The 56,691-nt window shown below is 66.7% G+C and carries 51 protein-coding genes (2 of these 51 running past the window's edge); 25 read left to right on the plus strand and 26 right to left on the minus strand.

What is annotated here, in order from left to right; genetic code table 11:
- On the minus strand, positions 1 to 365 hold the beginning of the coding sequence (locus tag I6J77_RS00980) for a universal stress protein (protein ID WP_204110208.1). 526 nt of this gene lie to the left of the window's left edge; the window shows 365 of its 891 coding nt (coding positions 1-365); its start codon is at positions 363 to 365; its stop codon lies off the left edge, out of view.
- A 348-nt stretch (positions 366 to 713) separates the two neighbouring features.
- Here I6J77_RS00980 and I6J77_RS00985 point away from each other — a divergent pair, with 348 nt between their 5' ends.
- The 7 genes from I6J77_RS00985 to I6J77_RS01015 all read left to right on the plus strand — a co-directional run bounded on the left by I6J77_RS00985 (position 714) and on the right by I6J77_RS01015 (position 8,885).
- Positions 714 to 3,611, plus strand: a complete 2,898-nt coding sequence (locus I6J77_RS00985; RefSeq protein WP_204110209.1) for a monovalent cation/H+ antiporter subunit A — start codon at positions 714 to 716, stop codon at positions 3,609 to 3,611.
- Complete coding sequence (locus I6J77_RS00990) at positions 3,611 to 3,946, plus strand: Na+/H+ antiporter subunit C (protein WP_015446488.1); 336 nt, start codon at positions 3,611 to 3,613, stop codon at positions 3,944 to 3,946. Before I6J77_RS00985 ends, I6J77_RS00990 begins: the two co-directional genes overlap by 1 nt.
- Positions 3,943 to 5,541 (plus strand): monovalent cation/H+ antiporter subunit D, encoded by a 1,599-nt coding sequence (locus I6J77_RS00995; RefSeq protein ID WP_204110210.1) that lies wholly within the window; start codon positions 3,943 to 3,945, stop codon positions 5,539 to 5,541. The genes I6J77_RS00990 and I6J77_RS00995 overlap by 4 nt, the downstream gene beginning before the upstream one ends.
- Positions 5,538 to 6,026 (plus strand): Na+/H+ antiporter subunit E, encoded by a 489-nt coding sequence (locus I6J77_RS01000; RefSeq protein WP_204110211.1) that lies wholly within the window; start codon positions 5,538 to 5,540, stop codon positions 6,024 to 6,026. Before I6J77_RS00995 ends, I6J77_RS01000 begins: the two co-directional genes overlap by 4 nt.
- Positions 6,023 to 6,304, plus strand: coding sequence for a K+/H+ antiporter subunit F (locus I6J77_RS01005; RefSeq protein ID WP_204110212.1), 282 nt, complete (start codon positions 6,023 to 6,025; stop codon positions 6,302 to 6,304). The genes I6J77_RS01000 and I6J77_RS01005 overlap by 4 nt, the downstream gene beginning before the upstream one ends.
- Positions 6,301 to 6,654, plus strand: coding sequence for a monovalent cation/H(+) antiporter subunit G (gene mnhG / locus I6J77_RS01010; protein ID WP_204110213.1), 354 nt, complete (start codon positions 6,301 to 6,303; stop codon positions 6,652 to 6,654). The genes I6J77_RS01005 and mnhG overlap by 4 nt, the downstream gene beginning before the upstream one ends.
- Positions 6,655 to 6,740: 86 nt before the next feature.
- Positions 6,741 to 8,885 carry an ATP-binding protein gene (locus I6J77_RS01015; protein WP_204110214.1) on the plus strand — a complete coding sequence of 715 codons (2,145 nt, stop codon included), beginning with the start codon at positions 6,741 to 6,743 and terminating at the stop codon, positions 8,883 to 8,885.
- Between the two features lie 122 nt (positions 8,886 to 9,007).
- On the opposite strand, the gene I6J77_RS01020 is transcribed toward I6J77_RS01015, so the two are convergent.
- From I6J77_RS01020 to I6J77_RS01030, 3 genes are all read right to left on the minus strand, one after another.
- On the minus strand, positions 9,008 to 10,030 hold the full coding sequence (locus I6J77_RS01020) for a phospholipase D family protein (protein ID WP_204110215.1): 1,023 nt from the start codon (positions 10,028 to 10,030) through the stop codon (positions 9,008 to 9,010).
- A gap of 62 nt (positions 10,031 to 10,092) precedes the next feature.
- Positions 10,093 to 10,692 carry a hypothetical protein gene (locus I6J77_RS01025; protein WP_204110216.1) on the minus strand — a complete coding sequence of 200 codons (600 nt, stop codon included), beginning with the start codon at positions 10,690 to 10,692 and terminating at the stop codon, positions 10,093 to 10,095.
- Positions 10,689 to 11,411, minus strand: a complete 723-nt coding sequence (locus I6J77_RS01030) for a hypothetical protein (protein WP_204110217.1) — start codon at positions 11,409 to 11,411, stop codon at positions 10,689 to 10,691. Before I6J77_RS01030 ends, I6J77_RS01025 begins: the two co-directional genes overlap by 4 nt.
- Between I6J77_RS01030 and I6J77_RS01035 the strand changes: the two genes are divergently transcribed.
- Positions 11,410 to 12,288 (plus strand): NAD-dependent protein deacylase, encoded by an 879-nt coding sequence (locus I6J77_RS01035; protein WP_239309123.1) that lies wholly within the window; start codon positions 11,410 to 11,412, stop codon positions 12,286 to 12,288. The two genes, I6J77_RS01030 and I6J77_RS01035, sit on opposite strands and share 2 nt — an antisense overlap.
- Before the next feature lie 54 nt (positions 12,289 to 12,342).
- Here the strand turns inward: I6J77_RS01035 and I6J77_RS01040 are convergent, their stop codons facing one another.
- Complete coding sequence (locus tag I6J77_RS01040) at positions 12,343 to 13,341, minus strand: YafY family protein (RefSeq protein WP_204110218.1); 999 nt, start codon at positions 13,339 to 13,341, stop codon at positions 12,343 to 12,345.
- 31 nt (positions 13,342 to 13,372) lie between these two features.
- On the opposite strand from I6J77_RS01040, the gene I6J77_RS01045 reads away from it, so the two are divergent.
- Positions 13,373 to 13,846 carry a hypothetical protein gene (locus I6J77_RS01045; RefSeq protein ID WP_204110219.1) on the plus strand — a complete coding sequence of 158 codons (474 nt, stop codon included), beginning with the start codon at positions 13,373 to 13,375 and terminating at the stop codon, positions 13,844 to 13,846.
- Positions 13,847 to 13,971: 125 nt separating this feature from the next.
- Here I6J77_RS01045 and I6J77_RS01050 read toward each other — a convergent pair whose 3' ends face one another.
- Positions 13,972 to 15,450 (minus strand): DUF2779 domain-containing protein, encoded by a 1,479-nt coding sequence (locus tag I6J77_RS01050; RefSeq protein ID WP_204110220.1) that lies wholly within the window; start codon positions 15,448 to 15,450, stop codon positions 13,972 to 13,974.
- A gap of 72 nt (positions 15,451 to 15,522) precedes the next feature.
- Between I6J77_RS01050 and I6J77_RS01055 the strand changes: the two genes are divergently transcribed.
- Entirely contained in the window at positions 15,523 to 16,677 is a 1,155-nt protein-coding gene (locus tag I6J77_RS01055) for a hypothetical protein (RefSeq protein ID WP_204110221.1), read from the plus strand.
- A 102-nt stretch (positions 16,678 to 16,779) separates the two neighbouring features.
- Here the strand turns inward: I6J77_RS01055 and I6J77_RS01060 are convergent, their stop codons facing one another.
- Positions 16,780 to 16,977 (minus strand): CsbD family protein, encoded by a 198-nt coding sequence (locus tag I6J77_RS01060; RefSeq protein ID WP_204110222.1) that lies wholly within the window; start codon positions 16,975 to 16,977, stop codon positions 16,780 to 16,782.
- A gap of 235 nt (positions 16,978 to 17,212) precedes the next feature.
- On the opposite strand from I6J77_RS01060, the gene I6J77_RS01065 reads away from it, so the two are divergent.
- Positions 17,213 to 17,587 (plus strand): cupin domain-containing protein, encoded by a 375-nt coding sequence (locus I6J77_RS01065; RefSeq protein WP_204110223.1) that lies wholly within the window; start codon positions 17,213 to 17,215, stop codon positions 17,585 to 17,587.
- 44 nt (positions 17,588 to 17,631) lie between these two features.
- Here I6J77_RS01065 and I6J77_RS01070 read toward each other — a convergent pair whose 3' ends face one another.
- Entirely contained in the window at positions 17,632 to 18,444 is an 813-nt protein-coding gene (locus I6J77_RS01070; protein ID WP_239309125.1) for a DUF2182 domain-containing protein, read from the minus strand.
- 9 nt (positions 18,445 to 18,453) lie between these two features.
- A complete protein-coding gene (locus I6J77_RS01075; protein WP_204110224.1) occupies positions 18,454 to 19,218 on the minus strand; it encodes a DUF899 domain-containing protein in 765 nt (254 codons plus the stop codon).
- Positions 19,219 to 19,347: 129 nt separating this feature from the next.
- On the opposite strand from I6J77_RS01075, the gene I6J77_RS01080 reads away from it, so the two are divergent.
- Positions 19,348 to 20,568, plus strand: coding sequence for a helix-turn-helix domain-containing protein (locus I6J77_RS01080; RefSeq protein ID WP_204110225.1), 1,221 nt, complete (start codon positions 19,348 to 19,350; stop codon positions 20,566 to 20,568).
- Between the two features lie 210 nt (positions 20,569 to 20,778).
- Entirely contained in the window at positions 20,779 to 21,411 is a 633-nt protein-coding gene (locus I6J77_RS01085) for a PQQ-binding-like beta-propeller repeat protein (protein ID WP_204110226.1), read from the plus strand.
- Positions 21,412 to 21,421: 10 nt separating this feature from the next.
- Here the strand turns inward: I6J77_RS01085 and I6J77_RS01090 are convergent, their stop codons facing one another.
- The 3 genes from I6J77_RS01090 to I6J77_RS01100 all read right to left on the minus strand — a co-directional run bounded on the left by I6J77_RS01090 (position 21,422) and on the right by I6J77_RS01100 (position 25,084).
- Positions 21,422 to 22,048 carry a cytochrome b gene (locus I6J77_RS01090; RefSeq protein WP_204110227.1) on the minus strand — a complete coding sequence of 209 codons (627 nt, stop codon included), beginning with the start codon at positions 22,046 to 22,048 and terminating at the stop codon, positions 21,422 to 21,424.
- On the minus strand, positions 22,045 to 23,154 hold the full coding sequence (locus I6J77_RS01095; RefSeq protein ID WP_204110228.1) for a catalase family peroxidase: 1,110 nt from the start codon (positions 23,152 to 23,154) through the stop codon (positions 22,045 to 22,047). The genes I6J77_RS01090 and I6J77_RS01095 overlap by 4 nt, the downstream gene beginning before the upstream one ends.
- Before the next feature lie 283 nt (positions 23,155 to 23,437).
- A complete protein-coding gene (locus I6J77_RS01100) occupies positions 23,438 to 25,084 on the minus strand; it encodes a M4 family metallopeptidase (protein WP_239309127.1) in 1,647 nt (548 codons plus the stop codon).
- Between the two features lie 334 nt (positions 25,085 to 25,418).
- Between I6J77_RS01100 and I6J77_RS01105 the strand changes: the two genes are divergently transcribed.
- The 4 genes from I6J77_RS01105 (at position 25,419) to I6J77_RS01120 (ending at position 30,328) form a co-directional block, all read left to right on the plus strand.
- On the plus strand, positions 25,419 to 26,960 hold the full coding sequence (locus tag I6J77_RS01105) for a sulfotransferase (RefSeq protein WP_204110229.1): 1,542 nt from the start codon (positions 25,419 to 25,421) through the stop codon (positions 26,958 to 26,960).
- A gap of 309 nt (positions 26,961 to 27,269) precedes the next feature.
- Positions 27,270 to 27,857: an SLATT domain-containing protein gene (locus tag I6J77_RS01110; RefSeq protein WP_204110230.1), complete on the plus strand. Its 588-nt coding sequence runs from the start codon at positions 27,270 to 27,272 to the stop codon at positions 27,855 to 27,857.
- Positions 27,858 to 27,897: 40 nt separating this feature from the next.
- A complete protein-coding gene (locus tag I6J77_RS01115; RefSeq protein WP_204110231.1) occupies positions 27,898 to 29,433 on the plus strand; it encodes a nucleotidyltransferase in 1,536 nt (511 codons plus the stop codon).
- A gap of 16 nt (positions 29,434 to 29,449) precedes the next feature.
- Positions 29,450 to 30,328 carry a hypothetical protein gene (locus I6J77_RS01120; protein ID WP_204110232.1) on the plus strand — a complete coding sequence of 293 codons (879 nt, stop codon included), beginning with the start codon at positions 29,450 to 29,452 and terminating at the stop codon, positions 30,326 to 30,328.
- Between the two features lie 212 nt (positions 30,329 to 30,540).
- Here the strand turns inward: I6J77_RS01120 and I6J77_RS17885 are convergent, their stop codons facing one another.
- Positions 30,541 to 33,420, minus strand: coding sequence for a hypothetical protein (locus I6J77_RS17885; RefSeq protein ID WP_204110233.1), 2,880 nt, complete (start codon positions 33,418 to 33,420; stop codon positions 30,541 to 30,543).
- Positions 33,421 to 33,599: 179 nt separating this feature from the next.
- Here I6J77_RS17885 and I6J77_RS01130 point away from each other — a divergent pair, with 179 nt between their 5' ends.
- Both I6J77_RS01130 and I6J77_RS01135 read left to right on the plus strand, forming a co-directional pair.
- Positions 33,600 to 34,097 carry a nuclear transport factor 2 family protein gene (locus I6J77_RS01130; protein WP_204110234.1) on the plus strand — a complete coding sequence of 166 codons (498 nt, stop codon included), beginning with the start codon at positions 33,600 to 33,602 and terminating at the stop codon, positions 34,095 to 34,097.
- A gap of 64 nt (positions 34,098 to 34,161) precedes the next feature.
- Positions 34,162 to 36,789: a LuxR C-terminal-related transcriptional regulator gene (locus I6J77_RS01135; RefSeq protein ID WP_204110235.1), complete on the plus strand. Its 2,628-nt coding sequence runs from the start codon at positions 34,162 to 34,164 to the stop codon at positions 36,787 to 36,789.
- A 105-nt stretch (positions 36,790 to 36,894) separates the two neighbouring features.
- Here the strand turns inward: I6J77_RS01135 and I6J77_RS01140 are convergent, their stop codons facing one another.
- On the minus strand, positions 36,895 to 37,650 hold the full coding sequence (locus tag I6J77_RS01140) for a zinc-dependent peptidase (protein WP_204110236.1): 756 nt from the start codon (positions 37,648 to 37,650) through the stop codon (positions 36,895 to 36,897).
- 231 nt (positions 37,651 to 37,881) lie between these two features.
- On the opposite strand from I6J77_RS01140, the gene I6J77_RS01145 reads away from it, so the two are divergent.
- Complete coding sequence (locus I6J77_RS01145) at positions 37,882 to 38,370, plus strand: TspO/MBR family protein (protein WP_204110237.1); 489 nt, start codon at positions 37,882 to 37,884, stop codon at positions 38,368 to 38,370.
- 20 nt (positions 38,371 to 38,390) lie between these two features.
- Here I6J77_RS01145 and I6J77_RS01150 read toward each other — a convergent pair whose 3' ends face one another.
- On the minus strand, positions 38,391 to 39,800 hold the full coding sequence (locus I6J77_RS01150; protein ID WP_204110238.1) for a deoxyribodipyrimidine photo-lyase: 1,410 nt from the start codon (positions 39,798 to 39,800) through the stop codon (positions 38,391 to 38,393).
- Positions 39,797 to 40,024 carry a hypothetical protein gene (locus I6J77_RS01155; protein WP_239309129.1) on the minus strand — a complete coding sequence of 76 codons (228 nt, stop codon included), beginning with the start codon at positions 40,022 to 40,024 and terminating at the stop codon, positions 39,797 to 39,799. Before I6J77_RS01155 ends, I6J77_RS01150 begins: the two co-directional genes overlap by 4 nt.
- A gap of 598 nt (positions 40,025 to 40,622) precedes the next feature.
- Between I6J77_RS01155 and I6J77_RS01160 the strand changes: the two genes are divergently transcribed.
- A complete protein-coding gene (locus I6J77_RS01160) occupies positions 40,623 to 41,042 on the plus strand; it encodes a hypothetical protein (RefSeq protein WP_204110239.1) in 420 nt (139 codons plus the stop codon).
- A gap of 26 nt (positions 41,043 to 41,068) precedes the next feature.
- On the opposite strand, the gene rpoD is transcribed toward I6J77_RS01160, so the two are convergent.
- Positions 41,069 to 42,949, minus strand: a complete 1,881-nt coding sequence (gene rpoD, locus I6J77_RS01165; RefSeq protein WP_204110240.1) for an RNA polymerase sigma factor RpoD — start codon at positions 42,947 to 42,949, stop codon at positions 41,069 to 41,071.
- Between the two features lie 169 nt (positions 42,950 to 43,118).
- Positions 43,119 to 43,559, minus strand: a complete 441-nt coding sequence (gene dtd, locus I6J77_RS01170; RefSeq protein WP_204110241.1) for a D-aminoacyl-tRNA deacylase — start codon at positions 43,557 to 43,559, stop codon at positions 43,119 to 43,121.
- Positions 43,560 to 43,644: 85 nt separating this feature from the next.
- Here dtd and I6J77_RS01175 point away from each other — a divergent pair, with 85 nt between their 5' ends.
- Complete coding sequence (locus I6J77_RS01175) at positions 43,645 to 44,538, plus strand: lipid A biosynthesis acyltransferase (protein ID WP_204110242.1); 894 nt, start codon at positions 43,645 to 43,647, stop codon at positions 44,536 to 44,538.
- 33 nt (positions 44,539 to 44,571) lie between these two features.
- Here the strand turns inward: I6J77_RS01175 and I6J77_RS01180 are convergent, their stop codons facing one another.
- From I6J77_RS01180 to I6J77_RS01195, 4 genes are all read right to left on the minus strand, one after another.
- The gene (locus I6J77_RS01180) at positions 44,572 to 44,886 is read right to left on the minus strand and encodes a tetratricopeptide repeat protein (protein WP_204110243.1); all 315 of its coding nucleotides are present in this window, start codon (positions 44,884 to 44,886) and stop codon (positions 44,572 to 44,574) included.
- Complete coding sequence (locus I6J77_RS01185; protein WP_204110244.1) at positions 44,883 to 46,625, minus strand: glycosyltransferase family 39 protein; 1,743 nt, start codon at positions 46,623 to 46,625, stop codon at positions 44,883 to 44,885. Before I6J77_RS01185 ends, I6J77_RS01180 begins: the two co-directional genes overlap by 4 nt.
- A gap of 76 nt (positions 46,626 to 46,701) precedes the next feature.
- Positions 46,702 to 47,733 (minus strand): CDP-glycerol glycerophosphotransferase family protein, encoded by a 1,032-nt coding sequence (locus tag I6J77_RS01190; protein WP_204110245.1) that lies wholly within the window; start codon positions 47,731 to 47,733, stop codon positions 46,702 to 46,704.
- Positions 47,734 to 47,863: 130 nt separating this feature from the next.
- Positions 47,864 to 48,679: a glycosyltransferase family 2 protein gene (locus tag I6J77_RS01195; protein ID WP_204110246.1), complete on the minus strand. Its 816-nt coding sequence runs from the start codon at positions 48,677 to 48,679 to the stop codon at positions 47,864 to 47,866.
- Positions 48,680 to 48,859: 180 nt separating this feature from the next.
- Here I6J77_RS01195 and I6J77_RS01200 point away from each other — a divergent pair, with 180 nt between their 5' ends.
- The 3 genes from I6J77_RS01200 to I6J77_RS01210 are packed head-to-tail and all read left to right on the plus strand — an operon-like array spanning position 48,860 to position 51,581.
- Entirely contained in the window at positions 48,860 to 49,810 is a 951-nt protein-coding gene (locus I6J77_RS01200) for a UDP-glucuronic acid decarboxylase family protein (RefSeq protein ID WP_204110247.1), read from the plus strand.
- Positions 49,807 to 50,745 carry a glycosyltransferase family A protein gene (locus I6J77_RS01205; RefSeq protein WP_204110248.1) on the plus strand — a complete coding sequence of 313 codons (939 nt, stop codon included), beginning with the start codon at positions 49,807 to 49,809 and terminating at the stop codon, positions 50,743 to 50,745. The genes I6J77_RS01200 and I6J77_RS01205 overlap by 4 nt, the downstream gene beginning before the upstream one ends.
- 11 nt (positions 50,746 to 50,756) lie before the next feature.
- Positions 50,757 to 51,581, plus strand: a complete 825-nt coding sequence (locus I6J77_RS01210) for a glycosyltransferase (protein ID WP_204111357.1) — start codon at positions 50,757 to 50,759, stop codon at positions 51,579 to 51,581.
- A gap of 25 nt (positions 51,582 to 51,606) precedes the next feature.
- Here the strand turns inward: I6J77_RS01210 and I6J77_RS01215 are convergent, their stop codons facing one another.
- From I6J77_RS01215 to rsmB, 4 genes are all read right to left on the minus strand, one after another.
- On the minus strand, positions 51,607 to 52,608 hold the full coding sequence (locus I6J77_RS01215) for a glycosyltransferase (protein WP_204110249.1): 1,002 nt from the start codon (positions 52,606 to 52,608) through the stop codon (positions 51,607 to 51,609).
- 11 nt (positions 52,609 to 52,619) lie between these two features.
- Entirely contained in the window at positions 52,620 to 53,768 is a 1,149-nt protein-coding gene (locus tag I6J77_RS01220; protein ID WP_239309131.1) for an O-antigen ligase, read from the minus strand.
- A 259-nt stretch (positions 53,769 to 54,027) separates the two neighbouring features.
- Positions 54,028 to 55,749, minus strand: coding sequence for a glycosyltransferase family 39 protein (locus I6J77_RS01225; RefSeq protein ID WP_204110250.1), 1,722 nt, complete (start codon positions 55,747 to 55,749; stop codon positions 54,028 to 54,030).
- A 77-nt stretch (positions 55,750 to 55,826) separates the two neighbouring features.
- Positions 55,827 to 56,691, minus strand: partial view of a 16S rRNA (cytosine(967)-C(5))-methyltransferase RsmB gene (rsmB, locus tag I6J77_RS01230; RefSeq protein ID WP_204110251.1) — the 3' portion only. 437 nt of this gene lie beyond the right edge of the window; 865 of the gene's 1,302 nt are visible here — the last part of the coding sequence; the start codon falls outside the window, past its right edge — the gene reads right to left on this strand; its stop codon occupies positions 55,827 to 55,829.

The following is a 56,691-nucleotide window of genomic DNA, read 5'->3' on the forward strand; positions in this document are numbered from 1 at the left end:
CCCGCGCGCGCGGTGCCCAGCACGATCAGGCCATGGCCTTCGCGACGGGCCAGTTCCAGGATGACGTCGGCGGGCTCGCCTTCGGCCACGTGGATGGACAGCCCGGGCAGGTCCTCGCCCAGGTCCTGGCGCAGTTGCCGCTCGATCGCCGCCGTCCGCTCCGGTGGCGGCCTCGGTGACGCGTCGTGGGCGAAGGTCGGCCACGCGTCCACCGCGCCGGCCGGCGTCGCATGCACCACCGACAACGGCAGCTGCCATTGCCGCGCCAGCTGCGCCGCGCGATCCATGGCGCGGTCGCAGCCCGCGCCGAGGTCGGTGGCCAGCAGCAGCCAGTCCGGCCGGGTTGCGCCAAGGGGTTCGCTCATCTTCGATCTCCCGCCGGGTCGATGCGTCGCGACGCGCGTTGCGTCGACCATTGCACAATCGACGTCGCGCCGCGACCGCCCGCATTGCCCGTCGTTCGCGCCGGGCGATAGACTGCGGGGGCAGCGGGCGAGACGCGCGCTGCAGCAAGTCCCGAACGATCCTGTCATTCCCGTTCGAGGGGCTGCGCCTGTCGAGCGCAGTGCCATGGCGGATCCGAAACGTTGTCCGCGCTCACCGCTGTCGCCGAGGTTTCAGCGACCCAGGTGCGCGGACGCTCTTGAAGTGCCAGGTTTCGCCGCCTGGGTTTCTTGCCGGAGACACCGACAAATCCCAGGAGCCCGTGACCGATGCCGCATTACCTGCCCAGCCTGATCCTCTGCCTGCCCTTCGTGGCCAGCGTGGTGGCGTGGCTGATGCGCGGCCGCGGCCACAACCGGGCGGCGTGGCTGATGACCGCCACCGCGCTGCTCGGCCTGTTGCTCTGCCTGTGGCTGGCCCCGCTGATCCTCGCCGGCGGCGTGCTGCGCCAGGTGATTCCGTGGGCACCGGGGCTGGGCCTGGATCTGGTGCTGCGGATCGACGGCTTCAGCTGGCTGATGCTGCTGCTGGTCTGCGGCATCGGCGCGCTGGTCGGCTTGTACGCCCGCTACTACATGTCGCCCGACGATCCGCTGGCGCGCTTCTTCGCCCTGTTGCTGGCCTTCATGGGCTCGATGCTGGGCATCGTGATGTCGGGCAACGTGATCCAGCTGGTGTTCTTCTGGGAGATGACCAGCCTGTTCTCGTTCCTGCTGATCGGCTACTGGCACCGCGGACCTTCCGCGCGCGACGGTGCGCGGATGGCGCTGATCGTCACCTCCGGCGGTGGCCTGTGCCTGTTCGGCGGCATATTGCTGCTGGGCCACATCGCGGGCAGTTACGAGCTGGACGCGATCCTCGCCGCGGGCGACACGGTGCGCGCGCATCCCTGGTACACGCCCACGCTGCTGCTGATCCTGCTGGGCGCGTTCACCAAGAGCGCGCAGTTCCCGTTCCACTTCTGGCTGCCACAGGCGATGTCGGCGCCCACGCCGGCCTCGGCCTATCTGCATTCGGCCACCATGGTGAAGGCCGGCGTGTTCCTGCTGGTGCGCTTCTGGCCGGTGCTGGGCGGCACCGCGGAGTGGTCGTGGATCGTCGGCGGCGTGGGCCTGGTCACCCTGATCCTGGGCGCGTACGCGGCGATGTTCGAGCAGGACCTGAAAGGCGTGCTGGCCTATTCGACGATCAGCCACCTGGGCCTGATCACCATGCTGGTGGGGCTGGGCAGCGCGCTGGGCGTGGTGGCGGCGATCTTCCACATCGTCAACCACGCCACCTTCAAGGCCTCGCTGTTCATGGCCGCCGGCGCGGTCGACCACGAAGCCGGCACGCGCGACCTGCGCAAGCTGGGCGGCCTGCGCCGGTTCATGCCGGTCACCGCCACGCTGGCGCTGGTGGCTGGCGCGGCGATGGCGGGCGTGCCGCTGTTGAACGGCTTCCTGTCCAAGGAAATGTTCTTCGCCGAGACGCTGGCCGCGCGGCAGGGTCCGCTGCTGGACGCGATCTCGGTGGTGATCGCGGTGGCGGCCAGCGCGTTCGGCGTGACCTATTCGATCCGCTTCGTGCGCGGCGTGTTCTTCGGCCGCACGCCGGCCGAGCTGCCGCGCCAGCCGCATGAGCCGCCGTTGTGGATGCGCTTCCCGATCGGCTTCCTGGCGCTGACCTGCCTGCTGGTGGGCGTGCTGCCGGCGCGGGTGATCGGACCGACCCTGCAGGCGGCGGCCGGTTCGGTGCTCGGCAGCGACCTGCCGGTCTACAGCCTGGCGGTGTGGCACGGCGTGACCACGCCGCTGCTGATGAGCGTGTTCGCCTTCGTGGCCGGCTGCCTGCTGTTCGCGGGCCTGCGCCGTCGTTTCGCCGAGCGCGAGTCGGCACCGCTGACCGGCCGGCTCAGCGGCAAGCGGATCTTCGAGCGGGTGATGGCGGTGCTGGCCGCCGACCTGCCGCAGCGGCTCGAACGGCTTTATCCGAGCCGGCGGCTGCAGTCGCAATTGCTGTGCATCGTGCTGCTGGCCATGCTGGCCGGCACCCTGGCCGCGACCGGCGCCTCGCTGGACATGGAGCTGCGCTGGTCCAGCATCGACCCGGCGTTCGCGTTGCTGTGGCTGCTGGGCGCGGCCTGCGCGATCGGCGCGGCCAGCCAGGCAAAGTTCCATCGCCTCGCCGCGCTCGTCCTCACCGGCGGCGCGGGGCTGGTCTCGTGCGTGAGCTTCGTGTGGCTGTCGGCGCCGGACCTGGCGGCGACCCAGTTGCTGGTCGAGGTGGTCACCACGATCCTGATCCTGCTCGGCATGCGCTGGCTGCCCAAGCGGATCGAGGGGCTGTCGGTGGAAAGCCGCCGGCAGCGCTTCCGCCGCCGCCGCGACGTGGTGATCGCGATCGTGGCCGGGCTGGGCGTGGCCAGCCTGGCCTATGCGGCGATGACCCATCCCGTGGCCGATTCGATCTCGCGCTTCTTCCTCGAACGCGCCTACACCGAGGGCGGTGGCCACAACGTGGTCAACGTGATCCTGGTCGACTTCCGCGGCTTCGACACGCTGGGCGAGATCAGCGTGCTGGCGATCGTGGCGCTGACCGTGTTCGCCCTGCTGCGCCGGTTCCGCCCCGCAGCCGAGAGCATCAGCGCGCCAATGCAGCAACAGCAACAGACGGCGCTGGACGCGGCCGCACCCGATCGCGCCGCGGATCACTCGCTGACCGACTACCTGATGATTCCCGGCCTGATCATCCAGCTGATGTCGCCGGTGATCCTGCTGTTCGGGCTGCACCTGTTCCTGCGCGGCCACGATCTGCCCGGCGGCGGCTTCGTGGCCGGCATCACCGTGGCGGTGGCGCTGATCCTGCTGTACATGGCCCGCGGCGCGCGCTGGGTGGAGACCCGCCTGCGCGTGCTGCCGGTGCGCTGGCTCGGCGCGGGCTTGTTGCTGGCGGTGCTGACCGGGCTGGGCTCGCTGGCGTTTGGACGTCCATTCATGACCACGTACTTCCAGTACCTCGACCTGCCGCTGCTGGGTCGCGTGCCGCTGGCCACGGCCCTGCTGTTTGACCTGGGTGTGTTCGCGGTAGTGGTGGGCACCACCATCCTGATGCTGATCGCGCTGGCGCACCAGTCGCTGCGCCGACCGCGCCAGGCGCCTGCGCCCGCCGCGGAAGGAGAGCGCTGATGGAACTGGTACTGGCCGCCGCGATCGGCATCCTCGCTGCCTCCGGCGTGTGGCTGCTGCTGCGCCCGCGCACCTTCCAGGTGATCATCGGACTGACCCTGATCTCCTACGCGGTGAATCTCTTCATCTTCTCCATCGGCGGCCTGCGCACCGGCGCCGACCCGGTGCTGCACGGCGGCGACATCGCGCAGTACGCCGACCCGCTGCCGCAGGCGCTGGTGCTCACCGCGATCGTGATCGGCTTCGCCACCACCGCCTTGTTTCTGGTGGTGCTGCTGACCTCGCGCGGGCTGACCGGCAACGACCACGTCGACGGCGAGGACGGCACGCCGTGAGCAACCACCTGATCATCGCGCCGATCCTGCTGCCGCTGCTGGTCGCCGCGCTGCAGTTGCTGGTCGGCGAGAAGCGGCGGCGCACGGTGCTGGCGCTGAGCATCGCCTCGTGCGCGGCCCTGGTCGCCGCAGCCGCCGCGCTGATGCTGGCGGTGTCCGCCGACGGTGCGCTGGTCGCGGTCTACCGCCTCGGCGATTGGCCGGCGCGCTTCGGCATCGTGCTGGTGGCCGACCGGCTGTCCGCCTTGATGGTGCTGCTCACCTGCGTGCTGGCGCTGGCCGTGCTGCCGTTTGCGCTGGGCCGCTGGCAGCATCGCGGCGGCCACTTCCAGCCGCTGCTGCAGTTCCTGCTGATGGGCTTGAACGGTGCCTTCCTCACCGGCGACCTGTTCAACCTGTTCGTGTTCTTCGAGGTGCTGCTGGCCGCGTCGTACGGCCTGGCGCTGCACGGTTCGGGCGCGCGGCGGGTCAGCGCGGGGCTGCACTACATCGCGGTCAACCTGACCGCCTCGATGCTGTTCCTGCTCGGCGTCAGCCTGATCTTCGGCGTCACCGGAACGCTCAACATGGCCGCGCTGGCCGAGCTGATCCCGCACGTGCCCGAGCGTACCCGCGCGCTGCTGCACGCGGGCGCCGCGATCCTCGGCGTGGCGTTCCTGATCAAGACCGCGATGTTTCCGCTGGGCTTCTGGCTGCCGCGCACGTATGCCGCCGCCTCGCCGGCGGTGGCGGCGATGTTCGCGCTGATGACCAAGGTCGGCATCTACGTGCTGCTGCGCCTCGGCCTGCTGCTGTTCGGTGACGACGCAGGTTCCGCCTCCGCCCATTTCGGCAGCGACTGGATGCTGTGGGGCGGTGTGGCCACGGTGGTGGCCGGCACCGTCGGCATGCTGGGCGCGCGCGACCTGGCCAAGCTGGCCGGTTACAACGTGGTGATTTCCTCCGGCACCCTGCTCGGTGCGATCGGCCTGCAGCAACCGGCGGTGACCACCGGCGCGCTGGCTTACCTGGTGATCTCCACCCTGGCGATCGCCGCGTTCTTCCTGGTCGCCGGGCTGCTCGCCTCCGACGGCGACGACGACACCGACGACACGCTGAGCCTGGAGCCGTACGAGCAGGCGGGCGAGAGCATGCCCAACGAAAGCCTGTACGCGCAGGAGGACGAGAGCCGGGTGGTGATCAGCGCCCCGATCGCGATGCTGGGGCTGAGCTTCTCCGCCTGCGCGGTGCTGCTGGCGGGCTTGCCGCCGCTGTCCGGCTTCCTGGCCAAGTTCGCGCTGCTGGCGCCGATGCTCGAAGACAGCGGGCGACCCGGCGCGGTCGCGCTGTTTGCGTTGATCATCGTGGCCGGCTTGTGCACGGTAATCGCGCTGTGCCGCGCCGGCATCCAGATCTTCTGGGTCGAGCCGGAGCGGATCTTCCCCAGGGTGCGCCTCACGGAAGCGACTTCCATCGCGATCCTGCTGGGGCTGTGCCTGCTGCTGACCGTGCTGGTCGAGTCGCCGCTGCGCTACCTGCGCGACACCGCCGGCCAGCTGCACGCGCCGGCCGGCTACATCCACGCGGTGCTGCCGTCGGCGGAGGCCGCGCCATGATCCGCCGCTGGTTGCCGTATCCAATCCTGTCCGCGCTGCTGCTGGTGGTGTGGTTGCTGCTGAACCAGAGCGTGGCACCGGCCACCATCCTGCTCGGCACGCTGCTCGGCGTCGCGCTGGCGAAAGTGTTCGGCCTGCTGCGTCCGCCTCAGGCGCGCGTGCGCAACTACCGTCTGTTCGGCCTGCTGTTCGCGCGCGTGATGCTGGACATCTTCCGCTCCAACCTCGCCGTGGCGCGGATCGTCCTGCGCCGCGAGCGGGGCATGCACTCCGGTTTCGTGGCGATCCCGCTGGCGCTGACCGATCGCCACGGCCTCGCCGTGCTGGCCTGCATCATCACCTCGACGCCCGGCACGATCTGGGTGAACTACGACTCCACCGCCAACATCCTGCTGATCCACGTGCTCGACCTGGTCGACGAGCGGGGCTGGATCGACACCATCAAGCAACGCTACGAACGCCTGCTGCTGGAGGTCTTCCAATGAGCCACGGCCTGCTCCACGTCGCCATCATCGCGGCGCAACTATTGCTGCTGCTGGCGATGAGCTTCTCGATCATCCGCATGGTCCGCGGCCCCCGCGCGCAGGACCGCGTGCTGGCGCTGGACGCGCTGTACGTCAACGCGATGCTCCTGCTGCTCACCGTCGGCATCCGCAGCGGCAGCATGCTGTACGTCGAGGCCGGCCTGATCATCGCTTTGCTCGGTTTCGCCGGCACCGTGGCGCTGTCGAAATTCCTGATGCGCGGGCAGGTGATCGAATGAGCCACCTCGACGCCCTGCCGCCGTGGGCCGCCATCACCGTCGCCGTGCTGGTGCTGCTCGGCGCGTTGTTCGCCTTCGTCGGCTCGCTCGGCCTGCTGCGCCTGAAGAACTTCTACCAGCGCGTGCACGCGCCCACCCTGGGCACCACGCTGGGCACGTTCTTCATGCTCGCCGCCTCGATCACCTGCTTCTCGGTGCTGCACGGCCGCCCGATCTTCTACGAGATCCTGATCGGCATCTTCCTCACCCTGACCACGCCGATCACCCTGATGCTGCTGGTGCGCGCCGCGCTGTACCGCGATCGCGAGGAAGGCTCGCAGGATGTGCCGCAGGTGACGCCACCGGAGTAGCTCCGCGATGTGGTGATGGCGGCGCATGAGCCGACATGAGCTGTCGCACCGATTCGGAAAATGGTGTTCCCACGGCGGAGTGCACCATGATCAAGCTGAACCTTCCGGACATCGACCCGAGCGGTTTCGATAGGGATTGGCACGAGACATACGGGGAGAAACATGTCCTGCCGATTTGTCCCCTGGTACGCCAATGGGTGCTGCGCGTGCTGGCCTGCATCGACGGCGGGATGCTGCGGGAAATAGAGGAACACCAGGGCTCCATGGCAGGGGTGTTCACTGCCGTGGGCTTGGGCAAGGTGGCCAGTGTCGCAGGTAGAAGCAAGCGGAGTACCCGCAAGATCGCCCTGCAGGCACGGCTGGAGCAACTGCTGCGGGACGCCCGGAAATCTCCCGCTTCGCTGCCGGTCGTGCTGGTGGAGAACGTGTCGCGCATCGCTCGACTGGTGGGACTGTCGGAGGTGGATCGCGGGATTCTCGCGTTCACCGTGTTGCTGCATGGCAATCGGGTTCTGCGCAAGGCGGTTTCCCTGCTGGAGTACCTGACGACCTCGCAGACATTCCAGGTTCTGGCTGACGTGTTGTGCCTGCCGGTCGAGCAGGTTCGCGCAGCCCTGAGCCCGCGCGGCGCCTTGGGTCGGGCCGGCCTGGTCAGGCTGGATCGCACCGAAGACATGGAGCTGACCGGCAAGCTGGAGATCCTGTCGATGGACTTTGTCGCCGAAATGCAGATGCCGGACATGACGCCGGCAAACCTGTTGCGCGGCATCCTGAGTGTTGGCTCGCCGCCCGAACTCGCATTGACTGACTATGAGCACGTCGCCGCACCCCTGGCGATACTTCGCCCCTACCTGGCACGGGCGATGGCCGATGCGCGCGTTGGCGTGAACGTGCTGATCCACGGCGCGCCGGGCACCGGCAAGAGCCAACTGGCCAGGGTGCTGGCAGCGGAACTGGGCAGCGAACTCTACGAAGTGGCCTGCGAGGACGCCGAAGGCGATCCGGTCGAGGGCAAGCAGCGCCTGCGCGTGGTGAGTGCGGCGCAATGCTTCTTCGCGCGCCAGCGGGTGATCATCCTGTTCGACGAAGTGGAGGACGTGTTCAACGACAGCGAGGGCCTGTTCGGCCGCAAGAGCACCGCGCAGACCCGCAAGGCATGGGTGAACAACACGCTGGAGAGCAATGCGCTGCCGATCTTCTGGCTGGCCAACAGCATCGACAGCGTGGACCAGGCTTTCATCCGCCGCTTCGACATGGTGCTGGAGCTGCCGGTGCCGCCGCAGCGGCAGCGCGAACGGATCATCGGCAACGCCTGTGGCGCGACGATCGATGCCGGCACCGTTGCACGCATCGCCGAATCGGAAAAACTGGCGCCGGCCGTGATCACTCGCGCCGCTTCCGTCGTCGCCAGCATTCGAGACGATTTGGGAGAGCAAGGCGCGGCGTCGGCGATCGAGCTGCTGATCAACCAGACCCTGCGGGCGCAGGGTCATCCAAGGCTGCGAGCAGCGGCCATGTCGACGCTGCAGGTGCCATACGATCCGGCGCTGGCCTGCGCCGACGCAAATTTGGAGGAGGTGATGACCGGCTTGCAGCGCGCACGTTCGGGCCGACTATGCCTGTACGGCCCGCCCGGCACCGGCAAGACCGCGTTCGGCCGCTGGCTGGCCGACCGGCTGCAGATGCCGCTGCACGTGAAGCGCGCCTCGGATCTGATGTCGATGTATGTGGGCGGTACCGAGCACGCCATGGCCGAGGCTTTCGAGCAGGCCTGTGCCGAAGGCGCCGTGCTGCTTATCGACGAGGTGGACAGCTTCCTGCAGGACCGACGCGGTGCCCAGCGATCCTGGGAGGTCACCATGGTCAACGAGATGCTGACCCAGATGGAATCCTTCCCCGGCATCTTCGTTGCCTCAACCAACCTGATGGACAACCTCGACCCCGCCGCCCTGCGCCGCTTCGACATCAAGCTGCGCCTCGACTACTTGACGACGGAACAGGCGTGGAGTCTGCTGCAACGGTATTGCGAGACGTTGGGGCTGGGGATGCCGGATGATGAGTTGAAGCCGAGGTTGGCGCGGCTTCGGCAGCTGACGCTCGGGGATTTTGCGCTGGTGGGGAGGCAGCATGGGTTTCGGGCGTTGGGGTCAGCAATGGCGCTGATGTTGGCGTTGGAAGCGGAGTGTGCACTTAAGAAGTATGTCAGGGCTCCAATAGGGTTTGTCGGCTGATCTCGCCCGCCGGACCGAGACGTGACAGCAATCTGTATGCCAAAGTTGTAATGATTCCGCTTCTGGAGCTCTTGAATCGTCCCGACATCGCAAAAAAGTGTGCGTTATGTGCATGAAGATTTTTAGCGACTTTTTAAAATGCGGACGACATCGGAAAGTGGAATTACAAGCTGAATATCATTATTTACCAAGCTTGACGAATCCTCCCATAGATCTTCCAAGTAATCGGTAATAGTTGCTTCGAACTGCTTCCTCTGGTTGGATCCAAAAAGCTCCCCATAAAATGTCTTTGTGCGTATGGCAATGTCTAATTTTTCGTTCACGCCATCACGGTTACGAAAAGTGGTGGTTGGATATTCTGGGATCGTTGCAGCGCCATAGCACTTGACCTTACCCCTGTTCCCCCAATAAAGATCGATAAATGCCGCACCATGTTTTGGAAAGTGTGCCCAGTCCTGATAGCCCCAAAGCAACGGGGCGCTTGTCTTTTTCTTGTCGAATTCATCTCGCACCTTTTCAAGCGCACCCTCGGCACTTTCATCCAGATATTTGCGGTAGATAAGAAGGTATAAGTGTCGATCCTTTAATTCTTCCTGGGTGTGGTTTTTCACCGCGAAGATGGATGTGGCGTCCTTTCTGGGGCGCGAGTTGCGCCGAGAGTCCCAATTGCTTTGAGCGGCTTCCATGTCTTCGTCAGATATCGTACGCGCCTTTTTTGAACACCATAGTTCGTCGAACCAGACGCGCATGGACCTTAAGTGCCCTGGGTCGTTGGTTAATATGCCTGCCTCTACCCAGTTACCAGCTTCATCATCCTGCAAGCTCAAGCCATTACTCGACAGATTGGCCGAGCCGATCAATGCCTGGTTCTTGCCTAGCACGACTTTGGCATGAAGTTGGTCGTGATGCCGGATTTCCAGCCTCTTTGGAAACTGTCGTGCGAGATCAAGTAGTCGCTGTATTTCGGTTGGATTTGTTCCGCCGCTCCGAAGGTTGCAGATTACTCGAATCCTTTGTTTTGCCTTATTGGTATAAATATGGTCGACGGCCCCGTTACCCCAGAACGCTACTGCAATGTCGAGACTATCTTCCTCGGCAACCAAGGTCTTTAGACGATTTTTATAATCATCTGAATTGACAAACATGGAGGTTCCTTGTCCTATGTGCGGATGGAATGCGAGATCCAGTCGGGGCAATCGTCTGGAATTCAGGTCGCCGGCGTTTTGTTCGGTGAATCGCTCGGATCTGTCAAATTATTGATGATACGAACAATCTCGCTTTCGCAGTGCGCCGTTTTTTTATCGTAGGCGCGCGGTAGTTCGATAGCAACCACCCTGTCATTGCAAAACTCAAGCCCATTCTTCGCGTTCCATTCCCAGCCCAGCCGATCAAGCGACTCCGCCGTAGCCGGCTCCGGCACTTCACCATTCCAACTTACCCAGAGCTGTTGCACGGGGATGTATACGGCGCCCGCGTGACCGCTCATAGTCCGGGTTCGCCGTGTGCGTTTCGGCGGCAGCCACCGCCACTGATCGCCAATGGCGACCTGCAGTGCCGCGCGGAGGCGATGACCGGCGGGGCGGTTGAAGTGGCCCAGCAGTTGCGGTTGGGTGGCGTCGCTGCCGATCGAGAACGACAGTTCCAGCGGCGCGGTGTCGTCGTAGCCGTGGCCTTCGCGCAGCTGCGCCAGCAGGGCGGGATCATCGCTGGCGACGATCGCGATGGCATTCACTGCAGCCCCGTCATGCACGCAGTGCAGCAGGTATTCGACGTGCACGAAGGCCGGTGTCGGTGTGGAACGGCTCATGAGGTTACGCCATGGTTTGCACTGGCGCGGAGAGTCACCGGCAGGTGGGCTTCCAGGAGGTCGCCTTGTCGACCTTGCAGGGCCTGCCTGCGCTTGAAAGCGAGGGGTACGTGCGTTGTTGGCGGCTTGTCTGGTCCGGGCTGCAGGCGCAGCAGGAAGCAGCATTCCGACCGTGCGCGCAGCGTGTCGACCAGGGCGGCCCGCGCCATCAGTCTTTCGAGCAGGCTTGCCGCATCCGCCTGCATCGCTGCTGGCAGTGCAGAGGTATCCACGGCAAGTGCGCCATCACAGGGAAACCAGTAACCCCGTTGCCGGGCGAGCGGGCCAGGGGAGGTCGCGCTGATGCGTTGAGGCATGCCGTTGCCATGGATGAACCAGGCTTGTCGCAGCGGAAGGGCCACGCTGCCGGCGGCAGCTTCGAGGTGGGCAACGCCCCGCGGCGGCTTGGGCGAGCGTTCCGCATAGGAACCCGCTTCGAGCTGGGGTAGCAGCCGGCGCGCGTAACGCTGGCCCTTGTTGGCGTTGAACGCGCAGTGCAGTTCGATGTGGGGTGGGTCGCCGACGTAGCCGGCCAGCCAACGACTGGGATTGTCGGACCATTCGCCATGTTCGCGCAGCAGGCTGCGCAACAAGCGGGTTCTGGTTCCGATGAAGACCGGCATGCCATACAGCACGTTGCGGCTGGGTTCGAACAGGATCAGGTCGAGGTCGATCGGCATGGGACGGCACCAGTGGGATGCCGTCAATCTGCTCGGGTCGAGCGACGTCTCATGTCGCTTCAGGCAGGCATGCTCGGGTTTGGTCAATCAGGAGGTTTTCATGACAAAAGGAACGAGCGCGGCCGAGGTTGCGACATGGTTTCGCGAGGCGCGTAGCGTCGTGGTGCTGACCGGTGCCGGGATGTCCGCAGAAAGCGGTATCGCCACGTTTCGCGATGCACGGGATGGACTGTGGTCGCAATTCGATGCGCAGGCGCTGGCCACGCCGTCGGCCTACCGCGCGGACAAGGCGCTGGTGTGGGGGTGGTACGTGTGGCGGATGGCCAAGGTGCGTGCGGCGCAGCCGAATGCCGGTCACCTGGCGCTGGTGCGGCTCGCCGCTTTGAAGTCTGGCGGAGTGGTTGTGGTGACGCAGAACGTGGACGACCTGCACGAGCGCGCGGGCAGTGTCGGTGTCATCCACCTGCACGGTGATCTGTTTGCATCGCGCTGCTTTGCCTGTGCGCGATCGTTCGACGGCTTCCAGCCGCCAGCCGATGCCGCCGATCATCCCGTGCTGCGCCTGTCGCCGCCGCGCTGCGCGCATTGTGGCGGATACGTGCGCCCGGGCGTGGTGTGGTTCGGCGAGATGCTGCCGCAGAAGCCGTGGGCACAAGCGCAGGACGTTGTGCGTCGTTGCGACCTGATGCTGCTGGTAGGTACGTCCGGCGTGGTCCATCCCGCTGCGGCGTTGCCTGGCGCGGCCCGGGCACGTGGCGCACGCGTGGTGGAGATCAATCCCGTCGTCACCGAACTGTCGGAACACGTCGATCACGTCTGGCGTGCGACGGCCGGCGAAAGCCTGCCGCTGCTGCATGGGTTGCTTGGCGAGGGCTGATGGTATCAATGGGAGGCGCGCCATGGCTGTGCCCATCCTCTCCACGGCGAGTGTTTACGCCCGATAGGTGTTGGCCAGTTCGGCAAACTCGGCGGCCAGCTCGCGGCGCAGTTTCGCGGGCTTGAGCACTTCCACGGCCGGACCATGACTGCGCAGCCACCAGCGCAGTTGTGCGGTGTCCGCGACGGTGGCGCGCAGGCGCATGAGGTCGCTGCCGCGGATCGGCGAGAGGGTCTGGTCGGCGGCCAGGTGGCGTTCGCCCAGATAGCGGGCGAGCCACGGGCCGACGCGCAGTTCGAGGCGAAGATCGCCGCCACCGGGTTGCTCGAAAGCGCGCTCCTCCTGCACGTAACGATTCAAGTCGAACCCGTCAGGCACGATCGCGGGCTCGTCGAGGCCCGTGGCCCTGGACATGCGGTGCAGGGCGTAGATGCAGGGATTGGAGTAGTCCCTGGCGGTACCCACCAGATAGAGCACGTTGCCATACAGCACCAGACCCAGCGGATTCAGCGGGTAGCGCTTGGAACGTTCCGTTTCGGCCGCGCGGTAGCTGACCTCGAAGCGGCGGTTGTTCAGCAGCGACTCGTAAACCACATCGGTGACGTCGGCGGCGACCGCTGGCGACAGCAGTGGCTGCGCATGCGGAACCACCGCGATCCTGTTCGGCCAGCGGCCCATCGGCGAGGCTTTCAGGTCGCCCAGCACCTGTCGCGCGGCGATGAACTGGGGCTCGAGCGCAGCCATCAGTTGTCGCGGCAGTATGGGAGTGAGATAGCGGGCGACCAGCTCGTGGGTGAGTGCGGTGGCCGGATCGAGCCCGGGCAGCGACAGATGCGGTGCCTGGCGCACCCAGTGCCACAGGGATGGGCGTGATCCGGTGCTGGTGATCGGATACTGCGCGGACAGGTGGCCAAGGTCGCGTTCGACGCTGCGCCTGTCGATCCTGAATCCGTCGTTGCTCAGCCTGGCGTGCAGCGCCGCCACCGTGATGCCGCCAGGGTGACGTGGCAGGTACTCCAGCATCTTGATGTAGCGAAGCACGGTCTCGCTCACGTCGTCTCCCGGTGTGGGTGAAGCAAGCTCGATGATCGCACGCAAGGCGACATCTGGTGTCGCATGCATGGAGCTTCATGTCGGTCCACTCTTCGACAGGATCAGCCACGTGAATCCCGAGCTCGATCATTCCCTGTGCGCGCGTTACCCGCAGATATTCTCCGATCGCGATGCGCCGAAGAGGTTGTGCGCGATGGGACGGGGTTTCGAGGTGGGCGATGGCTGGTATCCGTTGATCGACCTGCTTTGTCGCGCATTGCAACGGGAAACCGGGTGCCGTGGCGCGCCACAGGTGATGGCTTGCCAGGTCAAGGAGAAGCTGGGTTCGCTGCGCTTCCGCGTCCGGCATGCCAGCGAGCGCCAACACGCGATGATTACGTTTGCCGAGGCAGTTTCGACGCGTGTCTGCGATGTTTGCGGTGTGGCGGCCTGGCCGGGTCATGCCACGGACGCGACCGGTGCGCCCCGTTGCCGGCAGCATGGCGATCCAGGGCGCATCGGTTGATGCCGCAGTTCAGATATCCCGGAACCACTTGACGGCCGAAAGATGGACGGCTGAAAGATGCACGCCCAGGCCACTGAAAAGAGCGAGCAGGGCATGTCCGACGACCGGTGTCGTCACGATCCAGCTCAGGCTTGCGCCAACGTGCGAACCAGGCGAACCATCGCCAGCGTGTCGTACCCGCAGTACCTCCGCAGTGCCTTGTCGATCACGCTTCGCCTTCTGGCCGTGGTTTCGGCATGGATGGCTTCGAGGTAGGCCAGTTGGGCCTGCCCGCCGTCGGCGACGTGTGGCAGTCGCGCGTAGTCCAGATCCGCTGCGATCGTCGGCAGCACGGCCTTGATCGACCACGAGCCCATCATGGCAGGGTGGTAGTAGTGCTCGCGGGTGATCGGAAGCAGGTCGATCATCCGCGCGTTCAGGGCCAGCAGGTCATCAGCCAGCTCGGGGAGCATGACGGCGAGTTCGCGAACCCGCGCCGCCTCGAATGCCTGGTTGTAGACCAGGATCGGACCGTGCCGCCCCACCGCACCGAGCAGGGATGCGGCAAACGCGCGCATTGGCGGCTTGCCGCTGAGGTCCAGGAACAGGCGTTCCTTGAGCGAGCCATCGCGGCGCTCTACGTGGCACGACCACTGGAACGGTATTTGCTGGTACGGACGAGTGCCAGGCCAGCGGGGTATGGCGAAGTCGATGGTCTCGAAATCGAGATAGTGGCGCGGGTAGCCCAGCCTGCCGACGATATCGGCGGCGGCCGGATCTAGATGGCGCCGCCCGCTGATCGACGCGGTGCGAATGCGCCGGTGGCGCGGATTGGCGAGGCGGGCGGCGGGTACCTTGCGCAAGTCGAGGTAGCCTTCGCTGACCAATGTCCTGACGAGCTTCCCGGCATGGGGAAGAATCGTGACCGGATACTTCGGAGCCGCCGGTTCCTGCGCCCGGCAATGATCGAAAAAGGGGCAGGGGAAGGGACGCTGGCAGTGCTCGCCGGTGGTGATGGCGGGCTCGTTGCCTCGTAGCGTGCGCTTCTGCGTGCGTACCCAGCCGGCCACCTCGGGCATGAGGTCGCGAACCTGGTTCGTGATGTCCTCGTCGACCAGCAGGCCGCGATAGTCGTCATGGCCGGTATAGACGAAGCCGTTGTCGATATGGGCCAGACGGATGCGCCGGAGCGGCACACCGGCGTTGTCGATAACCCATGCCTGGATGGCGCAGTCGATGAGGTGGTAGTCCTTGACCTCGGTCGATGCCTTCACCTCGATCAGGTCGTAGCCGCGGACTGCCGGCTTCAGTACGTCGGCGCGCACGACGACATCGTCATGCTGGAACGCCGCTTCGAACAGGGTCTGGCGCCTGCCTTTGCGCGCCAGCAATGCAGCGGTTTCGGCGAAGGCAGCGTCGAGTTCGTGCACGTGCCCGATCAAGTGGCCCGGGCCATGCGAAAGGCGGGCGAGTTCGCCTACCGCATTGCCGCTGTCGAAGGCCGCCTGGGTGGCCGCGTCGGTCTCCCCGAGTTCGCGGCGATGGGTTTCCAGCCATAGCCTTCGCTTGCACTGACGGCCGGAAAGCATGCGGGTCTTGGAAAGACGTGGGGCGGTCGATGGCATGGGACGGTTTCCCTGGCTGGCGCGTATGCGGAAAGTGGCTGCAGGCAACCTACTTCCGGCACGCGACAAGTGATGTCGGCTGACTATCGCGGCACCGGCGACACGACATGTCGCTGGCGCAAGGCAGGCTGCGGGTATTTCCCGCGGAGCCCGGCCATGCCCCTTGTATCCCGCAACCATCGACTGATGTCGCTCCAGTTGGGCAGCAATGGCGCGCCCATCTTCAAGTGCATCGCCAGTGATCTTGATCCGGAAGATGCCATACGGCTGGTGCGTGCGGGATTGGCCCGGCCACGTGATGTGCTGTTCGCCGGGCACCCGGATCAGTTTGCGCTCTGGCTGGACGTGCATGCCGGCGAGGAAGACGGTTGGGATGACGAGGCGCGCGCGTACCTTGAGGGCACCATCACGGCGTGGCTGCATGCGTTGCGCAGTTGTGGAGCGCTCACTTTTACCGACATGGTGTCCGGTGCAGGGCTGACGGTGGACGGCTGTTTCGGAACCGTGCCGCCGTTGCTGTCCAGCTATCTGCGAGGCTTGCCGCCAGCTGACGATGGCACCAGGCCCAGGCTGGACGCGGTCGGCATGATCCGCGACGCACCTGCGTTTTCGATGCTGGCTCTGCTTCGTGATCGGGCGGACGCCGCACGCCTGTTGGCCTGGATGCGGAACGTCGGCCATCCGCAGCGGCTGACGTGCCTGAGCCAGCCCTTGTTTGGTCAGGCTACGCAGGCGGAGCTTGAAGCGATGCAATTGCGTTTTGCCGCGTGGTGGCAAGGCGACTGGCGATGGATGGGGACGCAACCGGTTTGTGCCATCCACATGGTTGCGGTGGATTTTTCGGCGCGTCTGGTCACGGCAAGCTGCGTGAGCGCTGGCATGACCGCCTGGTCGGTCGACGCGATGTGGGCGACGCTGTCGAACTCGATCGATCCGGTATTCGATGCACGCCAGGATGTGGCCAAGGCCGATCCACTGAACATGCCCGGACGGCTGGATCGTCTGTGGCACGCCATGTTTCGGCATTGGCTGGAGCCCGTCCTCGGCATCCACGCGCTGCCGCGGAAATTCCACGACGCAATCGAGTCGACGCTGCGTGAGGCCAGATTTCGCATGCGCATTGGCCTGCTGTCTTCGCTTGATATGGACTCGCTTGTCCAAGCTCAGCACATGCGGCAGTACAACGGCTTTCTCGACGAGGGATTGCCACCTGAAGTTCCGCCGTGATCCGCTTCCGTTGCATGCAAGTTGACGGGTGGCGACTGCGGGGGCTGGCCGCACCGCTCGGCGCGCCACCATCGGGCTCCCTTTCCGGGAGCCCGACGGGATTTACAGCGTGTTCTCGAACTCCCTGACCTGCCGGGCCGCTTCATCCTTGGCGATGCCGTAGCGTTCCTGCAGTTTGCCCACGAGGTACTCCTGATTGCCTTCGGCAGCGGTCAGGTCGTCGTCGGTGAGGTCGCCCCACTTGGCCTTGATCTTCCCGGTCAGCTGCTTCCAGTTGCCCTTGATGCGATCGTTGTTCATCAGTCGTGACTCCGTCATTGAGGGGTACGCGGCAGGTGTCGATGGAAGCCTGTGCGCGCCGACCACTCTCCGGAATCGGCGTGAGCGGCAGGTCGTCAGGATGTTCATGGGAGAAGCGGGGGTTCACAATCTGCGCGTGCCAGACGCGTTTCGGAAAAAAACTTCACGCGCGATTCGCTACCCTTGGCCAGCAGCAACGCCATCCGACCCGCCTCACCTTGCCCGGTGCCACAGCATGAATGCGACTCCCTGGAAGATCGACATCGCGGAAAAATTCGCGTTGTTCAGCGAGCACTGGCGACCGAAGACGATCGCCGCGCTGAATGGCCAGGAGCTCAAGCTGGTCAAGTTGCAAGGGGTCTTCCCCTGGCATGTGCACGAGCACGAGGACGAAATGTTCCTGGTCTGGCGCGGGAAGTTCCGCGTCGAATTTCGCGACCATGTCGTCGAGCTCGAGCCCGGCCAGCTGGTCGTGGTTCCGCGTGGCCGTGAGCACCGCACGGCCGCCGGCGAAGAGGTCGAGGTGCTGATCTTCGAGCCTGCCGCGACGCGCAACACCGGCAATGTCGAGGACGCGCAGTTCACCGCGCCGCTGCATGTGGAGATCTGAATCGGGCGCGGTTCGGCATGCCCATGCACGGCGGCGGGATCGTTTCACCCCGGCCAGGCCGCGTGCGTCATCATCAGCAGTCCCGCCATGGCGAACGCGGTGCCGATGGTTCGCGCGGCACGCCTTCCGTCGGGGGCCAGGCGCTCGATCGTGATCACCATCGTCGCGATCGCCATCATGCGCAAATCCATGATGCCGCCGACCAGCAGGATCGCCATCGGGCCGACGCAACTGCAGCTGCAATGCAGGCCCAGGCGCAGTCCATGTCGCCAGCTTGTGGCGAGCCGCGGTGCGATGACCGGCGTCGCGCGGCAGCCGGCGAGATGACGGGCTTTCCACCCGGTGAACTGCAGCGCGCCAGCGGCGAGGACGACCGCGGCGCCAGCGATCGGCACGGCGCGCGCCAGCGCCGGCCATTGCATGACGACGGTGGCGAGCAGGGCACCGAGCGCAAGGACACCGGTGCCGAGCACGAGCCACACCGTGAAATACGCCGCGCCCATCAGCGCGATCAGTCGGCCCGCGGGTGAATGGCCGGAGCGGTCAATGGCTGCGTGACAGCGCCACAGCACCGGCAGCAGGGACGGCAGCATCATCGCCACCATCATCGCCAGCCACATGCCGAGAAACGCCGCCACGACGTCGGGCCAGGCCTGGCCGCACATCGGCATCCATGCCATCGACAGCGTCCAGCCGCCGGGCATCGGCAACTCGCCCATCGATGCCATGGCGGTGCAGCCGATGATCGTCAGCGTGGCGCTGGCGGCAAACGGCAGGGCGGCGACGCCGAAAAAGCGCAGCGGGAGGTTCGTCCGGCAAGCCCGGGTCGAAGCGATCCCCATGCCGTGCGCATCCACGGGGGCGGCTCACTTGCCGCCGTATTCGTCATGGCGGCGCCACCACACGCCGGTTTCGTTGCGCCCCAGCGGCGCGCGATCGAGCCACTGGTACATGCCCCACAGGCCGTCCAGGCCGCGCGCGTAGGTGGAGTAGGTGTGGTAGATCACGCCGTCCTCCTGCACGAAGGCGCTGAGGCCCGGGCGGTCGCGCGTGTAGGTGGGCGCGTCGGTGCCGCAGCTGGCGGCCATCTGGATGACCGGCGCGGGGGCCGAGCTCGCGTCCATGGCGTGGCCATCGCGCCGATAGTTGTATTCGATGTCTCCGGCGCGCTGCTCTGCTTCGGTGAACGAGACGTTGAAGTCGAAGTTGAAGTCGCCGTCGGACGAGGATGCCCAGGGGAAGCGCCAGCCCATGCGCTGCCGGTACGCCTGCAGCTTCGCCAGTGGTGCCCGCGATACCGCCGACAGGGTCACGTCGTGATTCGCCAGGTGCACGGCGAAACCGTCGAAGCCGTCGGCGATCGACGAGCACGAGGGACACCCCGCGCTGTAATCGGTGCCGAACATGAAGTGGTAGACCAGGAGCTGCGAGCGGCCCCGGAAGAGGTCGGCCAGCGAGGCGCTGCCTTCGTCGGTGTCGAAGCGATACGCCTTGTCGACCTTGACCCACGGCAACGCTTGGCGTTGCCGGGCCACTTCGTCGCCGCGTCGGGTCAGCTCCTTTTCTGCATCGAGCAGGCCGAGTTGTGCCACCAGCCATTCGTCGCGGGTTCCGGTCGTGTGCATGGTCATTGCGTTCTCCCGATGGGTTCCGGCATTCGCTCGGGGATCGATGCGACTTGCCGGTGGATCGTGGGCTAGATTAGAAACCGGACATCGAAGGGTGGGAGTGACAAGCGTGGCGCGATTGGTTCCGGTCCGATGGATTCACTGATCACGGCGGCGGCGCGTGCGCTGGCGGCGGGTGACCCGCTGGGCGCGCTGAACCGGATCGCCTTGCGCGACGATGCGCCCGCGCTGGCTTTGCGCGGCATCGCGATGGCGCAGCTCGGCGATTTCGTGCGGGCGAAGGCGCTGGTGCAGCGCGCGGCGCGCGCGTTCGGCGCGAGGAAGCCGGTGGCCCGCGCGAAGTGCGTCATCGCCGAAGCCGAGATCGCGCTCGCCTCGCGCGAGTTGGGCTGGCCGGTGAAGGCGCTGGATGCCGCGCGGGTGACGCTGGAGGCGCACGGCGATCCGGTGAACGCGGCGCATGCGCGCTATCTCGCGGCGCGGCGCCTGCTTCTGCTCGGCCGCCTCGACGAGGCCGAGCGGGCGCTGGCCGGATTCGATGCCGCGCCGCTGCCACTCGCCTCGCGCGCGGCCCGCGAGCTGGTCAACGCCGGCATCGCCCTGCGCCGCCTGCGCACGAAACCGGCGCGTGCGGCGCTGGCCCGGGCCAGCTACGCCGCGCGCCATGCCGGCATCCCGGCGCTGGTGGCGGAGATCGACGATGCTGCCCGCGTGCTCGACGCGCCCGCGGCGCGGCTGATCACGCATGCCGGTGAACGGCTGATCCGGCTGGAGGACGTCGAGGCGCTGCTGGCATCGAACGCCTTCGTCATCGACGCCTGTCGTCACGTCGTCTGCCAGTCCGGCACGCGGGTGGCGCTGGCGAAGCGGCCCGTGCTGTTCGCGATCGCCCGCCTGCTGGCCGAGGCATGGCCGGGTGACGTGTCGCGGGACACGCTCATCGCCGAAGTCTTCCGCACCAGGTTCGCCGACGAATCGCATCGGGTACGCCTGCGCGTCGAAATCGGCCGGCTGCGCACCGAACTGCAGGCACTGGCCGGCGTGGACGCGACGAAGCGCGGCTTCGCGCTGGCGCCGCATCGGGCCGATCAGGTCGTCGTGCTGGCGCCGCCGTTCGACGAGCGCCACGCAGACGTACTCGCCCTGCTGGCCGACGGCGAGTCGTGGTCGAGCTCGGCCCTGGCGCTGGCGCTGGGCGCCAGCCAGCGCAGCGTGCAACGCGCGCTCGATGCGCTGGCAGCGGCCGGCAAGGTGCAGTCGTTCGGCCGCGGGCGGGCGCGCCGCTGGCTGAGCCCGCCCGTGCCCGGATTCCCGACGAGCTTGTTACTCCCCGCGCCGCTGCAGGGCGACTAGGCTGCCTGCATCGAGACCCATCAGATTGACCGGCGCGCCAACCACGAATCCCGAAACTCCGCCATGACGTCATTCCCGCGGAAGCGGGAATCCACCTTGATCTCCCAACAACACGCCCCGGAGGACCCGCTTCGCCGTTGATGGAACGCCTCCCGACTTCGCGGGAATGACGGCGCGGAAGCAGGTTCCAAAGCCTCATCAGGAAGCAGCATGAAACGATCAGCCGCCCGAATCGTCCGCGAACAAGGCCCCTTTGCGGGCGTCGACGGCGTGCATGGCGTCACCTACGACGGCCGGCACGTGTGGTTTGCCTCAGGCGACAAGTTGAACGCGCTCGATCCGGCGAGCGGCCAGACGCTGCGCTCGATCGACGTGGTCGCCCACGCGGGAACGGCGTTCGATGGCCAGCACCTGTTCCAGCTGGCCGAGGACCGCATCCAGAAAATTGACCCGCACAGCGGCCAGGTGCTGGCCACGATCCCTGCGCCCGGTGGCGGCGCCGACTCGGGGCTGGCCTGGGCCGAAGGCTCGTTGTGGGTGGGACAGTACCGCGCGCGCCAGATCCACCAGATCGATCCGGCCACCGGCGCGATCCTGCGCACCATCGAATCGAACCGTTTCGTCACCGGTGTCTGCTGGGCCGCCGGCGAACTCTGGCACGGCACCTGGGAGAACGACGAAAGCGAACTGCGCCGCATCGATCCGCGCAGCGGCGAGGTGCTGGAAATCCTCGAGATGCCGGCCGGCACCGGCGTGTCGGGACTGGAGTCGGACGGCGGCGATCAGTTCTTCTGTGGCGGCGGCAACAGCGGCAAGCTGCGAACCGTGCAGCGTGCCGGTTGAGTTCGACGCCTCACGAGTCCGCGTCGCCGCCTTCGTCCCGTGGCGACATGCTGACCGGCTCCGGCGCGATGGGCGCAGGCGTCGGCGATGCGCCCCGCGCCATGCTGGGGAACACTTCGTCGCGCCGCACCCAGGCGTGGAACAGCGCGGCGGCCAGGTGCAGCAGTACGGTGGCGAACAGCAGCAGGGCCAGCCAGGTGTGGGCGCCGCGCAGCGCGGCGTAGACGGTGGCGTCGTGGGGCATGATCGGCGGCAGGTTGAAACCCTTGAACATGGTCACCGGATAGCCGCCGGCGGACAGCATCGACCAGCCGATCAGAGGCATCGCGAACATCAGCGCGTAGAGCAGCCAGTGCGAGGCCTTCGCCGCCAGCACCTGCACGCGGGGCAGGTCGGCCGGCAACGGTGGCGGGCGATGGCGCAGCCGGTTCACCAGCCGCACGATCGCCAGCAGCAGGATCGCGATGCCCAGCGGCCGGTGCAGGCTGACCAGGGTCGGGCGCAGGCTCAGCGAGGCGACCATGCCGACGCCGACGAACAGCATGGCCAGGATCGCCAGCGCCATGCTCCAGTGCAGTACGCGCGCGGTGAGGTTGAAGTGCCGCGGAGCGAGCCTGGCGGGATGAAGATCGTTCATGGCCTGGCCTCCGGTGCGGCGGGCTTGCCGATGGCGGTGTCCGCCTTGCCGCTGGCGATGTCGTGTTCGCGGCGGTTGAACGACACCGAATAGACGGCCGAACGGGCGGCCAGGATCGGATCGTCCGAACCCTGCACACCGGCGGGCAGCACCAGCGGGTCGTAGTTGATGTCGCGGCAGGCGCCGGTGGCCTGCGGCGTGCTGCTTTCGATCACCACGGTGCCGACGGTGACGTGCTGGCGATCCCGGGGCCAGGGCTGGGCGGGGTCGGCCGTGGCGTCGCCGGGTTGCGCCAGGGTCACCACCATGTCCCAGCGCAGCGGCGCACGGGTCAGTCGCGCCTGCAGATCCTCGCTGAGGAAATTGCCGTCGGCGGCAGCACGCTGCTCTGGCGTCATCGCCGCGAAGGCCGCCTGCGGCTGCATCGACCAGCGCACGTTGCGCACTTCGCCACGGTCATTGGTGAAGCGGAAGGCGTTGACGCCGTTGAACGTGGTGTTGGCCCAGCTGGTCGACCACGGCGCGGTCTTGGCCCAGTCGGCGAAGCGGGCGAATTCCGGATGGGCGCGGACGAAGGCGGCCTGCTTCGCCGGATCGGGCTTGCCGATGGCGGGGTCGGGGGCATTGGCGCGGGTCTGCTCGTAGAACGCCGACACCGTGGACACGCCGAAGAACGGAAAGCTGTTCATCGCCATGCGCCACTGCTGGCCGTCGTCGCTGTTCAACTCCAGCGCCATGCTGCGCACGCGCGCCTTGCCGTCCAGCCCGTAGGGCGCGCCGCCGGCGATCGACAGGCGCCCGGTGAACGGCGTGCGCACCGGCGCAAACAGCCGCGCGCTCGACAGCGCCACGCCTTGCCCGTTGCCCTCGAAATGGCCGGCCACGCAGATGCCCTTGGCATGCGCGCGACGATAGCCCCGGTAGATCTGCCCGTTGCCGCTCTCGATCGCGTCGGTGAAACGTTGCGGAGTCAGCCGGTTCGGCGTCAGCCAGCCGGCGATCCAGCCGAAGGCCAGCGCCACGCCGCCCACGATCAGGGCGATCGCCAGCAGGGCTGGCCAGCGTTGGCGGGTCGATGGGTCGGTGGCGGGTTCGATGTCGGGCATGGTGGCGGCGTGTCCTGGCGAGTGCGTCAGTCACTACATTCGCCGCCGCGGTCGCGTCGGTTACATCGCCGGCACGGATTCACCCCGTGTTCGGACGTCGAGGCCCGGCCATCGACCGGCCTGCCGCATCGTTGGCACGAGTGCGCTGCGGCGTGGACGTCGTGATCTTCCGGTTTTTTCGGGCGGCCAAAAAAAACACTCCCCGAATCGGGGAGTGTGGCCGGCATGCATCATGGTGTCCGCTGCTGCGCCGCAACCCCGGCATGGAACACGGGCGCCGGGGTCAGTGCACGTTGACCGCGTCCCACGCCGCGGCAACGGCGTTGTAGTTCGCGGGCGTCGCGGAGGTCGGGCCGCCGAACAGGTCGGCTGCCGCCTGGAGCGTGGCAATGCGTGCGTCGACGTACTTGGTGGTCGAGGTCATGTACACCGTCACCGCGCGATACCAGATCTGCTGGGCGGCACCGCGACCGATGCCGGTCAGGCCGACGTTGCCGTTGCAGACCAGGTCGTTCGGGGCCAGGCCCGCCGGCACGCCCACCCCGGTCGGTACCACGGCACCCTCGGCGAGCAGGTAGAAGAAATGATTGCCCACGCCCGAGGTGAAGTGCGGGTCCTTCGCGGTCTGGAAGAACTGCAGGTAGGCGCCATTGTCGACCGACGCGTCCGGGTAGCAGTCGTCCGAGATGCCATCCAGGCTCGGCTTGAACATTGCGCGCAGCGCCGGTTGCCCGTACGCGGGCAGCACCAGGGTTTCGCCGATGAGGTAATTGCCCGGCTCCGCGGAGTTGTTGGCGGAAAATTCCACCATCGTGCCCATGATGTCGGAGTTCGCCTCGTTCAGACCGCCGGTGTCGCCCGGCACGTAGGCCAGGTCGGCCGTGGCATGCATCACGCCGTGGCTCATCTCGTGGCCCATCACGTCGATGGCGACCAGGGGCTTGAAGGTCAGGCCGTCGCCGTCGCCGAACGACATGCAGAAGCAGTCGTTGTTCCAGAAGGCGTTGTTGTAGTTCGACTCGTAATGCACGATGCCGACCGGGCCGACGCCGTCGTCGGCGATGCCGAGGCGGCCGAAGGCGTTCTTGTAGTAGTCCCAGGTCTTGCCGAAACCGTAGGCGGCGTCGACGGCCACGGTCGCGCGATCGCTCATGGTGCCGTTGCCCCACCGGTTGTCGCCATCGACCACCAGCGTGCCGAAGCCCCGGAAGCCGTTGCCGAGATCGTTGATGTAGCTGTTGCCGCGGGTCGTGTCCTTCAGTTCGTAGATGCGGCGGGTCGCGTTCCACTGGGTGTTCAGCGGGACGGCGCCGGCGAGCAGCGAGCGGCCGCTGCCGGTGGCCGGCGTCGTGGACGGAGTGCCCGCCGGAATGCCGGTGCCGGGGGCACCGCCCGGCAGGATGCCGGTCTCGATGTCGTTCTCCTGCTCCAGGATCGCTCCGCTGGTCGCATCGACGAAGTAGTGCATGCGGATCGGCGTCTTGTCCCTGGCCGTGCCGACATACAGCACGTCGTAAGCGAGCTTTGGCGTGGTGCGGCGGAAGTAGACGGCCAGGCGCGCAGTCGGCATGGCATGAAAGTCCGTGCCGAACTCCGCGCCGGCATTCACGATGGCCTGGCTGGCCGTCAGCTTCGGCGTGACCGGGATGTTGATGGGCGCGACCATGGCCAGGCTGGCATCACGGAAGACCCCGGCACGCGAGTGCACGACCAGGTCGCCGCCGATCACCGGCAGGCCCTGGTAGGTGCGGTTCATGCGGACGTGTTCGGTGCCGTCGCGATCGACGATCACGCTGCGTGCGCTGAACCCGTCGCCGGCGGACGTGCGGGTCGCCGCCGGGTTCTTGTGGATGGCGTTCAGGGCGCGAGTGATCGCCCCGGATTGGTCGGCCGCGGCGGACTGGCCGGCGACTCCCATGAGAATGGCCACGGATACGGCCTTGGCTAGCGACGACATAGTTCCCCTCCCCTTGATGATGATGATCGGCGCGGAACGCCGCGACCCGGGCAAGACTCTGGGCTGCGAGGCTGCATCCGAAACCCCCCAGCGTGGGGGGTGTGGGGGTCCGGTCCGGGTGGTCCACTGATCTCCGGACGCCAGGTCGCGCGCGGGTAGCGGTCAGCTGCCGCAGCGATGCCGTGGACCGCGGCGAACCTTCCCCCGATCGGACCACGTCATGCAGCAAGTCGATCTCCAACCTCTCTGGCAGCAGGCTGTTGAGCACTTCGGGCAGCATCGTCTTGCGGAAGCCGAAGCGGCATGCGTGAAACTGATCGGGCAGGCGCCCGAGCAGCCGCTGGCCTACGCCATGCTGGCGCAGATCTGTCATGCGGTCGGGCGCACCCGTGGCGCCACGTTCAACGCCTTCCAGGCGAGCCAGCGCGTCGCCGGTCAGGCGGCGGGCGACATCCTCATCGTCGCCGACGTGTTGCTCGAGGTCGGGGAGCACCACCTGGCGCATTCGCTGCTGGGCTTTGTCGACGCCGGGCATCCGGCCAACACGGCCCAGCTGGTTCCGCTCGCCCGTCTGTACAGCGCGCTCGATGACCAGCCGCAGGCCCTGCGTTGCATCGAACTGGCCCGCGCCAGCGGCTGCGACGGCGCGTACGTCAGGCACATGCACGGGATCGTGCAGAGCTTCACCGGCCCGATCGAGGCCGCGATCGACGCCTGCGAGCAAAGCGTCGCCGAAGCCCCCCATTACGGTCACGCGCACTGGTCGTGCGCGCAGTTCGGTCGCAGGGAGGGCGCGCTTGAACGCGTGGCGCGCATGCGCGCGGCACTGGAACGGCCCGACCTCGACCACGACGACGTGACCTACCTGCACTACGGGCTGTTCAAGGAGCTGGACACGCTCGGCCAGACCGACCAGGCCTGGCTATCGCTGATGGCGGGCGCCGATGCGCGCCGCAGCGTCACCGGGCATGACGCGGCACTGGAAACGGCCGCTTACGACGCGCTGATCGCCGCCACCCCGCCAGGCTTCCTCGCCCGCTGCGCGGACGTGCCCGCGGACGTGACCCCGATCTTCGTGGTCGGCATGCCCCGCACCGGCACCACCCTGCTCGAGCGCATCCTCGGCAACCATCCGCAGATCACCACCTGCGGCGAGCTCAACGACTTGCGCCAGCAGATGCAGTGGGTCAACGACCAGCGCCTGTCGCTGACCCTGGACCCCGGCATCGGCGACTATGTCGCGCGCCTGGACGCGGACCTGCTGGGCCACCGCTACCTCGCCAAGACGCGCTGGGCCACCCGGGGCAGGGCGTTCTACGTCGACAAGCACCCGATGAACTTCCAGTGGTGCGGCGCGATCCTGAAGGCGCTGCCGCACGCGAAGATCATCCACCTGCGCCGCCACCCGATGGACAGCTGCTTCTCCAACCTCAAGGAGCTGTTCGCGCACAAGTACTACCCCTACAGCTACGCGCTGGACGACCTGGCCACGCACTACCGCAATTACGCGCGACTGATGCGGCACTGGCACGCGATCGCGCCCGGCCGGATCCTCGATGTGCGCTACGAAGACCTGGCCACGCAGCCGGACGAACAGGCGCGCCGGGTGCAGGATTACCTTGGCCTGCCGCTGGTCGAGGGGGTCACCGACATCCTCGCCAACAAGACCGTCACCACCACCGCCAGCACGCTGCAACTGCGCCAGCCGATCCACCGTCGCAACATCGGTGGCTGGCGACGCTATGCGACGGGCCTGGCGCCGCTGCAAGCCCGGCTCGCTGACCTGATCACGGCCTACGACCCGGATGAAGCACCGTCGCTTGCCGTGCCGGCCGCTGGCGTCGCCTGACGCGGGGAGGCACGCCGCGCCAGGCGTCGTGAGTGGGGCGAGACGCGGAAAGCCGTCGAAACTCGTTCGCGTGCGCACACCGATGAGGTTGGCCGTCCGAACCAAAAGCAGATGATCAGCTTGCTGGAGGTTGATCGGGTCTGGTCCGGGCGGTGGCTACCGGCCAAGAGTGGACGCTCGGCTCTCTGCCGGTGTAAGGGAGTTCGAGTGAAACGTCGCAGCTAACGAGACTGCGGCCGCTTTTCTTGATAAGCCTCCGAACACTCTTATATTGCACTAGAGGCTATCCATCGATCATAGGGGGGGCGAGTGAACAAGGACCTGTTGCTCAAAGACATTGCCGAGAGCGGTTACAACATCGGTTACGCAGCGAAGAAGCACCTTGCGACCTATGACATAGTCGAGAAGGCGCCGGGCTGGATCAGTATCATCAGCTTTGCCTTTGGCGTTCTCGCGCTCGTCGTTCCGGAGCTCAACAACAACATCCTGGCAGCGTTACTGCTCATCGTTGCCTACGCAGTTTTCTACTTCAACTCGTACCAAGATGGTCGACATAAATATTCCAAGGTCGGGAGTCGCTTAACGACCATCTTCACCACCCTCCGCTCGCTGTACTACGAGGTCAAGAGTCGAGACGCTTCCGCCAACCTTGATGATTTGGAGGCGCGGTATCGCGAGCTGCTCAATGAGTCGCAAAGCATCGGGATTAGCAAACAAATTTTCCTGAGTGACTGGTACGCACACTACAAGTTCTTCTGGCAAGCGGAGCGAAGCTGGCTGGAAGAAAAGCGAATTTTCACCTTCTGGCGAGACAAGATTCCGCTGTCGGCGACATTGATTGGAATCTTTTTGATTATCGCTATTGTTTATGGCTTTATCCGGGTAGTGCGCCTGTGAGCGACGCATCGCTCTTCTCACTCCGGGTGCGGGAGGCTGCATGAATCTTCCCGCCAGGACGGCAAACACGGGCGATTGGCTGGAGCGCGTCGCCTCGGCGCTCGATCTACCTCCCGCCAAGTACGAAGCGGCCGAGCGCAGCTACCGCTCGCTCGCCGAGTGGCTGGACCGGCCGGGGTCTCGATTCGCCGAAGACGACGTGGCCGTCTATTTACAGGGGTCGTTCCGCATGGGAACGGCCATCGCGCCGATTCGTGGCGACGAGTACGATCTGGACGTGGTGTGCGAGGTCCAGTGGTCGAAGGACCGTCGAACCCAAGAGCAGTTGCACGAGGCGTTGGGCGCGGAAGTGATGGCCTACACCGCGCGTTACAGCATGCAAGCTCCTGATGAATGGGACCGCTGCTGGACGTTGACGTATACCGAAGCAGCGAAGTTTCATATGGACGTGTTGCCCTGCGTCCCGGATGCTGCACACCAGCTCCTCTTGCGCGAGGCAGCGTCGATGAGCCTGGCCCACGTGGAGCAGGCCGTCTCGATCACTGACCGCACCCACGGCGAGTACCGTTTCATCTCGCAAGACTGGCCCGCGAGCAATCCCAACGGTTACGCCGACTGGTTTTATGGTCGGATGCGGACTGTGTTCGACGCACGCCGTGAGTACATGCGTCTGGTCGAGGCCAAGATCGATGTTGCGGATATTCCGAACTTCCGCGTCCGCACGCCGCTGCAGTTGGCTATCCAACTATTGAAACGGCATCGGGATTTGCAGTTTTCCGAGCAGCAGATATCGGCCAAGCCGACCTCGATCATCATTACGACGTTGTCCGCCTTGGCCTATCAGCAAGAAGCAACGGTCGCCGAAGCGCTTACCCGCATCTTGGGTGATATGGACCGCTTCATCCGCCAGGACGGCCGAGGATTCTGGATTGCAAACCCAGCCGACCCTAGAGAAAACTTCGCCGATGCCTGGAACGAAGACGCGGCGAAGGCTGAGGCGTTTCACAGCTGGCTTGCAGTAGCGCGCCAGGACTTTGGTCGCGCGCTTGCGAGCGATTCAAGCGCCGATTTTTCCGAAGCATTGGCGCCCCGGATGGGTCGAGCGCTGGTTGAGGCGGCGCTGCGACCAGTGTTTGCGACTGCGAGATCGACGGTCTTGGGCGACTCGGCGCGCCATGGGCTAAGGGATGCTCCGCATCGACGCCCGGTTCGGTGGCCGGTGGTCAGCGGCGGCCAAGTCGCCTTGAGCTCCGTGCAGGTGCTCCGAAACGGCTTCCGGCCCCAGCCTTTGGCTTCCGATAGCAGCCCGGTACCGTGCGGCTGCGCCCTTGTTTTCGGGGCAAGCACGAATGTTGGCGTACCATTCGACGTCTACTGGCAAGTGGTCAATACCGGAGCTGCCGCGAAAGCTGCGAACGATCTGCGCGGCGAATTTGAACTGCCGCGCGCTGAACACGGTTACCTCGTCAAGCGCGAATCCACCTCTTATCCCGGGACGCATAGCATCGAGTGCTTCATCGTAAAGGGCGGCTATTGCGTTGCGCGCTCAGGTATCTTCGTTGTCAACGTGGCATAACCTGGGTACAGCGCTAATGGGACTAGCAAACTGGTTCGAAACGTTTTGCACTGATCTTCAGGTCGATAATTCCACGACGGTTGCGAACCGCTACCGGGTCTTGACGACGCGCCTGAACACCGATTTTTGGAACACGGCATCCACCACCGCACACAGTTTTTACGTCGGTTCATATGGCCGGAACACCGCGATTCGCGGTTTTAGCGACGTTGACATGATCTTCGAGCTGCCGTGGGCCATGTACACCAGGTACAACGATTACGTCGGCAACGGGCAGTCGGCGTTACTGCAAGCGGTCAAGTCCTCTATTGAAAAGACCTATTCTCAAACGGGTATCCGCGGTGATGGTCAAGTCATCCAGGTTAACTTCTTGGATATGACCTTCGAAGTGGTTCCCGTCTTTCCACACACGGATGGATCCTTCACCTATCCCGACGCCAATGGTGGGGGCTCTTGGCGAACGACGAATCCGCGAGCCGAGATCTCCGCGATCAGAAGCCGAAATATCCTGTGCAACTATAATCTCGTGCTCTTGTGTCGAATGATGCGGCAGTGGAAGGGCTATTGGGACGTGCCGGTCGGTGGTTTGCTGATCGATACACTTGCTTACCAGTTCATTGACACTTGGGCGAATCGGGACAAGTCTTACCTGTACTACGATTTCATGTGCCGAGACTTCTTTCGCTTCATGGCCGATCAAAGTCGAACTCAAGCGTACTGGCGGGCACCGGGCAGCGGCCAATCGGTTTACGGAGGCGAATTGTTCCAGTGGAAGGCCGGGCGCTGCTATAACTTGAGTCTTGAAGCGATCGAGCACGAGATGGCGACGCCCAAACGCGAATGGTCGGCAAAGCAGAAATGGCGTGAGATTTTTGGAACGAGATTTCCTGGCTAGGTAAGTGAAAGAGTCCTCTTTGGGTCGTTCGCCGCCTTTCCACGTGTCCTCCGTTGATCATAGCGGCTTGGTCTGCTGATCATCGAAATCCGCTCGTGTGATGCATTCACTCCGGTGCGCACACACAAACGCCGTGCCGGCCTCGCGGAACATGCGGGGCCGGCACGGCGCTGTGACTGCGCAGAACGAGTTTCGTCGCGGGCTTGCCGGACTCAGAGATCGATGCCGAAGCCGGCGCCGACGCTGGATTCGCTGCCACTGAAGGAGCCGCCGACACTGAACGAAGCGTGTTCGCCGACGGCTTTGGAGTAGCCGACCGACATCGCCGCTGCGCCGCCCTGCCAACCCACGCCCGCGCCGATGCGACCGTTCGGGCTGCGGCTGTTCGCGGCATTGATCGCCATGTTGAGCATCGCCGAACTCATCGCGCCCTGGCGATCGATGCGCCTGTCCTGCTGATCCAGGCGTGCACTGACCTGGCGGCCGAGGTTGCTGAACTGGTCGTCCAGTGCGCTGAGCCTGCTGTCCGTGTAGCTGTTGGCGCGGGTCAGCGTCTGCGTCGCGGCGTTGTCGGTGTAGCCATTGGCCGCCGTGATGGTCGCCGCGTCGGCGGCCTGCATCTGGCCGACGTTGGCGGCGTCGGTGGCGGCCGTGCCGGAAGCGACGTTGGTGATGCGCCGTTCATTGCCGGCCGAGCCGACCGAGACCGTGTTGGCCTGGTCGGCAAGCGAACCCTGTCCGATCGCGACTGCACCCGCGCCGGTGACCGTTGCGCCCTGGCCCACAGCCGTGCCGTCGGTCGCGGTGACGCGGCTGCCGGCACCGACCGCGACGGCGTTGGTTGCCGTGGAGGAAATGGTCGCGCCACTGCCGATCGCGGTACCGCTGTCGGCGCCAACGTTCGCCCCGTTGCCGTAGGCGGTGTCGGTGCTATCGGTGGCGTTGCTGCCGCTGCCGAGCGCGAGGCCGTTGCCTGTCCCCACCGGCAGGCCGAGGCCCGGGGTCTGTTCAAGCAGGGACACGCGGCTGTTCAGGCCGGTGAGCGCACTGTCGATCGCCGAGAAACCCCCGCCGACGTCCGCGTAGATCCCGCCCTGTATCGCATAGGAGGGCGCGCTCCACATCCCGTTGGCGCCGAACACCGAGCCGCCGCCGAAGATCGAGGCCACCGAGTTCAGCTGGTCGAGGTTGACCGCCTGGTCGCCGGACAGGCCGGCCTTGAGGTTGCCGAGGGTGGTGCCGGCGAGGCCGCCGAATGTCACCGTGTCCTTGCTGGCTGCGTCGTCGTACTTCACCGCGGCGGCGTCGAGGGAGCCGACCGCACCGCCCACATTGGCGATGGCGACATCGAGCTGGCCCTTGTTGACCGCATCCGTCACGTCCGTGCCGTCGGCAACATGGGTGATCTGGCGCTCGGCACCGGCACTGCCGACCGACACGGTGTTGGCGCGATCGGCGAGGGAGCCGGCGCCCAGGGCGATGCTGTTGTCGGCACTGGCGATGGCATGGCTGCCGAGCGCGACGCTGTCGATGCCGACGGCGTTGCTGTACGCACCGGTCGCCGAGGCGCGGTCACCCGAGGCCGTGGCGTAATAGCCGGTGGCGTTGCTGCCGATGCCGTTGGCCATGCTGTAGGCGCCCAGCGCGGTGCTGTAGTCGGCGAGCGCGGCCGAGGTATCACCGAGCGCGGCACTGGAGATGCCGCCGGCGACCGAAAGCGAACCGAGCGCCGTGCTGAAGTCGCCGATGGCCAGGCTGTAGGTACCGACGGCGGTGCTGTAGGCGTTGCGAGCCTGGGCATAGGCGCCTTCCGCCGTGCTCAGGCTGCCGAGGGCCACGCTGTAGGCGCCGGCGGCGCTGCTGCTGAGGCCGCTCGCCGTGGCGTAGGCGCCGGTGGCATTGCTGAAATCGCCCAGCGCACTGGAGTAGGCGCCCAGCGCGGTGCTGGCGAAACCGTAGGCATTGGAGACGGCACCGACAGCCGTGGCATAGGCGTTCCACGCATTGGACAGGTAGCCCATCGCCGAGGTGTGCTTGTAGGCGGCCATGGCATAGGAGCCGAGGGCAATCGAGTCCTCGCTGATCGCCTGGGAGTAGGAACCGATCGCCGTCGCGCCCAGATCGCTGGCATAGGCACTCCCGCCAAGGGCGATCGTGAAGCCGCTCTTGGCCACCGAGCCGCCGCCGATCGCGACCGCATGGGAGGCGTAGGCACGCGTGTAGCTGCCGATGGCAACGGCGGCCGTGCCCGTGGCGTGCGTGTCGGAGCCCACGGCCGTGGAGAACTGGCCCGAGGCTTCGGATACCACGCCGACGGCGGTTCCCAGCAGTCCCGTCGCCTGCGCCTGGGCGCCGAGCGCCGTGCCGTACGCGCCGCTGGCGTTGGCCGACTTGCCGAGTGCCGTCGCCCACAGGCCGGCGGCGGTGGAACGGGCGCCGATGGCCGTGGCATACGCGCCGGCGGCATTGGCGCGATCGCCGACCGCGGTTCCGCTGGTGCCGGTGGCCGTGACGGTGGCGGAGCGGCCGAGCGCGGTACTGAACTTGCCGAGGGCGGAGGCATAGGTACCGACCGCAGTACCGGCCTGGCCGCTGGCGGTGGACGCGGCGCCGATCGCGGTGGCGCCGGAGGTGCCGCTGGCATTCGCGTTCACGCCGAACGCGCTGGCCTTGCTCTGGGTCGCCTTGGCGTTGTAACCCACCGCCGAACTGTAGGCACCGGTGGCGGTCGCGAAGGCGCCCACGGCGGTGGCGTCGGTACCGCTCGCCTGGGCGTTGGAACCGAAAGCCGAGCTGTAGGCCGAGCTGGCGCTGGCGAAGTTGCCGACCGCCGCCGAATTCCTGCCGGCGGCGCTGGCGTTGTTGCCGAAGGCGGAACTGTAGTCGCCGGTGGCCGCAGCCAGGTTGCCGAAGGCGCTGGAGTAGGCTCCGCTCGCCGTGGCGGCGTCGCACTGGGTCTGTCCGGGAAGTGTGCCGGCGCAGTCCGCCGCCATCGCCAGCGTCGGCGACAGGCCCAGGGCCAGCAGCAGCGATGCGGCGAGGTTGGCGCGGACCAGGGTCTTGGAACGGGCGTGATGACGAGCGGTATTCACAGAAAGATCTCCCCTCAGAGATAAAAGATCGGCAGCGCCGAGCAGGCGTCGGGTCATGGGCACCAACGGGCTCCGACAGTGCGGGTAACCGCCTGCGGCTGACTCCCCCCCGCGGTGGGGGGGAGTGCGGGGGTACGAAACACCCCCCAATGGCGGCCCCTCCTGTCCGGTACACACTCGTGCGCAAGTTGTTCCCCGTCGTCTTCCTCGTACTGGCCACCCTCGTCGCGCCCTCGTCCGCGCAGTCGTCCACCCCGGTCGGCGCAGCGAAGGTGCCAGCGCCCACCCAGGGTGACGCCGCTGCCAGCGAGGCCGTGCAGGTCGTCGACACGTTCATGCTCGAACTCGGCAAGGGGCAACTGGAGCGCGCCCGCCAGTTGATGGCGCCCGAGGCGATCGTGCTGGCCGATGGCCGGGTGCTGGGCAATCGCGACACGTACATCGACGGCGCAGCGAAGGCGGATGTCGCCGCGCTCGGCAGCGTGCAGCGGGAGCTGGTGCGCCGCGACGCCCATGCCGGGCCGAACTTCAGCTGGGTGATGAGCGAGCTACGGCTGCGCGGCCCTTCCGCGGCCCGGGGCCAGGGCGACGTGGTCGTTGAAACCATGTTGCTGGCCAGGCGCGGGAACGGCTGGAAAATCGTGCACATCCACTGGTCGAGCCGCCGGGCCGGATAACGTGTACAAAGGGACAAACCCCGGCGTCCGCGATAGCAGCAATGTTTCGCTTCTGGCCATGGCAATGAGAGACTCCGAATTCACCCTCAAGGCGATGCCGCCGCGCTTGCCGCGCGCGGCGCTGGAGCGCGCGCGTCTGCAGCGCGAATGGATTCGCGTACATGATCGCACCGCGATCGTGGTGGCCGCGCCGGCGGGGTTCGGCAAGACCACGCTGCTGCTGCAGTGGCGTCGGCGCTGGATGGAAGAAGGCGCGCTGGTGGCCTGGCTCGACGCCGATGAAGAGGACGAGCCCGAACGCTTCACCATGGCGTTGCTGCATTCGCTCTGCACCGCCACCGGCCGGCCGGTGGACCGCATCGCCGTACCCCGCGTCGAGGCGCTGACCAACCTGCTGTGCACCGTTGCCACCCGCGGCACCCAGACCGTCCTCATCGTCGATGAAGCCGACTGCCTGCCCGAGGCGACGGTGCGCACGGTGCTGCAATACCTGCTGATGAATGCCCCGGCGAACCTGCACGTGGTGGTCGGCACCCGCGTGCCGCTGCCGCTGCAGACGGCCGAGCTGGCGGCGAAGGGAAACCACGCCGCGTTCGGTACCGAAGACCTGCGCCTGCGCGTCGAAGAGGCAATGGAGATACTCGACCGCCGGCTCGGCGAACGACTGGGCACCGACGACCGCGCCCGCCTCCACGATGCGACCGAAGGCTGGCCGAGTGGTTTGCAACTGGCGATCGCCGCGATCGAGCAGGAGCCCGACCTTGCCGCCGCGGTCCGCTCGCTCTCCGCCCGGCACGGTACCTTGCAGGACTACTTTGTCGAGTCGCTGGTTTCGCGGCTGCCGGCGGCACTGGTGGCATTCCTGACCCACATCGCGATCCTGGACCCGGCATCCCCGGCGTTGTGCGAAGCCGTCACCCTCGATGCCAAAGCGGGCTCCTACCTGGAATGGCTGGCACGCGAAACGCCCATCCTGATGGTCGGCGAGCGCCCGGATTGCCTGCGCCTGCACACGCTGGCGCGCGACTTCCTGCGCGGCCGCTTCGAACAGCTGCCCGCAGCCGAGCAGGCGGCGGCGCACGGGCGCGCTTCGCGCTGGTATGCCGCGGAGAGGCGTTTCCACGAAGCGGCATTGCACGCGCTGGCCGCTGGCGATGAACAACAGGCCGAGACCCACGCGGCACATTCACTGTGGGAGCTCGGTACGTCCGGCCAGCTGGCCGAGGCGCGGGAGTGGCTGGCGCGGTTGCCAACATCGCTGTTCGCCGGCGACACCGGTCTGCGCCTGGCCGCGGCCTCGATCCTCGCCTTCAGTGACCGAAACTCCGAGGCACTGCGCATCGCCCGGAACGTGCTTGCCGATACGGCGAGCGCACCGGAATCACGTTCGATCGCCTTGCGCATCGCCGCCGGCGCGAACGCCTTTGCCGACGGACTCGACGACATTCCGGATCTGCTGCCGCGCTGGCCCGCGCTGGGCGAACCTGGCGGTGCGCCGTTGTATACCGTCGCCTGCCTCAACACGCGCGCCCTGCTGGCGCTGCACGCCGGCGAGACGGTGCAGACGCGCGAACTGATTGCCGAGGCGGCCACTCACGGCCGTGCGGGACCGCTCCGCCTGGCCGCGGGACTGGGCCAGATGCTGGTCGGCCTGAGCCATCTCTGGGACGGCGATGCCTACCGTGCCGAGGCCGTGCTGCGCCCTGCGCTGGCCCTGGCCGAACGCGACGAAGGGCGTCGCAGCCTGCGGGCCTGCCTGCTGGCGGCGCCGCTGGCCCAGGCGCTGCTGCAGCGCGACCAGCCGGAGGCGGCACGAGCGCTGCTGGCCGACCGGGTGGACGTGCTGGAGCGCGGCGGTTTCGCCGACACCTTGTGGTGCACGTATCGCACCTTGTCCCGCATCGCGCTCGGCCATGGCGACGAACGCCGCGCACTCGCCGTGCTCGACGATCTTTGCGCGCTCGCCGAGCGCAGGCGCCTGCCGCGGCTGCGCCTGTATGCCTTGTGCGAACAGGTCCGCATCCATGCCTTGCGCGGGCGCATCGAGACCATCGCGGCCTTGATGGAATCGGTGGCGCAGCTTGCGCCCGTCTTCGGCCAGGCGCCGATGCGCTGGTTCCTGCTGCAGTATCGGGTCGCAGTTGCGATCGCCGCCGCCCATGCGGCGATCGCCAGGCGTGACTTTGCCGATGCGGAGCGCCAGCTGACCACGGCCGACGAGCTCGCCGGTCAGCTGCATCGTGGCCACGACATGCTGACCATCAAGGTGCTGCGCGCGATCGTTGCCCGCCAGGGCGATGCCGAACACGCGCTGCCGTTGCTTGCCGAAGCCCTGAGTCTCGCGCAGTTGTCCGGTCACGAACGTCTGCTGGCGAATGCTCCTGCATCCGCCACGGAGCTGGTCGAGGAGCTCCGCGCTACCCCGGCCGGAAGGCAACTGCTGGGCGCATCGTCCACGCCGCGCCCGCCTGCGGTGTTGCGTGCGCCTTCGCGCAACGCACTGCTCACCAGCAAGGAATCGGAGATCCTCGAACTGCTTCGAAAAGGCATGAGCAACAAGCAGATCGCCCGCACGCTGGATGTGAGCGGCGAGACCGTGAAATGGCATCTCAAGAACCTGTTCCTCAAGCTTTCCGCCGGAAACCGCAAACACGCGGTAGACCGTGCCTGCCTGCTGGGCATCGTGCATTAGGAGGCCCGCGTCGAGTTCGCCTCTGACGACCGGGTCAGGCAGCCGGTTCCTGCTGCGCGGGAAACGGGGGAGTGGATGCGCGCGGATGGCGACGGCAACGTTCGTTTACAGCGGATGCTGGCGATAGAACAGCTCGAGTTGCCGATAGACCGCGGGCAGGTGTTCGCGCAAGGCGGCGGGCGCTTCGAAGAACTGCTCGCTGAGGACGGCGAAGAATTCGGCATGGCTTTCCAGGCCGTATGGATCGATCGGCAGCTCGATGCCATGGCGCCGGGCTTCGCTCAGCTGCTCCCACGCGCTGGTGAAAGCCTGCGCCCAGGCGCGGCGATCCATGCGCCGGTGCAGCGGCGGGAAGCCGTCGGCGTCGCCGTTCAACATGTCGAGCTTGTGCGCCATTTCGTGGACGACCACGTTGTGCCCGGGTTGCCGCCCGATCGCCTGCACGTCATCCCACGACAGGATCACCGGCCCGCGGTTCCAGGCTTCGCCGGCCAGGATGTCGCGGCTGCGGTGCACCACGCCCGCGTCGTCCACTCGTTCGCGCTGCGGGCTGAAGGCGCGTGGATAGACGATGATGCTGTGCCAGCCGTCGTACCAGTCGAGCCCGAGTTTCAGGATCGGCAGGCAGGCATGGGTCGCCAGCAGGACGCGGTCGGCGTCGTCCAGATGCAGGCCCTCGACCGGCTCCAGCGACTTGCGTTCCAGGAACAGGGTGACCAGCACGCGCAAGCTGGCCTGGTCCGAGGCACCCAGCCGGCGCGCGGCGGCGCAGCGTCGCAGCGCGTCGCGCCAGAGTCCTTCGGCGATCGGCCGTCGCGCGACGAGGCGTCGTATGCGCCAGTTTCTGATTCTGTCGAACATGAGCACATCCCGAAGAGTCGTACGAACGCGAATCGGCGGCGTCGGCGGCGAGTCCTGTTCCGATGCCTGGCGGGCACGTGCTGGCGAAGCGTTGCCACGGCCTTTGGCCACGAACCCAGGAGATGGGGCGGGCGCGGGCTCTTCACAATGCGCGGGCGGGACTTCCCGCACAGTTGCCACAGACACGCTCCGCTACGGGAGCCCCGCACGCACGCATATCCGGAGCCAGGCATGACGCACGCGAAGCAGTTCCTCGGTCTGGTCGGCTGGCTGTTGCTGAGCTTCGCAGCCGCCGCCATCGGTGCGGTGGCATCGGTGCAGGCGGCCGACTTCTATCAGCAGCTGGCCCAGCCCTCGTGGGCCCCGCCGTCCTCGGTGTTCGGCCCGGTATGGTCGGTGCTGTACGCGTTGATGGGCATCGCTGCGTGGCTGGCCTGGCGCGAAGGCGGCTGGCGCCGGCAGCGTGGCGTGCTCACGCTGTTCGTGATCCAGCTGGCGCTGAACGCGTTGTGGAGCTGGCTGTTTTTCGGCTGGCATCGCGGTGCGCTGGCCTTTGCCGACATCGTGCTGCTGTGGCTGCTGATCGTGGCCACGGTGCTCGGCTTCTGGCGCGTGCGAGCGCTGGCCGGCGCCTTGCTGCTGCCGTACCTGGGCTGGGTGGGTTTCGCCTCGGCGCTGAACTTCGCGGTGTGGCATCTGAATCCGCAGATGCTGGGTTGACGCTGCGGCGGGTTTCGATGTCAGCGGGTCAATGCCGCGTAGGCATCCAGCGCCTGCTGGCGTGACTGGCCGAGGTCGACCATCGGCGCCGGATAACCGCTGCGCCTGAGCAGGGCCGCGTCCTTCCACGGTTCGTGCAGCAATGCCACGGGTGCGTCAGCCAGCTCCGGCAGCCAGCGGCGCAGGTAAGCGCCGTCGGGATCGAACTTCTTCGCCTGGGTGAGTGGATTGAACACGCGGAAATACGGCGCGGCATCCGCACCGCAGCCAGCCACCCATTGCCAGCCCAAGGTGTTGTTGGCCAGGTCGGCGTCGACCAGGGTGTCGTGGAACCAGCGCGCGCCGTGCTGCCAGTGCTGGCGCAGGTTCCTGGTCAGGAAGCTGGCCACGATCATGCGCACGCGGTTGTGCATCCAGCCGGTGTGCCACAGTTCGCGCATGCCGGCGTCGACCAGCGGAATGCCGGTGCGGCCGCGTTGCCAGCGTTCGATTGCGACTTCGTCGGCAGCGGCCCAGGCGAAATCGTCGAAGCGCAGGTTGAAGTTTTCCGTGGGCGTGTGCGGAAAATGGAACAGCAGGTGATGGGCGAACTCGCGCCAGCCCAGTTCGCGCAGGAACGGTTCGAGGTCGGGTCGGCGCTTCGTGTCGATGGCGCGGGCGCGGCGGCCCAGTTCGAAGTGGATCTGCCATGGCGAGATCTCGCCGAAATGCAGATGCGGCGACAGCCGCGAGGTGCCGTGCCGCGCGGGCAGGTCGCGCGCGTGGGCGTAGTCGCTGATGGCGTCGTCGGCGAAGATTTCCAGCAGGTCGCGCGCGCCGGTTTCGCCCGGCCGCCAGTGCGCGCGCAGGCCACCGGCCCAATCGATGCGCGGCAGCAGTTCCAGTGCATCGAGCGGAACGCCGTCGGGCAGTTCGTGCCAGCCTGGCACGCGCGGCGCCGGCAACGGTTCGACCGGCTGCAGTTCCGGCCGCAGCTTGCGCCAGTACGGCGTGAACACCTTGTACGGCTGGCCTTGCCCGGTGGCGATCCGCCATGGCTCGCACCACAACGCGGCGTTGTGGCTGTGCACCGCGATGCCGTCCTGCCGCAGGGCGCTCTTGAGCTGCGTGTCGCGCTCGATCGCGGCCGGCTCGTACAGGCGATTCCAGTACACCGCGCCGGCACCGCTGCGACGGATCAGTTCGCGCAGGACGGCCAGCGGCTCGCCGCGACGCAGGTGCAGCGCGGCGCCGGCATCGCGCAAATCCTGGTCCAGCGCACGCAGCGAATGATGCAACCACCACTGGCTGGCCGCGCCGGCCGGGCAGGCTTCGTCATCGGCATGGATGAACACCGGCAGCACGTGGGCGTGCTCGGCGCAGGCCGCGCTCCACGCGGGGTTGTCCGCCAGGCGCAGGTCGCGCCGGAACAGCACCAGCGCCGTGCTCATCGGGACACGCTGCACAACGGCATCGCGCTCAGAATCCGCACAGCGGCTGCAGCGTGCACCAGTGCGTCGGCGATCGACTCGGCCACGCCCAGGTTGCGCAGGTAGCGCTGCAGGCGCGGCGCGAAATGATCGTGGATGCGCACGAAGCTCGCGCGGTCGCGCTGTACCGACACGGCCGCCATCTGTGCCGACCAGGACGATGCATCAGGCACGTTGTGGTTCATGGGGGCGGACACGGATCGTTTGGCCCCGGCGGGCGTCATCCCGGTGACAGAGGGGTTCCGGACCATCATACGCAACTTCCCGCCCACGGCTGCGACGCCCCCCTGACGCGAGGGTGTGCTCCATGCCGGTGCATACGGAGTAGCTGCGGATTCGGATTCATCGCGACCGAGGCGACGGCTGAAGATGCCGCTTCGCGAATGGTGGGCCCACGAGGACTCGAACCTCGAACCAAGGGATTCGCGTGTTCCGGAGGTTTCCCTTCGGCGCGGACTATCTCTTCACCCTTCGCACGTTGCATGGCTTCGTGCGGTTGGGGTGCGGGACGCTCTAGCCTGTAATGAAGGGCGCTGAAGCCCTCAGGTAGTCTCTGCACCTTCCGCCGGTGTACCGGCGGCTTGGCTCAGGGTTGCCACCGGCCGCGTCTGCGCCGCTGAGGTTTCCCTGAATTCATCCCGTTCCCGTCCATGCATTCCTGCACGGCGGCACCTTTCGATGAGTCCCCTGCTCTAACCATTGAGCTATAGGCCCGTATGCCTATGGTAGCAACGCCCGCAGACAAAGCCACGCCTTGCGCGCGCTTTGGATTATGCTAATAAAATGAAATCCGAACTTGCCTGTATGGTGTGCGGTGCCATCCTGACAGGCAGGCAGCGCCGATTCTGTTCCCGGGTCTGCAAGAACCGGGATACCAATCATCGACACCAAAGCTACTCCAGCCAGCAGTCACGCGGCCTGTTACGCAAACGGCAACTGGTTGAGTCAGCGGGCGGATGCTGCGTGCGGTGTGGCTATCGCGCGAATCTTGCAGCGTTGACCTGGCACCATGGCAAACACGCACGCAAATCGTTCAACCTCGACCTGCGCGCGCTCTCGAATCGGAGCATGGCTGAAGTCGAGCGAGAGCTGACCAAATGCATCTTGTTGTGCGCCAATTGCCATGCGGAAGAGCATCACCCCGAAATGGCCACGACAAACCGTGGTTCCAGAAAAGACAACGGCCGCATGCGCGGCCGTTGAAAAGAAGCATCGCGGGCGAGCAGCTGTTACTCGACGTCGAGGAACGAGCGCAGCTGTTCGGAGCGGCTGGGATGACGCAGCTTGCGCAACGCCTTCGCTTCGATCTGGCGGATGCGCTCGCGGGTGACGTCGAACTGCTTGCCGACTTCTTCCAGCGTGTGGTCGGTGTTCATGTCGATGCCGAAGCGCATGCGCAGCACCTTCGCTTCCCGCGGCGTGAGGCCGGCGAGCACGTCGCGCACGGTTTCCATCAGGCCGGTTTCCGTCGCCGAGTCGATCGGCGAGCTGGCGTTGCCGTCCTCGATGAAGTCGCCCAGGTGGGAATCCTCGTCGTCGCCGATCGGGGTTTCCATCGAGATCGGTTCCTTGGCGATCTTCAGCACCTTGCGGATCTTGTCCTCGGGCATCTCCATTTCCTTGGCCAGTTCTTCCGGCGTGGCCTCGCGGCCGAACTGCTGGAGCATCTGGCGGGAGATGCGGTTCAACTTGTTGATCGTCTCGATCATGTGCACCGGGATGCGGATGGTGCGGGCCTGGTCGGCGATCGAACGGGTGATCGCCTGGCGGATCCACCAGGTGGCGTAGGTCGAGAACTTGTAGCCGCGGCGGTACTCGAACTTGTCGACCGCCTTCATCAGGCCGATGTTGCCTTCCTGGATCAGGTCGAGGAACTGCAGGCCGCGGTTGGTGTACTTCTTGGCGATCGAGATCACCAGGCGCAGGTTCGCCTCGACCATTTCCTTCTTGGCGCGACGGGCCTTCGCCTCGCCACTGGCCATGGCGCGGTTGATGTCCTTGATGTCGATCAGCGGCAGGAACAGCTTGCGCTCGATCGCGGCGAGCTTCTCCTGCTCGGCGTCGATCGCTTCGCGATGGGTCTTGATGTTCGGCGACCACTTCTGGCGCTTGCGGCCCAGTTCGGCCGCCCACTCGAGGTTGCCCTCGTTGCTGGGGAAGGTCTTGATGAATTCGGCCTTGGGCATCTTCACCTGCTTGACGAAGATGTCCAGCAGCACGCGCTCGTGATGGCGGATGTCGCCCACCACTTCGCGCAGCTTGCGCACGAAGCCGTCGATCAGCGCGGACGGCAGCTTGAGCTTGAGGAATTCCTCGGCCATCTGGTCGCGCAGCTTGACGATCTTCTTGTCGGTGATGCTGGCGGCTTTCGGGGCGGCCTTCTGGAACTTGCCGTAGTAGTCGCGCAGCAGCTCCATGCGGCGCTTGACCTCTTCCGGGTCGGGACCGCTGGGGCCGGCTTCTTCCTCGTCCTCGGCGGACTCGTCCTCGTCCTCGTCGCCTTCCTCGCCTTCCTCGACTTCGGGCGCGAGCAGGGCGGCGGCTTCCTTTTCCTTGCGGGCGAGGTCGGCGGCTTCTTCCAGATCCAGGAAGCCGGCCAGGATTTCGCTGAGTCGGCGCTTGCCGTCCAGGTGCTGGTCGTATTCCTCCAGCAGCAGCTCGATGGTCAGCGGGAAGCTGGCCAGCGCGGTCTGCACCTGGCCGAGGCCTTCCTCGATGCGCTTGGCGATGGCGATCTCGCCTTCGCGGGTCAGCAGCTCGACCGTGCCCATCTCGCGCATGTACATGCGCACCGGGTCGGTGGTGCGGCCCACTTCGGCGTCCACGGCGGAGAGCAGGGCCACCGCTTCTTCGGCGGCCGAGTCGTCGTCGCCGGAGCCGCCACCGGGGGCGGCGCCATCGGAGATGGTGTCGGTGTCCGGTGCGGCGTCGTGCACTTCGATGCCGACGCCCTTGAGCACCGCCATGATGTCTTCGATCTGCTCCGGATCGACGATGTCGTCGGGCAGGTGGTCGTTGATCTCGGCGTAGGTCAGGTAGCCCTGCTCCAGGCCCTTGGAGATGAGCGCCTTGATTTCAGACTGTTGCTCGTGGGGAGCTTTGCTATTCATTCACCGACCGCCGCAAGGTTCAAGAACCGGACATTATAGCGATGTGCTGCTTTTTTGACCAGTTTTCAAGTAGGAAAGGGTTGCGATCAGGCACGCAAAAATCGCGCCAAATCACGGAATTGCCGTGCATCGGCTGGCATCGGGCCGGGCCTCGCACGCGTCGATCCGTTCAGCCGGTGTCGAGCCAGAAAGTCACCGGGCCATCGTTCACCAGCTGCACCACCATATGGGCACCGAAGCGGCCGGTTTCCACCCCCGGGTGCGCCGCCCGCGCCGCGGCCAGCAGGTGCTCGAACCAGCGCCGCCCATGCTCGGGTGGCGCGGCGCGGGTGAAGCTGGGGCGCATGCCCGAGCGGGTGTCGGCGGCCAGGGTGAACTGGCTGACCAGCAGCAGGCCGCCGCCGGTGTCGCTGAGCGAGCGGTTCATCTTGCCGTTGTCGTCGGCGAACACGCGGTAGCCGAGCAGGCGTTCCAGCATGCGCCGGGATTGCGCCTCGCCGTCGTCCGGCTGCACCGCCACCAGCGCCAGCAGGCCGGGGCCGATGGCGCCGACCGTTTCGTCGTCCACACTGACGCTGGCCGAAAGGACTCGCTGGATCAGGGCAATCATGGCGGTGCGGTGGCGGGGGAGTGCCCAGCTTACGGTGCCGACCGTCGCGGTGAAAGATCGGCGGAGCGTCGCTTACACTGCGCGGATGCGTATCGACATGTTTCTCGTCTATCTCCTGCTGCGCCTGCTCGCGTTGCTGCCACTGCGCGCGCTGCATGGCGTCGGCGCCGGCTTCGGCCGCCTGCGGCTGCGGCTCGGCGGCCGCACGGTGCGCAACACCGCGGTCAATCTGCGCATCGCGCGACCGCAGCTGGACGCGGCGGCACAATCGCGCCTGCTGCGTCAGGTCATGACGGAGAACGGCAAGTCGGGCAGCGAGATCGTCAAGGTCTGGGGCGCCGGTGCCGAGCGTGCGCTGGCGCTGGTGCGCGAGGTGCGCGGCGAGGCACTGCTGGATGCCACGCTGGCGGCGGGCAAGGGCGTGATCATCGCCGCGCCGCACCTGGGTTGCTGGGAACTGCTGAATTACTGGCTGTGCCGCAAGACGCCGATGGCGATCCTGTACCGGCCGCCGCGCTTCGCCGCGATCGAGGGGCTGCTGCGCAAGGTGCGCGGGGCGCTGGCGCCGGAGCAGGTGCGGGCCGATGGCGCCGGCGTGCGCACCTTGTACAAGCGACTGGCGGCGGGGGGCACGGTCGGCATCCTGCCGGACCAGAAGCCGCGCGCCGGCGAGGGCGAGTTCGCGCCGTTCTTCGGTCGCGATGCGCTGACCATGGTGCTGCTGCCGCGGCTGGCCGCCCGCACCGGCGCCAGCGTGCTCTACGCGTTTGCCGAACGGTTGCCGCACGGGGCGGGTTTCCGCATCCACCTGCTGCCGGCGCCCGCGGACCTCACCGATGCGGATCCGGCGATCGCCTGCCGCGCGCTCAACCAGGGCGTGCAGGATTGCGTGGAGCTGGCGTTCGCGCAGTACCAATGGCAATACCGGCGCTATTCCGCGGTGGGGCTGGTCAATCCCTATGACGGGAAAAACGACTAGGACGCCGCCACACGCGCCGGAGTTCTCCGGCGCTCAGCCGAGCCGGCGCAGGAACACGGTTATCTCCTTTTCGGCCTGCTTGTCGCCGCGCGCGATGGCCGCGGCGATGCCGCTGCGCCACGCCGCGGCCGCCGCTTCGTTGTCGCCGTCGGCCAGGCAGGCCTTGCCCAGCAGCTTCCACGCGGCCGAGTAGCCCGGGTCGAAATCCGTGGCGCGCCGCAGCTCCCCGATCGCCGCCGCGTGGTCGCCTTCGGCGAGCAGGGCGCTGCCCAGCGAGAAGCGCAGCAGCGCGCCGTCACGGGGACCGCCGCATTGCCGGCGCAGGTTGGCGATCTGTTCGGCGCTCATGGCCGTGGCGAGTAGCGGCGGTCGTCCGACGGGTAGACGCGGGTGGGCTGCGCCGGCTCGGGCGGCGTTTGCCCCGCGCGCAGGTCGGCGAGTGCAACGGCTGGCCAGACTTCCAGCCACGACGAGCGGAACGGCTGCACCAGCAGGGCATAGCGCAGTGCCGTGGCATCCGGCTGGTCCACGCGGCGCACCACCACGCCATCCGGGTGGGCGCGGGAGAACTCCTGGATCGCCTGGTCCTGCACCGCTTGATTGCCGAGTAGTTCCTGGATCGGCCGGGTCAGTCGTCCTTCGAAATGGAACTGGCCCTCGTAGTTGCCGAGGAAGGCGATCGGCCGCCCGGCCTGCTCGGCGGCGCCCAGCATCTGCGAGATCGGCCGCAGGTCGAAACGGTTCCACAGGGTCAGGGTGAACAAGGTGTTGAGGGCCAGCACGCCGATCAGCCCGGCCACCGCCAGGCGACGCAGTTCGCCACGGCCGCGCAGCAACACCAGGGCGCCCAGCAGCAGGAACACCACGCTGAAGTAGCGGCTGTAGGGCGCCGCGGCATCCGGCCATTCGCCATGCAGGTGGTTGCCGGCGACCAGCAGCGGCAACGCGAACAGGAGCAGGGCGAACACGATGCTGCCCAGCGCCAGTGGCCAGGTGCCCAGCCAGCCGCTGGCCGCCACGACCGGGCGGCGCTCGCGCAGCACGGCGATCGCACCGGCCATCAGCAAGGCCATGCCACCCAGTTCCGGCAGCGGGTAGTAGACCTGCTTGCCGCTGATCAGCGAGAACACCACGAAGCCCGGCAGCAGCCAGCACAGCGCGAAGCGCAGGCCCGACTCCAGCGGCCGACGCAGGCTGGCCACGGCCACCCACATGCGCGGCCAGCCGCTGAACGGGAACAGCATCACCGGCAGCCACAGCAGGTAGAACCAGAACGGTTCGGCGTGATTCTGCAGGTCCTTGCCCTGGGCCAGCTTGTCGACCACGCGACCGGCGGTCTGGGTGAAGAACAGCCGCTGCCGGTACGCCTCGCCGCCGGAGAATCCGGCCGGCAGCGCCCAGGCCAGCAGCATGGCGCCGCCAAGCAGGAAGGACAGCAGGCCGCGACCGTACCAGCGCGCGCGATGCTCGCTGGCCCAGTCGTTCCACAGCGGGCCGAGCAGCCACGGGAACACCACGTGGAGCAGCATCACCGGGCCCTTGGTCAGCAGGCCGAAGCCCAGGCACAGGCCGAACAGCAGCCAGCGCGGCTCGGCGCGTTGCGACTTCGGGGTCAGGCACAGCAGCGCCGCCAGCGTCCATGTCGCCAGCAGCACGTCGTACATGATCTGCAGGCCGAACAGGAAGGCGTAGCCGAAGGCCAGCAGCATCCACGGCGTCGCCCTGGCCATCCACGGCCGGTGCGGGAAGAGTCGGCGTGCCAGCAGCGAGACCAGCACCAGCTGGGCGCCGCCGACCAGCACCTCGAGGATCCGCGGCCACACGTCGCTGACGCCGAACACGAACCAGCCGCCCTGGATCAGCCAGAACAGCAGCGGCGCCTTCTCGCTATAGGGCTGGCCGTTGATGTGCGGCACCAGCCAGTGACCCTGGTTCCACATTTCCCACGCCACCGCCAGGGTGCGGGTGGAATACAGCGGCATCGGCCCGTGCGAGAAGATCGCCGCCAGCGCCACCACGGCCCACAGCGGCAGCCACGGCCAGACGGCGCGAAGATGTTCGGAACGGCTATACGGGCTCAGTGACACGGGCAGGCTCTTGGCGGGCAGGGGATGATTCTAGCCTGCGCGGCGCGGCGGCAAGTGGCGCAGGCGCACGCATCGGTCAGGCCGGGCCCCAATAACCGATGCGCCGGCGGATCTTCAGCTTGCGCCACAGGTTCAGCGGCTTGCGCCGGCGATTCTTCGCGCCGCGGGCGATGAAGGTGTCGATCGCGTCGAGCACCCGTTCGCTGGAATGGCCGTCGCGGTAGGGATGGATCGCGTCGGCGTAGTCGCGGATCGCCTGCATCAGCTCCGGCGGCCGCGCCAGCGCCCGCTCGATCGCGCTCTCGAACTGCGCCGGGTCGTCGATGTCGATCAGCTGCGGGCCGGGGCGGCGGTTCCTGAACGTCACCACCGGCTTGCCGGTGAGCAGGAATTCGTTGAGTGCGGAGGAGGTGTCCGAGCACATCATGTCGACCTGCGGGAACAGCTCCAGGATGTTGTCGTTCTCGGCGAACGTGAGGTACTCGTTCTGCAGCGCCTTGAACTTCGCCGTGGTCTCCGGGTTCATCTTCGGGTGGAAGGTGACGATCCAGCGCCAGCGGCCATCGCGCGACAGCCGCCGCACTTCCTCGTACAGCGTCTCGGCCGCGCTCCACGAGGGCGAGAAGGTGGAGTGGTAGAGGATCACCGGGGGCTGGCGCACCGGCGGCAGCGGGCCGTCGATCTGCTTCATGAACGGATCGATCTTGGGGAAACCGGTCTCGATCACGCTGAAGTGGCCGACCTTGTCGGCGATCGCCTGGAACTGGGCGGTGTCGCGGGGGCCGGTGGTGCAGTACAGGTCGAAGAAGCCGCGCACGTAGATGTGCCGGGGCTTGCCGGCGTCGAAACCGTGGAAGGTCTCCACCTTCACGCCGGGAAAGAAGTGCGGCACCGCGTTGGACGAGGTGATCACCGCGATCGGATGCCAGGCGCGCACCTCGGTCACGCTCAGCAGGCGCTCGCCTTCGACCAGGTCCTCCGCGCCGGGGCCGTCGAAGAACCAGGCGGTCTCGTCACCGCGGGCGCGGATGGCTTCCTGCAACGGGCGCAGGATCGCCAGCGCGTAACGCTCGGAGCCGTACAGGAGGTAGTGCTTCTTGGGAGTCATGGGCGAGTCGGGGTGGGATGGATGGAGGTTATGGCAGGCCCCGTACCCTCACCTCAATCCTCTCCCGGAGGGAGAGGAGGCAAAGGTGCCGTGCGGGTTCGCTACCTCGTGCATGGCCGCAAATCTGTGTTCAGCGATCTATGTGATGTTTGTTCAATAAGTCGGTCGCATCCGCGACCGACTCCGGATGGTTGACCATCTCGTAGTAGCGCATGCGCTTGTACAGCGCGTAGCTGGCCGCGGTCTGGGCGATCAGGAAGCCCCGCCAGCCATCCAGGAAGGCCAGCCGGAACAGGTAGTCCTTGAGGAAGGCCAGCAGGTAGACGAACGGCGCCTGCCACATCCGCACCGGCTTGCGCCGATCCAGCCAGTCGCGGCATTTCAGCTCGGCGTAGCGCAGCACCTTCAGCTGCTTGTGCGGCAGGCTGGGGTTGTTGGCGTGGTCGAAGGCGGCGTGCAGCGTGGGCGCGACACCGTCGAAGCGCAGCGATTCGTGCACCCGCGCATCACTCCAGCGCGCACGGCCGCGATGGTATAGCCGCGCCAGTTTCTCGCCCACGTTCGGCCGGTACCAGCGCATCGGCCGGCCCATGTAGATCGTGCGGCGGCGCAGGTACGCCGCCGGGGCGTCGCCGGCCATCAGCCCGGGCAGGCGCTGCTGCAGCTCCGCCGCGAGTTCCGGGCTGAGCCATTCGTCGGCATCCAGCACCAGGATCCAGTCATGGCTGCATTGGCTGCTGGCGAAATTGCGCTGGGCACCGAAGCCGAGCCAGTCCTGCTGGATCACGCGGGCGCCATGCGCCCGGGCAATCGCCACGGTGTCGTCGTCGCTGCCCGAGTCCACCACCAGTTTTTCGGCCGCGAACGGCACGCTGTCCAGGCAGCGGGCGATGCTTCCGGCCTCGTTGTGGGTGATGACGGCGAGGGTCAGCGGGAGGGTCGGCATGGGCGGGATTCTAGCCCATGCCCCGATTCACCCGGGTGGAGGCGACGTGGCAGCGGGCAATTCGCCCATTCGGCCAGCCAAGTCGCAACTTCACGGCGCCATCCATGACAAAATTCACTGGCGTCGATCAACCATGCGTGCGTCGGCACGCCCCCCGCCATCGCTAATTAACGGCTTTCCATGAAACGAATCCTTGTCACTGGTGGCGCCGGCTTCCTTGGCTCGCACCTGTGTGATCGACTGCTCCGCGACGGCCATGACGTGCTATGCGTGGACAACTTCTTCACCGGCAGCAAGCGCAACGTGGCGCACCTGCTCACGCACCCGTATTTCGAACTGATGCGGCATGACGTGACCTTCCCCCTCTATGTGGAAGTGGAGCGCATCTTCAACCTGGCCTGCCCGGCCTCGCCGGTGCACTATCAGCACGATCCGGTGCAGACCACCAAGACCAGCGTGCATGGCGCGATCAACATGCTGGGCCTGGCCAAGCGGGTGAAGGCGCGCATCCTGCAGGCTTCCACCAGCGAGGTCTACGGCGACCCGGAAGTGCATCCGCAGGTGGAAGGTTACTGGGGCAAGGTCAACCCGATCGGCATCCGCAGCTGCTACGACGAAGGCAAGCGCTGCGCCGAAACGCTGTTCTTCGACTACCACCGCCAGCACGAGCTGGACATCAAGGTGGTGCGCATCTTCAACACCTACGGCCCGCGCATGCACCCGAACGATGGGCGGGTGGTGAGCAACTTCATCATGCAGGCGCTGCGCGGGGAAGACATCACCATTTACGGCGACGGCAGCCAGACGCGCAGCTTCTGCTACGTCGACGACCTGATCGAGGTGATCGTGCGGATGATGGATTCCGAGCGCGGCTTCACCGGCCCGGTGAACATCGGCAACCCGGTCGAGTACACCATGCTCGAACTGGCCGAGAAGGTGATCGCCCTGGTCGGCGGACGCTCGAAACTGGTGAACAAGCCGTTGCCGTCGGATGATCCGCGCCAGCGCCAGCCGGACATCTCCGTGGCGCGCGACCGGCTCGGCTGGCAGCCGAGCGTGACGCTCGAAGACGGCCTCAAGGAAACCATTGCCTATTTCCGTCGGCTGCGCGAGGAGGGTGCGGCGGCATGACCAGCTTCGCGGTCGTCATCACCAGCTACAACTATCGGGATTTCGTCGGTACGGCGGTCGACAGTGCGCTGGCGCAGACCCGCGCGGCGGCGCAGGTCATCGTGGTCGATGACGGCTCCGGCGACGGTTCGGCGGAGCTCCTGCGCGAACGTTACGGCAACGATCCGCGGGTCACCCTGGTCTGTGGCGAGAATGGCGGCCAGCTGGTGGCCTTCCAGCGCGGCGTGGCACGCGCCACGGCCGACGTGATCTGCTTTCTCGATGCGGACGACCGCTGGGAAGCGGACTATCTGTCGCGCCTGGGCGAGCTGTACGACGGCCGCCGCGATGTCGATTTCGTGTTTTCCGACATGCAGCTGTTCGGCGACGAAAATCGCTGGATGGGCTATTCGGAGCACTCGCGTGACCTGGGCTATACCGCCATCAGCACCTACATGCTGATGCACTGGTACGGTGCGCCGACTTCGGCGCTGTCGATGCGCGCGCTGTGGGCGCGGCGCACGCTGGAACTGCCGGAGGAATTGAGCCATACGTGGCGGCTGTCCGCCGACAACTGCCTGGTGTTCGGCGCCAGCGTGCTGGGCGCGCGCAAGTATTACCTGCGCACCGGCGCCGTGCATTACCGCATCCACGGCAACAATGGCTGGTGGGGAAAACAGACGGCGACCAGCCTCTATCTCAACCGCTTCCGCTCGCGTTGCCTGATCGAGATCTATGCCAGGAACATCGGCCTGGACACGCGTTCCGTCGACAACGCCAAACACGAGTTCCGCACCAAGCCCGAGCCATCCTGGCGTGAGGCCAGACGCTACGCCAGGCTGGTGCGCATGCGTCGCGGCAGCTGGCTGGGCAATCTGAATCGCGCGCTGGCCATCCTCGGCCCGGTCTGGTGGCGCGGCATCCGCGGCGATCATCGCCTGACCGACGACGAATGAGCGAAGCTGCCGTGCGCATCAGTGTCGCCGTGATCACCTACAACTGGCCGAGCGCGCTGGCGCTGGTGCTGCAGGCGCTGGCGGCGCAGAGCGAGCTGCCGTACGAAGTGATCGTCACCGACGACGGCTCGCAACCGGCCACCCGCGAGTTGCTCGAAAACGTCGCGCCCGGCTATCCGGTGCGGCTGGTCCACCTGTGGCAGCCCGACGACGGTGCGCGCATGAGCCGCGCGCGCAACCGGGCGATCGCCGCCGCCCGGGGCGACTACGTGATCCTGCTCGATGGCGACATGGTGGCCGAGCGGCACTTCGTCGCCGACCACCACGCGTTCGCCCGCCGCGGCTGCTTCGTGCAGGGGTCGCGGGTGCTGACCGATGCCGGGCTGACCCGGCGGATGCTGGAAGAGTCCGCGCCGACGCCAGGGTTCCTCAGCCGGGGCATCGAGCGCCGGCGACACACGCTGCGGCTGCCGGCGCTGGCGCAGTGGTATGCCCGGCCGGGCACCAAGCAGCGCGGCATCAAGAGTTGCAACATGGCGTTCTGGCGCGACGACCTGCTGCGCCTGAACGGCTTCAACGAGGCGATGACCGGCTGGGGGCGCGAAGACACCGAACTGGCGATACGCGCCTTCCACGCCGGGCTGCTGCGGCGCGAGCTGCGCTTCAGCGCGCTGGCGACCCACCTCTACCATCCCACCCGCAAGCATGTGGTGGGCAATCCGAACGACCTCATCGTCGACGACACCCGGGCACGCGGGCTGGTTCGCTGCGAGCAGGGTGTGGATGGCCATCTGGCCGAATTCGCCCAGCCACCGGCGGATCTGCGCCCCGGCTGACGGCACGCCGGGACCAAGACGGCCTTCAGGCCAGCTGGGCCAGCGCGGCTTCCACCCGCTGCGCGAATGTCGCCTCGTTCGTCTCGAACCATTCCCGCGCCTGCCGGCCCAGGCTGGCCAGTTCGGAGAACGGCATGCTGGTGAGGCGTTCGATCGCCTCTTCCAGCGCCGATTCGTCGAATTGATGGATGGATGCGAGGTTGAACGAGCCTTTCCCGATGGCTTTCACCAGCACGCCGCGGTCCGCTTGCACCAGCTCGTTCATCGGGGCGGCATCGGAGGTGATCACCACGGCGCCGCAGCTCATCGCCTCGGCGATGTAATGGCCCCAGCCTTCGGTTTCCGACAGGCACAGGTGGAACAGGTGGGCATTCTGCAGCTGGCGTATCTCGCCCACGTCGCGCACGTGGCCCAGCCGGTGCTCGATGTTGGCTGGCGTCGGCCCGGCCGCCTGCACGGCTGTTCGCGGTGACTGCAGCACCAGCAGCTTCGGCCATTCCGGATGGCGCCGCCACAAGGCCAGCAGGCGCTCCGTGCCCTTCATCCGGCTGGTGCCGGCCAGGTGCAGGAAGCTGGCCTTGCGCGGAACGGCGGCATCAAGGCAGTCGGTGCTGTCGAAGCCGATGTGCAGCGCGCGGCAACCGAGTGACTTGAACAGGTCGACGCCGTAGCGCGTCTTGCACAGGATCGCGTCGTAGCGCGGCAGGTATTGCTGGCTGCGGGGTGACAGCCATTCCGGATTGGGCACCAGCAGATTCAGCCGGGCCAGCGCGCACCAGTCCGGCCGGACGTGCTCCAGGGCGATGTTGATGTCGTACGGCGTCCGGTGCCAGTCGGCGTGGCGCAGGCGTTGCCACCACATCCGCGCACGCAGCATGAAGGCCTGCTGGCGACCGTCGTGCCGGCGCGGACCGAGCCGGGTCACCTGAACCTCGTGGCCCAGTCCGGTCAGCGTGCGGCACAACAGTCGGATATCGTGGGTGAGTCCGCGCTGGTTGTCCCAGGCAAGCAGGTTGATTCGGGCCATGTGGATCGACTTCAGGGAAGGGCGGGATGGCGCAGCTGTCGACCGATGCCGACCGTCAGCCCCAGCACGAGGAACAGGAAAAGTGATTGCGGCATCGCCCGATAAAACACATTGTCGGTGAACGCACAGAGACTGTAGAGGCCGATCACCATCAAGCCGGCGACCGCTGCACAGGCCACCGGCTCCTGCGGATGGTTCAGATGGCGGGCGAAGAAGACCGCCGGCACGATCAGCAACAGCAACAGCACCAGCAGCGCCGGCACACCCCCGGCGACCATCGATTCGAGATATTCGCTGTGCGGGTGCACGTACCCGGCGATCGTGGCGCTGGCCTTGCCGGCAGCCACCTGCGCGCGCGCATACACGCCGAACTGGTCCAGCCCGATACCGGCCAGCGGATGCTCGGTGAATGCCTGCCATGCGGTGCGCCACATCTCCAGGCGCTCGCCGATGGCGCCGGTGCTGCCGGCGGCGCTGTCGCCGTACTCGCTGATCTGGGCGGGCACATCAGCCAGCCGGTCGATCATTTCCCGGTGCAGGGTGGCGGTCACCGCCAGCATGCCGACCAGGGTGGCGGCCAGCGGAATGAGCACGCGCTTCCATTGCCTCGTGCGGATCGCATGCCACGACATCAGGCCGAGGAACACCGGCGCGAACGACAGCAGCGGCCCACGGCTCTGGGTAAGCACCGCGCCATAAAGACCCACCACCACCGCCGCGCCGTGCAGCCAGCGGTCAGCGCGACGCGTGTCCGGCCGTATTGCCTGCAGCATCGACAACAGCGCCATGACCAGCAGGTACATCGCGAACTCGACCGACGCCCAGTCGCCACCGTTCAGGCCGTAGGGACGGTCGGCACCCATGCCGTAACGTTGAACCATGCTGGCCGCGCCCAGCAGCAGCGTGGTCAGGCTGAAGCCGATCGCGATCACGCGCTGTTGCAACGGCAGGGTGAAGACGGCGGCAACCACCAGGAACAACAGCGTCTGCGCCGGCAGGTCGAGGGTCTTGCCGTCGAGCCCGTGACCCAGGAAGTTGCCGATGTCGTAAAGCAGGCGCAGCAGGCACACGGCGACCACCGGCCATACCCGCAGGAAGGTCTTCCGGGTTTCCGCGCGGGAAGCCAGCAGGATCAAACCGGCGACAAACAGCAGCCCCATTGGCACGGCTTTCAGGCGTCCGGATACTGCAAAACACAGTGGCAAGACTGCGAGCAGCAACGACGCCGTCCGGATCTTCCATGAAGCTTGTTCTTCGTGCACGGGCCAACCTTTCGAACCTGGAACTCCCCCCGTTCGTCCATGCTAACCGGTGCTTGTCGCCGGCAAGCCGTCTGGACGCGCTGGTGTAACGCTCGGGTTCATTCGCAGTATGCATGGTAGAGGACGGATTGCGTCCCGGGTCGCGTTCGCGGCGTGATCACAGCCATTCATCGGCTTCCGGCTCGGCGATGCCTGTCGGCGCGCAGCCGGGTTTCACCGCGTCAGCCTGGAACATCCACCATTCGCGGCGGTTGGCGTGACCGACATGGATGGCGCGCTGGCGATCCACGCAGTCGCCCATCGCCTGGTCGAGGCTGAAAATCCAGCGCCGCGACGCATCCTGCTGCAGCCAGGCCACGGCATCGGCGTACTGCTGCGGCCAGGGCTTCAGGAAGCCGAACTCGGCCACCGGGCCCTGGGCCATCAGCAGGTTCTGTTCCTTCCAGGCGAGCAGGCCGATCTCGGCCTGCGGACCGGCGATGGAGCGTGCCTGCAGCATCACGTCGCGGGCAGAGCGATCGCCGTTGAGCATCGGATAACCCCACAGGCCGTAGATCCCCCACAGGACGCCGGCAAACAGCAGCCAGCCCAGCGGCGCGTGGCGTACCCGGGTGAACGCCACGATGACCAGGCCGGCCAAGCCGATCGTCAGCAGCAGCCACCAGATCCGTGGGTCGAGGCTTTGCTCGATCTTCACCGCCCAGGCCGGATGGTGATGGATCGCCAGCGCGGCCGCCGCCGCGAGCACCGCGGCCAACATCAGGTTCAGTGCGAACACCGCGATGCGCACGCCGCGTCGCCGCAGCAGGCCGGGCAACAGTGGTGCCAGTGCCAGCGCCATCATCGGCAGGGCCGGCAGGATATAGACGTCGCGCTTGCCCGGGCTGAACGAGAAGAACAGCACGATCAGGACGATCCAGCCCAGCGGCAACAGCAAGCGTGCATCGCGACGCTTCAGTCGCCGCCACCAGGCCGGCAGCGCCCATGGCAGCAGCAGCGACAGGGGCAGCCAGTCGAGCGCGATGATGCCCAGGAAATAGAACGGCGAATGGATGTGTCCGGTGGGCGTGGCGTAACGATGCACGGTCTGCCCGAACAGGATGTTCCGCACGTACTCGGCGTGTTGCGGATCGCCATCCGCACGGGCCACCAGCAGCATCGGCAGCAGCCACCCCAGGATCGGCACGAAGAACAGCGCCAGTCCGCCAACCCAGCGCCAGCCGCCCGCGGGCAGCGCCAGTGAGCGCCAGTGGCCGCGCCGGGCGATCAGGTAGGGAACCAGCATCAGCAAGGCCAGTACGCCGACGCCCTTGGTCGCCACGCCCACGCCGGCGAAGAAGCAGCCCGCGGCGAACCAGCGCCAGGACGGCCCCAGCAACAGGTGGCGCAGCAGGCCGTAGTTGGCCAGCGTCATCCAGCCCAGCAGCAACGGGTCGATCTGCGCGTTGCGCATCTGGTAGGTGAAGTGGATGGTGACCAGCAGCGTGGCCGTGGCCAGCAGGGCGCTGCGATGGTTCCACAGTCGTCGGGCCAGGTCGTAGACCAGCGCCAGTGCACCCAGCGCCGCCACCAGCGACGGCAGCAGGAAGGCCACGCGCCAGCTGCGGGTGAGAAAGTAGGCGAGTGCCTGCAGCCACATGAACACCGGCGGCTTGTCCGGATACAGCTCGTGGCCCCGGTGCGGGAACAGCCACTGTCCATGCTCGACCATCCAGCGGGCGACCAGGGCGAAACGCGGCTCGTCGGACGGCCACGGATCACGCAGGCCCAGCCCGAGGCCGAGCAGCAGCAGGGCGAATACGCCGAACAGCAGGATTTCGATGCGCGCATCGCGCAGCCACAGCGGGCGCGCGCGCGACAAGGGCACGGGGGACTTCATGACGTCGGGGATCCGTCAGCAGTGCGAGGGCGCGGCAAGCATAGCGCGCCGATATCGGGGCGGCGTGAACCGCGACCTCAGGGCTGTTTCTGCAGCACCGCGTAATACATGCCGTCGAGGTCGCCGTCGCCGGGCAGGATCTGCCAGCCGGTCGCCGCTGGCTGTCCGGCGGGCAGGCTGAAGGGCACGACCCTGGCGTCAGCCTGGGCCGCCAGCAACTCGCCCACGATCGCCTCGTTCTCGGCGCGCAACACCGAGCAGGTGATGTAGACCAGCCGCCCGCCCGGCGCCAGCAGTGGCCACAGCGCGGACAGGATGCGGCGTTGCTGCGCGTGCATCGCGGCGATGTCGCTTTCGCGCCGGTGCAGGCGCACGTCGGGGCGACGACGCAGCACGCCGGTGGCCGAACAGGGCGCGTCGATCAGGATGCGGTCGAACGGCTGGCCTTTCCACCAGCCCCTGGGTGCACCCGCGTCGCCGATCACCACCTTCGCATTGAGGCGCAGCCGCATCAGGTTCTGGCGGATGCGCTCGGCCCGCGGGGCGTCGAATTCCAGCGCGGTCAGGTCGATGTCGGCGCGTTCGAGCAGATGGCAGGCCTTGCCGCCGGGCGCGGCGCAGGCATCGAGCACGCGCAGGCCGTCGCGCAGGTCGGCGAGGTCGGCGGCGACTTGGGCGGCACCGTCCTGCACGGCGAAATGGCCGTCCTCGAAGCCGGGCATGCGGGTGACGTCGCCGCTGTGCGGCAGCACCAGTGCGTCGGCCAGCCAGGGATGCGCTGCCGCTTCGTAGCCGGCCGCGCGCAACTGTTCGATCAGGGCGTCGCGTTCGCTGCCCTGGCGGTTGACCCGCAGCATCAACGGCGGTTCGCCGTTGTCCGCGGCCATCACGGCTTCGGCCTGTGCGGGCCAGTCGCGCTGCAATGCGTCGGCCAGCCATTGC

The organism is Rhodanobacter sp. FDAARGOS 1247, assembly GCF_016889805.1.
Taxonomy (GTDB): Bacteria; Pseudomonadota; Gammaproteobacteria; order Xanthomonadales; family Rhodanobacteraceae; genus Rhodanobacter.

Coding starts and splice junctions, on each gene's coding strand:
- I6J77_RS00985 (WP_204110209.1), top strand. CDS start 714: ATGCCGCATTACCTGCCCAGCCTGATCCTCTGCCTGCCCTTCGTGGCC.
- I6J77_RS00990 (WP_015446488.1), top strand. CDS start 3,611: ATGGAACTGGTACTGGCCGCCGCGATCGGCATCCTCGCTGCCTCCGGC.
- I6J77_RS01000 (WP_204110211.1), top strand. CDS start 5,538: ATGATCCGCCGCTGGTTGCCGTATCCAATCCTGTCCGCGCTGCTGCTG.
- I6J77_RS01005 (WP_204110212.1), top strand. CDS start 6,023: ATGAGCCACGGCCTGCTCCACGTCGCCATCATCGCGGCGCAACTATTG.
- mnhG (WP_204110213.1), top strand. CDS start 6,301: ATGAGCCACCTCGACGCCCTGCCGCCGTGGGCCGCCATCACCGTCGCC.
- I6J77_RS01015 (WP_204110214.1), top strand. CDS start 6,741: ATGATCAAGCTGAACCTTCCGGACATCGACCCGAGCGGTTTCGATAGG.
- I6J77_RS01020 (WP_204110215.1), bottom strand. CDS start 10,030: ATGTTTGTCAATTCAGATGATTATAAAAATCGTCTAAAGACCTTGGTT.
- I6J77_RS01025 (WP_204110216.1), bottom strand. CDS start 10,692: ATGAGCCGTTCCACACCGACACCGGCCTTCGTGCACGTCGAATACCTG.
- I6J77_RS01035 (WP_239309123.1), top strand. CDS start 11,410: ATGGGACGGCACCAGTGGGATGCCGTCAATCTGCTCGGGTCGAGCGAC.
- I6J77_RS01030 (WP_204110217.1), bottom strand. CDS start 11,411: ATGCCGATCGACCTCGACCTGATCCTGTTCGAACCCAGCCGCAACGTG.
- I6J77_RS01045 (WP_204110219.1), top strand. CDS start 13,373: ATGATCGCACGCAAGGCGACATCTGGTGTCGCATGCATGGAGCTTCAT.
- I6J77_RS01050 (WP_204110220.1), bottom strand. CDS start 15,450: ATGCCATCGACCGCCCCACGTCTTTCCAAGACCCGCATGCTTTCCGGC.
- I6J77_RS01055 (WP_204110221.1), top strand. CDS start 15,523: ATGTCGGCTGACTATCGCGGCACCGGCGACACGACATGTCGCTGGCGC.
- I6J77_RS01060 (WP_204110222.1), bottom strand. CDS start 16,977: ATGAACAACGATCGCATCAAGGGCAACTGGAAGCAGCTGACCGGGAAG.
- I6J77_RS01065 (WP_204110223.1), top strand. CDS start 17,213: ATGAATGCGACTCCCTGGAAGATCGACATCGCGGAAAAATTCGCGTTG.
- I6J77_RS01075 (WP_204110224.1), bottom strand. CDS start 19,218: ATGACCATGCACACGACCGGAACCCGCGACGAATGGCTGGTGGCACAA.
- I6J77_RS01080 (WP_204110225.1), top strand. CDS start 19,348: ATGGATTCACTGATCACGGCGGCGGCGCGTGCGCTGGCGGCGGGTGAC.
- I6J77_RS01085 (WP_204110226.1), top strand. CDS start 20,779: ATGAAACGATCAGCCGCCCGAATCGTCCGCGAACAAGGCCCCTTTGCG.
- I6J77_RS01090 (WP_204110227.1), bottom strand. CDS start 22,048: ATGAACGATCTTCATCCCGCCAGGCTCGCTCCGCGGCACTTCAACCTC.
- I6J77_RS01095 (WP_204110228.1), bottom strand. CDS start 23,154: ATGCCCGACATCGAACCCGCCACCGACCCATCGACCCGCCAACGCTGG.
- I6J77_RS01115 (WP_204110231.1), top strand. CDS start 27,898: ATGAATCTTCCCGCCAGGACGGCAAACACGGGCGATTGGCTGGAGCGC.
- I6J77_RS01120 (WP_204110232.1), top strand. CDS start 29,450: ATGGGACTAGCAAACTGGTTCGAAACGTTTTGCACTGATCTTCAGGTC.
- I6J77_RS01135 (WP_204110235.1), top strand. CDS start 34,162: ATGAGAGACTCCGAATTCACCCTCAAGGCGATGCCGCCGCGCTTGCCG.
- I6J77_RS01140 (WP_204110236.1), bottom strand. CDS start 37,650: ATGTTCGACAGAATCAGAAACTGGCGCATACGACGCCTCGTCGCGCGA.
- I6J77_RS01145 (WP_204110237.1), top strand. CDS start 37,882: ATGACGCACGCGAAGCAGTTCCTCGGTCTGGTCGGCTGGCTGTTGCTG.
- I6J77_RS01150 (WP_204110238.1), bottom strand. CDS start 39,800: ATGAGCACGGCGCTGGTGCTGTTCCGGCGCGACCTGCGCCTGGCGGAC.
- I6J77_RS01155 (WP_239309129.1), bottom strand. CDS start 40,024: ATGAACCACAACGTGCCTGATGCATCGTCCTGGTCGGCACAGATGGCG.
- I6J77_RS01160 (WP_204110239.1), top strand. CDS start 40,623: ATGAAATCCGAACTTGCCTGTATGGTGTGCGGTGCCATCCTGACAGGC.
- rpoD (WP_204110240.1), bottom strand. CDS start 42,949: ATGAATAGCAAAGCTCCCCACGAGCAACAGTCTGAAATCAAGGCGCTC.
- dtd (WP_204110241.1), bottom strand. CDS start 43,559: ATGATTGCCCTGATCCAGCGAGTCCTTTCGGCCAGCGTCAGTGTGGAC.
- I6J77_RS01175 (WP_204110242.1), top strand. CDS start 43,645: ATGCGTATCGACATGTTTCTCGTCTATCTCCTGCTGCGCCTGCTCGCG.
- I6J77_RS01180 (WP_204110243.1), bottom strand. CDS start 44,886: ATGAGCGCCGAACAGATCGCCAACCTGCGCCGGCAATGCGGCGGTCCC.
- I6J77_RS01190 (WP_204110245.1), bottom strand. CDS start 47,733: ATGACTCCCAAGAAGCACTACCTCCTGTACGGCTCCGAGCGTTACGCG.
- I6J77_RS01195 (WP_204110246.1), bottom strand. CDS start 48,679: ATGCCGACCCTCCCGCTGACCCTCGCCGTCATCACCCACAACGAGGCC.
- I6J77_RS01200 (WP_204110247.1), top strand. CDS start 48,860: ATGAAACGAATCCTTGTCACTGGTGGCGCCGGCTTCCTTGGCTCGCAC.
- I6J77_RS01205 (WP_204110248.1), top strand. CDS start 49,807: ATGACCAGCTTCGCGGTCGTCATCACCAGCTACAACTATCGGGATTTC.
- I6J77_RS01215 (WP_204110249.1), bottom strand. CDS start 52,608: ATGGCCCGAATCAACCTGCTTGCCTGGGACAACCAGCGCGGACTCACC.
- I6J77_RS01220 (WP_239309131.1), bottom strand. CDS start 53,768: ATGGGGCTGCTGTTTGTCGCCGGTTTGATCCTGCTGGCTTCCCGCGCG.
- I6J77_RS01225 (WP_204110250.1), bottom strand. CDS start 55,749: ATGAAGTCCCCCGTGCCCTTGTCGCGCGCGCGCCCGCTGTGGCTGCGC.